This is a genomic window from Plastoroseomonas hellenica (assembly GCF_018129085.1).
Lineage (GTDB): Bacteria > Pseudomonadota > Alphaproteobacteria > Acetobacterales > Acetobacteraceae > Plastoroseomonas > Plastoroseomonas hellenica.
On the sequence record NZ_JAAGBB010000018.1, the window covers coordinates 1 to 57671 of the forward strand.

Consider the following 57671-nt stretch of genomic DNA (forward strand, 5'->3'; position numbering starts at 1 on the left):
CGCTGCTGGCCCGCGGCCGTGGCACGCTCGCCGGATGCTGGCTGCGCCCCGGCGCGCGCGGCGCCCTGCTGCTGTTGCGTGAGCCCGGTGCGGTGGCGCCGCCCCTGGCCGCGACCCGGGGTGCGCATTGGGACGGCCGTTTCCGGCTGATCGGTCCCGGCGCCGCCGGCGGTTACATGCTGGGTGCCCTCGGCGCCGAGGCGCCGCCGGGCGCGCAGCGCCTGCCGGCTGCGCTGCGCCGCGGGTTGCCGGCGATCCGGGATGCGGAAGGAGCGCTGGCGGCGGTGCCCGGGCTGGACTATCCTTCGCGCTCCGCCTGCGCTCCCTTCACGCTCGCCTTCACCCCGGCCGGGGGTGTGGCGCTCGGTTGGGCGGGAGGCGAGGGGGAAGCGACGGGACACCCATTCAAGCCTGGGCGATCCGTCCCCATCTAGACTGGACTAGGCCCCGCCGGGCCTCGGGACGCGCCGCAGGGCGAGAGGAATGGGACTGACCACGTGAACAATTTTGGCCGGAACCTGGCACTTTGGGTGATCGTGGCGCTGCTGCTGGTGGCGCTCTTCAACCTGTTCCAGCCCTCCGGGAGCAACCGGGCCAGCGCCCAGCAGGTCGCCTATTCCGATTTCGTCAACGAAGTGAATGCCGGCCATGTGCGCGATGTGACCATCCAGGGCCGCACCGTGACCGGCCAGCTCGCCGACGGCCGCAGCTTCCAGACCTATACGCCTGAGGATCCGCAACTCGTCTCGCGCCTGACCGAGAAGGGCGTGCGCGTGGTGGCGCGGCCGGAGGAGAGCGAGGTCAACCCGCTCTTCCACTACCTGATGTCCTGGTTCCCGATGCTGCTGCTGATCGGCGTCTGGATCTTCTTCATGCGCCAGATGCAGGGCGGCGGCGGCCGCGCCATGGGCTTCGGCAAGTCCCGCGCCCGACTGCTGACCGAGAAGCAGGGCCGCGTCACCTTCGAGGACGTGGCCGGCATCGACGAGGCGAAGAGCGAGCTCGAGGAGATCGTCGAGTTCCTGCGCGATCCGCAGAAGTTCCAGCGCCTCGGCGGCAAGATCCCGAAGGGCGTGCTGCTGGTGGGCCCGCCCGGCACCGGCAAGACGCTGTTGGCGCGCGCCATCGCCGGCGAGGCGAACGTGCCCTTCTTCACCATCTCGGGCTCCGACTTCGTCGAGATGTTCGTGGGCGTCGGCGCCAGCCGCGTACGCGACATGTTCGAACAGGGCAAGAAGAACGCCCCCTGCATCATCTTCATCGATGAGATCGATGCGGTCGGCCGGCATCGCGGCGCCGGCCTCGGCGGCGGCAATGACGAGCGCGAGCAGACGCTGAACCAGATGCTCGTCGAGATGGACGGCTTCGAGAGCAATGAGGGCGTGATCCTCATCGCCGCGACCAACCGCCCGGACGTGCTCGACCCGGCGCTGCTGCGCCCCGGCCGCTTCGACCGCCAGGTGGTGGTGCCGAACCCCGACGTGATGGGGCGCGAGAAGATCCTGCGCGTGCATATGCGCAAGGTGCCGCTGGCCGCCGATGTCGACCCGAAGGTCATCGCGCGCGGCACGCCGGGCTTCTCCGGCGCCGACCTCGCGAACCTGGTCAACGAGGCGGCGCTCTACGCCGCGCGCACCGGCCGCCGCACCGTCGGCATGTTCGAGCTCGAGCAGGCCAAGGACAAGGTGATGATGGGCGCCGAGCGGCGCAGCCTCGTGATGAGCGAGGAAGAGAAGCGCATGACCGCCTATCACGAGTCCGGGCATGCGATCTGTTCTCTGCACGAGCCTTCGAGTGATCCGATCCACAAGGCAACGATCATCCCGCGCGGCCGCGCGCTCGGCCTGGTGATGTCCTTGCCGGAGGGCGACCGCCTCTCGCATTCGCGCGCCTGGGCACGGGGCAAGCTGGTGCTCGCGATGGGCGGGCGCGTCGCGGAGGAAGTAATCTTCGGCGCCGACAATGTCTCCAACGGCGCCCAGGGCGATATCCAGCAGGCGACCAGCCTGGCGCGCGCCATGGTCACCGAATGGGGCATGAGTGACCGGCTCGGCATGGTGCGCTACGGCGACAACAGCCAGGAGGTCTTCCTCGGTCACAGCGTGACCCAGACGAAGAACCTCTCGGAAGAGACGGCGCGGCTGATCGACAGTGAGATCCGCGGCCTGATCGACGGTGCCTATGCCCGCGCCAAGCAGATCCTGACCGAGAACGTCGAGCAGCTCCATCTGCTGGCCAAGGCGCTGCTGGAGCATGAGACGCTGTCGGGTGACGAGATCAAGCAGGTGATCCGCGGCGAGCCGGTGGTGCGCGTGCGCCCCGACGAGCCAGTGAACCAGGGCCGCGGCAGCGTGCCGACCAGCGGCCGCCCGGCGCCGCCACCACGGCCGGGGCTGAACCCGGGCCCGGCCGCGGCGACCTGATCAAACGCCCGCCTGAAAAGGCGGGCGTTTTTCTTTGTCCTCAAACGCCGGCGCCGGCATCCGCCGGCTTGGCTTTCGCTCTGTCAGGTGTGCATTGGCGGCGGCTGGCGGTCGCGCGCGGGGCCGCATTCGCGGCCCCGGAGCATCGGCTTTGCCTCGCTCCGCCGAACCGGATGGCGGCCTGCGGCCGCGGGTGCTTGGTGGGCAGCTTCTCTCCTTGGTGTGGTGACCAGGCAATGTGACGGCCCTTGCGACGGGGCGCGGGTTGGGGTTTCTCCTGCGGGGCGGGTGCCGGATGGTGCCCGCCCCTTCTGCATTTCGGGGACCCCGCCTTGTCCGCATCCATCGAGCGCTGGATTGAACCACTGGGCCTGCTGCATGGGCCGGCCGCCTTCCACGCCATCAAGCTCGGCATGGCGCTGCCGCTCGCCGGCGGGTCCAGCGCCTTCACCATGGTCCGCCTGATCGAGGAAGGGGAGAATCTCGGCATCGGGCCGCTGTCCGAAGTGCCGGAGGATTGGCAGGACGCGCTCTCGACGCTCGCGCTGCGGCCGGTGCCCTTCGCGGGGCTGCCGATCGACCGGCCGCTGGTGATGGGCATCGTCAACGTGACACCCGACAGTTTCTCCGACGGCGGCCGACATGCCGAGCATGCGGCGGCGATCGAGGCCGGGCACGCGATGCTGGAAGCGGGCGCCGACATCCTTGACATCGGCGGTGAATCGACGCGCCCCGGCGCCGATCCGGTGAGCGTGGAGGAGGAGCTGCGCCGCGTCCTGCCGGTGGTGCGGGAACTCGCGAAGGCGGCGCCGGTCTCGATCGACACCCGCCATGCCCGGGTGATGGAGGCGACGCTGGAGGCGGGTGCGGAGATGATCAACGACATCTCCGCCCTCCGCCACGACCCGGAGGCGATCCGGGTGCTGGCGCGCGCGGAGGCTTCGGTCATCCTCGTGCACATGCAGGGCGACGATCCCCGCCGCATGCAGGAGATGGCGCAGTATGAGGATGTGACGCTGGAGGTGGCGCGCTTCCTTCGTCATCGCGTCGAAACGCTGGAAGCGCTCGGCATCCCGCGCGGGCGCATCGCGATCGATCCGGGCCTCGGCTTCGGCAAGACCCTGGACCATAACCTGGCACTGACCGAACGCCTGCCGATCCTGGCCGGCATCGGCTGCCGCATCCTCTACGGCGCATCCCGCAAGCGGTTCATCGGAACGCTCTCCGGCGTGGAGACGGCGGGGGAGCGCACCGCCGGTAGCATCGCCGCGGCGCTCGCCGCCGCGACGCGGGGGGCGGCGATCCTCCGCGTGCATGACGTGGCGGAGACGGTGCAGGCCCTGGCGGTGTGGCGCGCCTGCGAAGCCGGCGAGGCGCCGCCGGTGCCGGCGCCGGAGACCTGAGGCTCAGATCTCGAAGCGCCAGGCGTCGGGATGCAGGCGATAGCCGCCGCCTTCGCGTGCCAGATGCGCCGTGCCGGGAAAATGCAGGTGCATGCCGGCGATGTGCTGGCCGTCGGTGGCCACCATGTCGAAGACGCGCCGCCGCGTCGCCTCGGCCTGTGCGGGGTCGACGTCATACTGCATCGTCACCTCGGGGCGCGGCACCTGCACTTCCGGCACATGCACGATGTCGCCCCAGATCAGCAGGCTCTCGCTGCCGGAGGTGACCAGGAACCCGCTATGGCCGGGGGTGTGCCCGGGGAAATGCAAGGCGGTGACGCCCGGGAAGACCTCGCCGCCGCGGAACAGCTTCAGCCGGTCGCGATAGGGTGCGGCCTGGCTGCGGGCCATGGCGAAGTAGGGGACACCCCGGTTGCTCGCGGTGACCGCGGCCTCGGCGCCGGTGTCTTCGCACCAATAGGCGTATTCGGCCTCGTGCATCGCGAGCTCGGCGGCGGGGAAGAATGCGCTGCCCTTGGCGTCGGCCAGGCCGTTGGAATGATCGGGATGCATATGCGTCAGCAGCACCGTGTCGATCGCCTCCGGCGCGACCTCGGCCGCGGCCAGGTTCTGCTGCAGCTTGCCGGCCGAGGCCTGCATATGCGCCCCGGCGCCAGTGTCGATCAGCGCCGTCCGGCCGCCCGATCGGATCAGGAAGCAGTTCAGCGAGGTATGCCGGGGCGCCGGGCGGAAGGCGGCGCGCAGCATGGCGGAAGAATCCGCCTCCGTGATGTTCTGCAACACCGTCATGGAGCCCCGGAGGAAGCCGTCGCTGACGGCGGTGACCAGGATGTCCCCGAGCTTGTAGTGGTGCAGGCCGGGCACCTGGCAATCCGGGAGCGTGGTCATCTGGAATATCCCTGTCCGCAGGCGCGCAGAAGATCACGGCCAGGCCGCCTGGCAAAGGCCCTGGGGGTGGCCCTCCGATGGACGCCAAGCCCCCGCAGGTTGTAGGGAAGCGGCGGGGGACGCCGGTTCCGCGTCCGCACAGGGGGAAGATCGAGCCCGCATGTCCAGCACCCGCCGCCTCTTCGGCACCGACGGCATTCGCGGCACCGCGAACAGGGCGCCCATGGATGCGGCGACGGCGCTCCGCCTCGGCCAGGCGGCGGGGCGCTTCTTCAACCGCGGCAGCCATCGCCACCGGGTGGTGATCGGCAAGGACACGCGGCTGTCAGGCTATATGCTGGAACCGGCACTGACCGCGGGCTTCATCGGTGCGGGCATGGATGTGGTGCTGGTCGGCCCTTTGCCGACGCCCGCCATCGCGCTGCTGACGCGGAGCCTGCGCGCCGATCTCGGCGTGATGATCAGCGCCTCCCACAACCCCTATGAGGACAATGGCATCAAGCTGTTCGGCCCCGACGGGCTGAAGCTGTCCGACGCGCAGGAAAGCGCGATCGAGGCGCTGATGGACGGCGATCTCACGACCGTCCTCGCCGCACCTGCGCGGCTCGGCCGGGCCTCCCGGCTCGAGGATGCACCCGGCCGCTACATCGAGGCGGCGAAGGCGAGCTTCCCGAAGCGCCTCAGCCTCGAAGGCCTGCGCATCGTCGTCGATTGCGCGCATGGCGCCGCCTACAAGGTGGCGCCGACGGTGCTGTGGGAGCTGGGCGCGGAGGTGGTGCCGCTGGGTGTCGCGCCGGATGGGACCAACATCAACAAGGGCTGCGGCAGCACCGCGCCGGCGCAGCTTGCGGAGACGGTGCGGGAGCGGCGCGCCGATCTCGGCATCGCGCTCGATGGCGATGCCGACCGGCTGGTGCTGGTCGATGAGCTGGGCCACCTCGTCGATGGCGACCAGATCCTGGCGCTGATCGCGCGGAGCTGGGTGGCGCAGGACCGGCTCGCCGGCGGCGCGGTGGTGGCGACGGTGATGTCCAACATGGGCCTCGCGCGCTTCCTGAAGGCGCAGGGCACCGCGCTGCTGCGCACCGCGGTCGGCGACCGCTACGTCGCGGAGCGCATGCGGGAAACCGGGTGCAACCTCGGCGGCGAGCAGTCGGGCCATGTGTTGATGACCGATTTCGCGACCACCGGCGATGGCCTGATCGCGGCGTTGCAGGTGCTGGCCGTGCTGGTGGAGGAGGGGCGCCCGGCGAGCGAGGTCTGCCGCTGCTTCGACCCGCTGCCGCAGCGCCTGGTGAATGTGCGCTATGTCGGGACCAGCCCGCTCGACGATGCCTCGGTGCAGGCGGCGATCGCGGCGGAGGAGGCAGCACTCGGCGAGCAAGGCCGCGTGCTGATCCGCCCCAGCGGCACCGAACCGGTGATCCGCGTGATGGCGGAGGCGGAGGATGAGGCGGTGGTGTCGGGTACCGTGGAACGGCTCGCGGATGCCATTCGGGCGCGCGCCAAGGCAGCATGATGCAAGGCAAGGTTCTGATCTGCGCAGGATCGGACTCCGGCGGCGGCGCCGGGATCCAGGCGGACATCAAGACCGTCACGGCGCTCGGCGGCTACGCCATGACCGCGATCACCGCGCTGACCGCCCAGAACACCCTCGGCGTGCAGGGCGTGATGCCGGTGCCGGCGGATTTCATCCGCCAGCAGATGCGCCTGGTGCTGGACGATATCGGCGCCGATGCGATCAAGACCGGCATGCTGCAGGACAGCCCGACCATCGAGGCGGTGCTGGCGGAGCTGCCGCGTGACGTGCCGCTGATCGCCGACCCTGTCATGGTCGCCAAGGGCGGCCACCCGCTGCTGCACCCCGAGGCGATCGAGACCTTGAAGGCGCGGCTGATCCCGGCCGCCGCCCTGGTCACGCCGAACCTGCCGGAAGCCGAGCTGCTTGCTGGCCACGCCATCGCCGGCGAGGCGGATATGGAGCGTGCCGGCCGCAGCATCCTCGCCCTCGGCACCGGGGCGGTGCTGATGAAGGGCGGGCATATGGAAGGCGCTGTTCTCGTGGACCTGCTGGTCACCGCCGCCGGCACCGCGCGCTTCGAAGCGCCGCGCATCGACACGCGGCACACCCACGGCACCGGCTGCACGCTCGCCAGCGCGATCGCCACCGGCCTCGCCCAGGGCATGCCGCTGCACGACGCGGTGGCCCGCGCCCGGCGCTATGTGCGGGCGGCGATCCAGGCGGCGCCGGGCTACGGCCATGGCCACGGGCCGCTCGACCACAGCATCACGGTCGACCCTTCCCGTATTCCCTGAGAGGCGGTAGGGTGGGGACGGGCCACGCTCCCCCACCGGAGCGCATCTGCTTCTGGAAGGGAGCTACGCCAATGGCGACAAAGCCGGACCTGCGTCCGAAGAATCCCCAATTCTCTTCTGGTCCCTGCGCCAAGCGTCCCGGCTGGACCTTGGCCGCGCTCGAAGGCGCGCTGCTCGGGCGCAGCCATCGCGCCTCGGGCCCCAAGGCGCGCCTCGCCGAAGTGATCGAGCGGTCGAAGGCGGTGCTGAAGCTGCCCGCCGACTGGAAGCTCGGCATCGTCCCGGCCTCGGATACCGGCGCGGTCGAGATGCTGCTCTGGTCGGCGCTCGGCCCGCGCGGCGTCGACGTGCTGGTGTGGGAGAGCTTCTCCAAGGAATGGGCGACCGATGTCGCCAAGCAGCTCAAGCTCACGGATCTGCGGCTGCTGGAAGCGCCCTACGGCGCGCTGCCGGACCTCGGCGCCGTCGACTGGGAACGCGACGTGGTCTTCGTGTGGAACGGCACCACCAGCGGCGTGCGCGTCCCCTACAAGGAATGGATTCCGACCGACCGTAAGGGGCTCGCGATCTGCGACGCGACCTCGGCCGCCTTCGCGATGGACCTGCCCTGGGACCGGCTCGATGTCGTGACCTGGTCCTGGCAGAAGGTGCTGGGCGGCGAAGCCGCGCATGGCATGCTGGCGCTGTCGCCGCGTGCGGTGGAGCGGCTGGAGACGCACAAGCCGGCCTGGCCGCTCCCGAAAATCTTCCGCCTGACCAAGGGCGGCAAGCTGATCGAGGGCATCTTCAAGGGCGAGACGATCAACACCCCCTCGATGCTCTGCGTCGAGGATGCGATCGACGGGCTGCGCTGGGCGGAGGGCGTCGGCGGGCTGGAAGGGCTGATCGCGCGTTCCGAGCGCAACCTGGCGGCGATCGCCGGCTGGGTCGCACAGAGCGACTGGTGCGATTTCCTGGCCGATGACCCCGCCACCCGCTCCTGCACCTCGATCTGCCTGAAGATCAAGGCGCCCTGGTTCGCGGCACTGGATGCGGAGGCGCAGGCGGCGGCGGCCAAGAAGCTCGCTTCGCTGCTCGAGAAGGAGGGGGTGGCACTCGATGCCGGCGCCTATCGCGACGCGCCGCCGGGGCTCCGCATCTGGGGTGGTGCGACGGTCGAGACCGCCGACATCGAAGCCTTGCTGCCCTGGCTCGACTGGGCCTTCGCCCAGGTGGCGGAGGGGCGCTGAGCCATGGCGAAGATCCTGATCTCCGACAAGCTCTCGCCCGCTGCCGTCGCGATCTTTGAGCGCCGCGGCCTCGAGGTGGATTTCAAGCCCGGCCTTGCACCGGCGGAGCTGCGCGCCATCATCGGCAACTATGACGGCCTCGCCGTCCGCAGCGCGACCAAGGTGACGCGCGAAGTGCTCGATGCCGCGCCGAAGCTGCGCGTCGTCGGGCGCGCCGGCATCGGTGTCGACAATGTCGACGTGACGAGCGCCACGGCGCGCGGCGTCGTGGTGATGAACACGCCCTACGGCAATGCCATCACCACCGCCGAACACGCGATCGCGATGATGTTCGCACTCGCCCGCCAGCTTCCGGATGCCAGCACCAGCACCAAGGCCGGCAAGTGGGAGAAGAACCGCTTCATGGGCGTCGAGCTGTTCGGCAAGACGCTTGGCCTGATCGGCTGCGGCAATATCGGCAGCATCGTCGCCGACCGCGCGGTCGGCCTGAAGATGAAGGTCGTCGCCTTCGACCCCTTCCTGTCGGAGAAGCGGGCGGTCGAGCTCGGCGTCGAGAAGGTGGAGCTGGAGGAGCTGTTTTCCCGCGCCGACTTCCTGACCCTGCATACGCCACTCACCGAGCAGACGAAGAACATCCTCTCCCGTGAGAATATCGCCAAGCTGCGCCGCGGTGTGCGCATCATCAACTGCGCCCGCGGCGGTCTTGTCGACGAGGCGGCGCTCTACGACGCGCTGAAATCCGGCCATGTCGCCGGCGCGGCGCTCGACGTCTTCGAGACCGAGCCCGCGACCGACAGCCCGCTCTTCGCGCTGGAGAACGTGATCTGCACCCCGCATCTCGGCGCCGCGACCGCCGAGGCGCAGGAGAATGTGGCACTGCAGGTCGCCGACCAGATGGCGGATTTCCTGCTGAGCGGCGCCGTCTCGAACGCCATCAACATGCCGAGCGTGACGGCCGAGGAAGCGCCGCGCCTGAAGCCCTATATGGAGCTGGCGCGGCTGCTCGGCGGCATGGCCGGGCAACTCACCGCTGCCGGGGGCGATGCGATCCGCGCCATCCGCGTCGAGTATGAAGGGCATGCGGCGGAGCTGAACCACAAGCCGCTGACCGCCGCGGCTCTGGCCGGCGTGCTGACACCGCTGATGGGCGCGGTGAACATGGTCAACGCGCCGGTCGTCGCCAGGGAACGCGGCATCGATGTCGCGGAGACCACGCATGAGCGGAGCGGCGAGTACCAGACATTGCTGCGGGTCACGGTGCGGACCGACCGGCAGGAACGGGCGCTGGAAGGCACGCTGATCGCCAATGACAAGCCGCGGCTGGTCGCGATCAAGGGCATCTCCGTGGAGGCGGATTTCGCCCCGCACATGCTCTACGTCACCAACCACGACAAGCCCGGCTTCATCGGGCGGTTCGGCATGGTGCTGGCCGATGCGGGCGTGAACATCGCGACCTTCCATCTCGGCCGCGCGGCCGCCGGGGGCGACGCGATCTGCCTGGTCTCCCTCGACGCGCCGCTGCCGGATGCGGTGCTGGCGGAGGTGCGGGCGCTGCCTTTGGTGGTGCAGGCGCAGAAACTGGCGTTCTGATCGGCGGGGGCTGGTGGCTGGGGAGAATGAATTCTCCCCGTCGACGTATACATCGACCCCACTTGGGCTGGGCAGCACGGCCGCCATGTCCAGTCCGACAGTGCAATTGATAAAAGTAGAAGAAGGGGGTCCGGGGGAATTCATTCCCCCGGTCCACGCGAGGCACAGGGGTTGCGGCCTGCTCCCCAGCCTGCCACACCTCCGACGAAAATGACCGACGACATCCCGAACCCCGCGCTGCTGCCCGCAGGCCTGGTCGACGCGCTCCCTCCCGAGGCGGAGCGCGAGGCGGCGCTGGTCGAGGCGCTGATGGCGACCTTTGCCGGCCATGGCTATGAGCGGGTGAAGCCGCCGCTGCTGGAGTTCGAGGACAGCCTGCTGGCCGGCTCCGGCGCCGCCGTCGCCGAGCAGACCTTCCGTCTGATGGACCCGGTCAGCCAGCGCATGATGGGGCTGCGGGCCGACACCACGCCGCAGGTTGCCCGGATCGCCGCGACCCGGCTGGGGGCGGAGCCGCGGCCGCTCCGTCTCTCCTATGCCGGCCAGGTGCTGCGGGTGCGCGGCACCCAGCTCTCGCCCGCGCGCCAGCTTCCGCAGGTCGGCATCGAGCTGATCGGCGCGGAGAGCGCGGCGGCGGATGCCGAGGTCGCGGTGGTAGCGGTGGAAGCCCTGGCCGCGGTCGGGGTCGCCGATGGCAGCCTCGACATCACCCTGCCGACCATGGCGCCAGCGCTGCTCGACCATGCCGGCGTCTCCCCGGAGCTGCGCCGGCGCCTGGCACGAGCACTGGATCGCAAGGACGCCGCCGCGGTCGCCGAGGCCGCCGCCGAAGGCGGCGCGGCGCTCGCCGGCCTCTCGCCCCTGCTGCACGCGGCGGGCCCGGCCGATGGCGCCCTGGCGGCGCTGGAGGCGGCGCATCTGCCGCCGGCCGCCCGCGCCATTGCCGACAATGCCGCCGCCGTCATCGCCGCGATCCGTGCGCTGGCACCGGGGCTGCGCATCACGCTCGACCCGGTCGAGTTCCGCGGCTTCCAGTATCACACCGGCGTCGCCTTCACCCTCTATGGCCCGGGCAACAGCGGCGAGATGGGGCGCGGCGGCCGCTACGAGGCGCAGCGCGGGGAGGCGGCGACCGGCATGTCCCTCTATCCGGACGCCATGCTGCGCGCCGCGCCGCAGCCCGCGCCGATGCCGCGCGTCTTCATTCCGGCCGGCAGCGATCCCGAACTGGCGCGCGCCCTGCGCGCGCAGGGCTTCGCGACCGTCGCGGCGCTCGGTCCGGGCGATACGCCCGGCCGGCTCCGCTGCACCCATGTTCTCGAGGGCGGCCGTGCCGCTCCTCTCGAGGGCGGCCGTGCCGCTCCTCTCGAGGGCGGCCGTGCCGCTCCTCTCGAGGGCGGCCGCGCCGCCCCGCTTCCGAAGAAGGTTTGACGCCATGGCCAATGTCGCCGTGATCGGCGCCCAGTGGGGCGACGAAGGCAAAGGGAAGGTGGTGGACTGGCTCGCCAGCCGCGCCGATGTCGTCGTGCGCTTCCAGGGCGGCCACAATGCCGGCCATACGCTGGTGGTGGGCAATGAGACCTACAAGCTCTCGCTGCTCCCCTCCGGCGTGGTGCGCGGCAAGCTCGGCATCATCGGCAATGGCGTGGTGCTGGACCCGGAGGCGCTGCTGGCCGAGATCGCCAGGGTCGGCGCCCAGGGGCTCAAGGTGACGCCGGAGAACCTTCGCATCGCGGAGAACGTGCCGCTGATCCTGCCGCTGCACCCCGCACTCGACAAGGCGCGCGAGGCGGCGCGCGGCGAGGACAAGATCGGCACCACCGGCCGCGGCATCGGCCCGGCCTATGAGGACAAGGTCGGCCGCCGCGCCATCCGCCTCTGTGACCTCGCGGAGCCGGAGACGCTCTCGGCCAAGCTCGATGAGCTGCTGCTGCACCACAACGCGCTGTTCCGCGGCCTCGGTGCGCCCGAGTTCGAGAAGCAGGCGCTGCTCGATCAGCTCCTGGCGCTGGCGCCGAAGCTGCTTCCCTTCGCCGAGCCGGTTTGGGAACGCCTGGACGCGACGCGGCATGAGGGCAAGCGCGTGCTGTTCGAAGGCGCGCAGGCGGTGATGCTCGATGTCGATCACGGCACCTACCCCTATGTCACCAGCAGCAACACCGTCGCCGGCAATGCCGCGGCCGGTGCCGGCTGTGGGCCGGACATGGTCGGCTACGTGCTCGGCATCGCGAAGGCCTATACGACGCGGGTCGGCAGCGGGCCCTTCCCGACCGAGCTGCATGACGACATCGGCAAGCGGCTCGGCGAGCGCGGCCGCGAATTCGGTACCGTCACCGGCCGCCCGCGCCGCTGCGGCTGGTTCGACACCGCGATGGTGCGCCAGGCGGTGAAGCTCGGCGGCGTGCAGGGTCTCGTGGTGACCAAGCTCGATGTGCTGGACGGGCTCGAGGAGCTGAAGCTCGGCGTTGGGTATGAGATCGACGGCAAGGTGGTGAAGCGCCTGCCGGCGGGCTTCGGCGCCCAGGCGCGCGCCAAGCCGGTCTTCGAGACCATGCCGGGCTGGAGCGGCTCCACCTATGGCGCCCGCTCCTATGCCGATCTGCCGGCCGAGGCGGTGAAGTACATCCGCCGCATCGAGGAGCTGGTGGAGGCACCGGTGGTGCTGCTCAGCACCAGTCCGGAGCGTGACGACACCATCGTCATGAAGGACCCCTTCGCGGGTTGATAGGCCCTCAAACGCCGGGCGCCGCGCATCCGCGCGGCTTGGCTTCGCCGGACTACCGGCAGGCCGCATTCGCGGCCTCGGACCGGCCTGTGACCGGTCCGCTTCTGTTATCTACGTGCTAGCCTCCGCGTGGCGGGCGAAGACCCGCGCGCGGAGGATCATCCATGCGTCTCGCCTTCCGGCCGCTGCTGGCGGCCATGCTGCTCTGCGCGGCGGCCGCGCAGGCGCGCATCACGAGCATTGAAGTCCTGGAGACCCGGCCCTTCGCCGAGGGGCGGGATTTCGGCGCCGGGCCTTACCAGATCATCCGCGCCCTGGCGCGCGGCGAGCTCGATCCCGCCGATCCGCGCAACGCCGTCATCGCCGATATCGCGATCGCGCCGCGCAATGCGCGCGGGCGCGTCGAATACGCGACCGAGGTCGAGATCCTGCGCCCCGTCGATCCCGCGCGGGCGAGCGGGCGGCTGGTGCATGAGGTCACCAATCGCGGCCGCAAGCTGATGCTGGCCTATCTGCAGGATGCGACGGTGTCGCAGGCGCGGATGAACGGCCTCGACGGCGCCGAGGCGGTGGGCAATGCGCTGGCGCTGCGCCTCGGCCATACCCTCGTCTGGAATGGCTGGGATCCCGACGTACCGCGGGCGGACGGCAATCTCTCCATCACCCTGCCGATGATCGAGGGCGTCACCGCTGACATCCGCGACGAATTCGTCTTCGGCGTGCGGCTGCCTGCGAACCGCGCGGAGGCGCCGCTCTCCTACCCGGTCGCCGACCGCGATCCGGCCCGCGCCACGCTGACGCTGCGCCGGGCCCGCGACGACGCGCCGCGTCCGGTCGGTTTCGAATATGCGGGCGAGCAGGCCATCCGGCTCGCCGGCGGCGCGCGGTTCGAGCCGCTGTCGATCTACGAGTTCCGCTATCCGGCGCGTGGCGCGCGGCCGCTCGGCATGGGCTATGCCGCGACGCGGGACCTGATCGCGCATCTGCGCCACGGCGGCGCCGGCAGCCCGGTCGCCGACATCTCGGTGCGGGCGGTGCTGGCGGTCGGCATCTCGCAATCCGGGCGCTACCTGCGGCACCATCTGGGGCTCGGGATGAATGCCGATGAGGATGGGCGCCGCGTCTTCGACGGCATGCTGGTGCATATCGCCGGCGCAGGGCGCGTCTTCATCAATGAGCGCTTCGCGCAGCCGAACCGCACCGCCACCTGGCACGAGGATTTCGCCTTTCCGGAGAACTGGTTCCCGATCGCGCTCGCGGCGACGCGCGACCCGGTCTCCGGCGCCGAGGGCGCGCTGCTGCGCGGCGACGCCACCGATCCCCTGGTCATCGAGGTGAATACCGCGACCGAGTATTGGCAGAAGGGTGCTTCCCTGACCCATACCGATCCCGGCGGTATCCGCGATCTGCCGGAGCTTCCGGGCGTGCGGCATTTCCTGGTCGCCGGCACCAAGCATGCCGGCCGCGCCGGGCTGACGACCGCGCGCGGCACCTGCGTGAACCTCAACAACCCGCATTCCGCCGGGCCGCTGCTGCGGGCGCTGCTGGTGGCGCTCGTACGATTGGGCAACGCGCGGGATCACGCCGCCGGCCAGTCGGGTGCCGCGCATCGGGGACGGCACCCTGGTCGAGGCGGGTGCGGCGCTGGAGGCTTTCCCGGTGATCCCCGGCGCCGCGCGGCCGCGCTTCGCGACGCCGGTCGCGCCCGTCACCGACTGGGTCGCCGGCACCCGCGGCGAGGCGCGCGCCTGGTGGGTGCTGGTGCCGGCGCTCGATGCCGACGGCAATGACCGCGGCGGCGTTGCGCTGCCCGATCTCGCGGTGCCGCTTGGCACCCAGACCGGCTGGAACATCCATGCCGGCGAGGGCCTCGCCGGGGAGCTCTGCGACCGGGAGGGCAGCGTCTTCCCCTTCGCCGCGACCCGCGCGGCGCGCGCTGCCTCGGGCGACCCGCGCCCGTCGCTGGAGGAACGCTATGGCGGGGAGCGGCGGCCGGAGGCGGCGGTGCGCGCGGCGGTGGAGGCGCTGGTCCGCGACCGCCTGCTGCTGCCCGCGGACGGCGAGGCTTTCATCACCGCCGCCGTGCGGCGCTGAGCAGGAGGCCGATGCTGCTAACGATCTCGAAACGGGTTCTGAGACCCTGTCGCCCCAAGGATGCGAGGCGACCGATGCGGCGGCGCATTGCCCTCTGTCTATTGTCCATGCTGGCCGGTTGCGCCGGCGATCCTCCGGCGCTGCGCCAGTCCGGCGTCGCCGATGAAAGCTTCTACGCAGCGCGGATCACGCCTCGCTCGGGTCCCCGCGGATGCCGCTGGCCGGCGCTCGACGATCCGGCGCTGGGGGCGCGCATTCTCGACGCCAGCCTCTCCGATGCCGGGGGCGAGCCGCGGCAGGCGGTCGTCTTCCGCTGCCGCGCCCGCGCCCGGTAAGGATAGGTCTCAGCCTATCAACGAGACATGCGCGGCGACCACGCGCCAGCCGATGCCGGGCAGGCGCACCCAGCTCTGGCTCTGGCGTCCGGTCCTGTCGCTGCCCTCGCGCTGGAAGGTGGTGTTGGCGGTCGCGAAATCGGTGCCGTAGGTGGTGATGACGGTGCGGCCGAGCCGCCGCGCCAGTCCCTGTGCCGGGCGGCCGGCGCGAAAAGCCTGGATCTCCGCATAGCCGTGCAGGATCTCGGTGGCGCCGTAGCGCAGCGTCAGCGGGCTGTCCCAGAACAGCTCGTCCAGCACCGCGACGTCATTGGCGACCAGCGCCTGCTCGTAGCGTTCGAACTGGGCCGTGACCTCGGCGAGGGTGGCGGGGTCGTTGACGATCACGCGGGGTCTCCAGGCAAGGGGGGCGCGGCGCAGACGCCGGCGGCTTCAAGGGCGCGCGCCACGCGGAAGCAGAGATCTTCCCGCCAAGGTGCCGCGATGATCTGGATGCCGATCGGCAACCCGCCCGGCGTGCCGGCGCGGGCCGGCTCGGCGATCGGAGCGGCGACGACCGGCAGGCCGATGCAGGAGATGGGCTGGGTGAAGACGCCGAGATTGGGGCGGATCGGCACCGCCTGCCCGTCGATCTCGATCATCGCCTGGCCGATCGGGGTGGCGCTGAAGGGTGTGGCCGGGGCGAGGATCACATCCACGGTGTCGAAGAGGCGTGCGACACTCGCCCGGTAGGCGGCGCGCACCCGTTGCGCCTGCTGCACCCAATGCGCCGGCAGCAGCGCGCCGGCCAGGAAGCGGTCGCGCGTGCCGGGATCGAAATCCGCGGCCCGGCTGCGGAGGTTCGGCATATGAAGGTTGGCGCCATCCGCCATGGTGATCAGGAAGGCGGCGGCGCGGCCGCTGATAGCGTCGGGGATGGTGACGCGCCGCGTGACGCCGAGCGCCGCGGCGGCCAGCGCCACGGCCGCGAAGGCTTCCGAATGGCCGCCGCGGGAGAAGTGGTCGTCGGCGACGGCGATGCGCAGCCCGGTGATTCCGGCGTCGAGCGTGGGCAGCACCGGCGCCTCGCCGCGCCAATGCTGGGCGGGGTCGGCCGGATCCTCGCCCTGCAGCAGGTCGTAGCCGAGCGCCAGGTCCGCAAGTGTCCGCGCGAAGGGGCCGAGATGGTCGAAGGCTGAGACGAACATCGTGCTGCCGCCGCGCGACAGCCGCCCATAGGTCGGCTTCACCCCCCAGATGCCGCAGAGCGAGGAGGGCACGCGGATCGAGCCATTGGTGTCCGAGCCCAGCGTGATCGGCACCAGCCCGCCGGCGACGGCAGCGGCGGAGCCGCCGGAGGAGCCGCCGGCGATCCGCGTCAGGTCGTGTGGGTTATGCGCCGGCCCGTCATGGGCGTTCTCGGTCGTGAAGCCATAGGCGTATTCGTCCATGTTCAGCGCGCCGAGCATCACCGCGCCGGCGGCGGTGAGGCGCCGGACCAGGAAGGCGTCTTCGGCGGCAGGCGGGTTCTCGCGGTCGATCTTCGACCCCGCGGTGGTGACGACGCCCTTGAGGTCGAAGAGGTTCTTCACCGCCACCGGCACACCCGCGAGCGGGCCGGGGTCGCGTCCGGCCGCGATCGCTGCATCCACGGCCGCGGCCTCGGCGCGGGCGCGGTCGGCAGTGACGGTGGTGAAGGCGTTCAGCGCCGGGTTTCGTGCCGTGATCCGGGCCAGTGCCGCTTCGGTCACCGCGGCCGCGCTGGTCTCTCCGGTGCTGACAGCCTTGGCGATCGAAAGGGCGTCGGCGATCACGCCCGCCGCCCGGCGATGAAGACCGGGGCGGCTTCCCGCTCGCGTGGGATGGCCATGCCTTCGATGGTGGCCGCCATGCGGGCGGCGAGGCGGAGATTCTGCACCACGCCGGGCAGATGGGCCGCATCGATGGGCAGGTGCACCAGGCGCGCCATCTCCCGCGCATAGGCCTCGGCGTCGAAATCGGACTCGGTCATCGCATTGCTCCCCTCGTTGCGAGGGAGCGTAGCAACGCCTGTGCCAAGGAAAAGAGGCGTATCGGTTACCGCTTCATCTGCTCCAGCCCGTGCTGTTCGCGCACGGCGTGGAATTGCAGCATCGGCCATTCCTCCTCGGCGCGCTTGCGGCGCCAGTCGGAACCGAAGAGGGCGACGACCTCCCCGTCATGGTCCTCCGCCGTGTCCCGGCGGTTGGCATCGAGGTAGCGCTCGATGGCGGTGCGGTCCTCGCCGGCGATCCAGCGCATCATCTGCCATTGGGTGGCGTCGAAGCCGGCCGGCACGCCGTATTCGACCTTGAGGCGGGATTGCAGCACATCGAGCTGAAGCTGGCCGACCACGCCGACCACGGGGGGCGAGCCGTCGAAGGGCCGGAAGAGCTGCACCACCCCTTCCTCCGCGAGCTGCGACAGCGCGGTCTTCAGCTTCTTCGCCAGCATCGGGTCTTCCAGGCGTACGCTGCGCAGGATCTCCGGCGCGAAGGAGGGGACGCCCCGGAAGTTGATGGCCTCGCCCTCGGTCAGCGTGTCGCCGATGCGGAGCGTCCCATGGTTGGCGACGCCGACGACATCGCCCGGCCAGGCTTCCTCAGCGACCTGCCGTTCCTTGGCGAAGAAGAAAAGCGGCGCGTTCACCGGCACCTGCTTGCCGGTGCGCACCTGCTTCAGCCGCATGCCCTTGATGAGCTTCCCCGAGCAGAGCCGCACGAAGGCGACGCGGTCGCGATGGTTCGGGTCCATGTTCGCCTGGACCTTGAAGACGAAACCGGTCAGCGCGGGCTCGCCGGGCTCCACCGTGCGGGCATCGGCCGGACGGGCGCGCGGCGGCGGCGCATAGCGCGCGAGGCCATCGAGCAGGTGGCCGACGCCGAAATCGCGCAGCGCCGAGCCGAAGAAAACCGGGGTCAGCGTGCCTTGGCGGAAAGCCGCGAGGTCGAATTCCGCGAAGCCGGCCAGCGCCAGCTCCGCCTCCTCGGCCAGCGCCGCGGCGCGCGCCTCGCCGACCAGCGCCGGCAGCCGGGCGTCGTTCGGCCCATCGAGCGGCACGGCATCGGCGTCGGTCGCGTCGACCGGCAGGAAGCGCTTCTCGCGCAGATCGTAGGTGCCGGCGAATTCGGAGGCGCGGCCGACCGGCCAGGCGATCGGCGCGACATCGAGCGCCAGCGTCTTCTCGATCTCGTCCATCAGCTCGAAGGGATCGCGCGCTTCGCGGTCCATCTTGTTGATGAAGGTGACAATCGGGATGTCACGCAGGCGGCAGACCTCGAACAGCTTGCGGGTCTGGCTCTCGATGCCCTTGGCGGCGTCGAGCACCATCACTGCCGCGTCGACCGCGGTCAGCGTGCGGTAGGTGTCCTCGGAGAAATCCTCGTGGCCGGGGGTGTCGAGCAGGTTGAACACGACATTGTCGCGTTCGAAGGTCATGACGCTGGTCGCGACGCTGATGCCGCGGTCCTGCTCGATCTTCATCCAGTCGGACCGGGTGCGCCGGGCATTGCCCTTGGCGCGCACCGCGCCGGCGAGCTGGATGGCGCCGCCGCGCAGCAGAAGCTTTTCGGTCAGCGTGGTCTTGCCCGCGTCCGGGTGGGCGATGATCGCGAAGCTGCGCCGGCGCGCCGCCTCACGGGCGACGTCGCTGGCCTCGGGGGGGAGGGCGTCCATGGCGGGTGTCTAGGCCGCAAGGGCCGGCGGCGCCAGGGGGAGGGTCATGCCTCGGCCAGCAGCGCCTGCAGGTCGAGGCGCCTGGTGCCCATGGTCAGCCGGCCGGTGGCGTCCCGCGGCCAGTCCGTGGGGTCGCGGTCGCGGTACAGCTCGACGCCGTTGCCATCGGGGTCGCGCAGATAGAGCGCCTCCGAGACGCCGTGGTCCGAGGCGCCTTCCAGCGCGATGCCATGGGCGATCAGGCGCTTGAGCGCCCGCGCCAGGGAGGGGCGGTCCGGGTAGAGCAGCGCCACGTGATAGAGGCCGGTGGTGCCGCGCGGCGGCGGGTCGCCGCCGGCGCTCTCCCAGGTGTTGAGGGCGATGTGGTGATGATAGCCGCCGGCCGAGAGGAAGACCGCCTGGTCGCCATAGCGCTGCTGCTCCTCCAGCCCGATGGCGTCACGCCAGAAGCGCAGGCCGCGCTCGATGTCGGCGACCTTGAGATGGACGTGGCCGATGCGGAGCCCGGCGGGGGCGGGGGGCTCTGCGGTGACGGCGGCGGGCAGCGGGGCATCGGGCATGGGAAAGGACCTTCGCGGCGGGAGAGCCTTGCTCCCACCCATCTGGGCCTTCCGCCGCCGCAGCGCCAATCGCGTTCGCGCATGATGCCGATCGGGCGGACGGATGACCCGGCGCGGGGGCATCAGCCAGCCTCCGCCGCCGCCATTTCCAACGGTCTCTCAGACCCCGAGCGCATCCGCGAGCGCGGCGAGGCTCGGCACGCGGGAGATGGGCGTGGCCGCATTGGCGATGGTGGCGCCGGTGCCGCGCTTGCCATGCCGGCGGTTCACCCAGACGGTCGGGATGCCGAGCCGCGCGGCGGGATCCACATCGTGGTGCCGGCTCTGCGCCACATGCAGGATCTCCGGCTTGGCGAAGCCCCGCGCGGCCAGCTCGGCGACCGCGGTCTCGAAATGCGGCAGGCCCGGCTTGTAGGACCCGACGCGCTCCGCGGTGACGGTCAGCAGGAAGGGCACCTCCAGCATGCGCAGGCTGTGGGCGAGCGAGGTGTCGTCGACATTCGAAAGGATCACCAGCGCGAAGCGGGTGGACAGGCGGCGCAACGCCGCGACGGTGTCGGGGAAGGGCGGCCAGTCGCCGCAGGAGGCCGCGAAACCGGCGCACTGGCCGGCATCGTCGGGCAGGCCGAAGGTCGCCTGGATGTCGCCCCAGGTGCGGGACAGCACCTCCGGATAGGGCAGGGCGGGGCGGGGCTGCTGGTGCCGGGCCTGGTGCAGCGCGAAGGCGGACAGCACCAGGTCGTCCGGGATATCGGCGCGGCCGGCGGCCGCGAGCCAGGGGCGGACACGCGCCAGGATGCCGCTCTCCCAGTCGATCAGCGTGCCGTAGCAGTCGAAGGTGAGCACCCGCTTGCCGGTGGCATCGATCGCGGTGTCGAAACTCATGTTGGTTCCCGGGTCTGCAGCCAGGCGGCGACGCGGCTCCGCGCCTCCTCGATCTGGCTGCTGTTGAGCTCCGCTGCGGCCCCGACCTGGCCGGATCGCACGAGGTGGAGCAGATCGCGGTGCGACGCCACCCAGCCGACCGAAAGCCCGGCCGCGGTCCAGGCGGGCAGGAGGTAGCGGGAGACGGCGATGTGCAGGTGCTCGATCTGGGCGAGGATGCGCGGGCGCTCGGCGCGGTGCAGCAGCGCGCGATGGAAACGCCAGTGCAGCTCTGCCTGCAGGATCGGTTCGGCGGCAGCTTCGGCCTGGTCGAGCAGCGCCGCGGCATCTTCGAAGTCGGCGGCGGAGAGGCGGGGGCCGGAGAGGCGGAGCGCATGGCCTTCGAGCAGGCCGCGCAGCTCGGCGATCTCGATCAGGTCGGCGGGGTCGGACGGCGCGACGATGACGCCGCGGTGGCGGCTGACGGTCAGCAGCCCCTCGCCGGCCAGGATCTGCAGCGCTTCGCGAACCGGGGCGCGGCTGACGCCGAAGCGGCGCGCGAGGTGATCCTGCTTGAGCTGGCGGCCGGCCGGCAGCAGGCCGGTCAGGATGCCGTCCCGGAGCGCCTCCGCCACCGCATCGGGCATCGAGCGGCTGCCGGCCAGGTGCCGCGCGGCCAAGGCATCGAGGGCGGCTTCGGGGGCGCTCATGGAAGCAGCCTAGCTAGATTGTCGATTTTCGACAATCGCACATTTGAGCCTCAAGCGCCGGCGCCAACAGCGACTGTCGGTCGCGCGCGGGGCCGCATCCTCCTTCGCGCTGCGCGCTTCGGAGGGCTTGTTCGCGGCCCCGGGGCATTTGTCCTCCGAAGCCTTGGCGAAGGAGGATCGCTTCGCTCGCCCCGTAGAAACGGGTGACGCCCTTCGGGCGGGCGGCCAATAGAAAAGGGCGCGGAGCTCTCGCCCCGCGCCCTCCAAAAACTCCGGCCGGCCGGATCAGGCCAGTTCGAGGCGCTTCTCGACGATCTGCTGCTTCATGCTCTTCTGCAGCTTCTCGAAGGCGCGGACCTCGATCTGGCGCACCCGCTCGCGGCTGATGTTGTACTGCTGCGAGAGTTCCTCGAGCGTCGTCGGCTCTTCCTTGAGGCGACGCTCGATCAGGATGTGGCGCTCACGCTCGTTCAGCGTCTTCAGCGCCTGGCCGAGCAGCTCGCGGCGGTTCGACATGTCCTGCCGCTCCGCTAGCTCGTCCTCCTGGCTCTCGCTGTCGTCGACCAGCCAATCCTGCCACTCGCCCTCGCTGTCGGCGCGCACCGGCGCGTTCAGCGACTGATCGGAGGAAGCGAGGCGCCGGTTCATCGACACCACGTCCTGCTCGGGCACCTGCAGGGTATCGGCGATCTTCGTCACATGCTCGGGCTTCAGGTCGCCCTCTTCCAGGGCGGCCATCTGGCCCTTCAGGCGCCGCAGGTTGAAGAACAGCTTCTTCTGCGCAGCGGTCGTGCCCATCTTCACGAGCGACCAGCTATGCAGGATGTATTCCTGGATGGCGGCGCGGATCCACCACATGGCGTAGGTCGCCAGGCGGAAGCCGCGCTCCGGGTCGAAACGCCGGACCGCCTGCATCATGCCGACATTGCCTTCGCTGATCAGCTCACCCACCGGCAGGCCGTAGCCGCGGTAGCCCATGGCGATCTTGGCGACGAGGCGGAGGTGGGAGGTGACGAGCTTGTGGGCAGCGTCGCTGTCGCCCTTGTCCTTCCAGCGCTTGGCAAGATCCAGCTCCTCCTCGGGGGAGAGCATGGGGAACTTGCGGATATCCTGCAGATAACGCGAAAGATTGCCCTCGGGGGCCATCGCGGACATTGAAATGGAAGCCATGATGCTCATCTGCCTCCTGAACCGACTGGGCGTCCCCGTGATGGCGGGGCCTGATCGGCGGAATGGTTGACCGGAGGATGCTCCGGCAGCCTGATCACAGGTTCGGCGTATCTCCCTCGGAGGTTACGCCCTGCCCGTCCGAACGCGCCCCGAACCCAGCCGTTGCACCCGATCCTCGTCGGGAGTGTGTCCACGGCATCGAAGCGGCGCCCGGGGCTGCCTCGGCAAAGGGGTTATAGCGCGGTGGCTGGATTCGGGCAAGGAAAACCCGACTGCAACAGTCGGGTTACCGCCCGTTACCATCCAGCAACCCGACCAGCGCCTGCATGTCCGGGGGCAATGGTGTCTCGAAGCGCAGGCTTTCCCCCGTGATGGGGTGGCGGAAGCCGAGGCTGGCGGCGTGCAGCGCCTGGCGGGGAAAGGCCAGAAGCGCCTGGCGCGCGGGCTCCGGCAGGGTGCGGGCGGCGGCGGGGATGCGGCGCAGATAGACGGGGTCGCCGACCAGGGGATGGCCGATATGGGCCAGGTGCACGCGGATCTGGTGGGTGCGCCCGGTCATCAGCTTGCAGCGGATGAGGGCGCAGGCGGTGCCGTAACCGCGTGTGACCGCGTAGCGGGTGAGGGCGGATTTGCCGCGCGTGAGGGCATCGCGCCCGGTCAGGACAGCCATGCGCTTGCGGTCGACCGGGTGGCGGCCGACCGCGGCATCGATCTCACCCTCCAGCGGCTGCGGCAGGCCCCAGCAGAGCGCCACATAGCTGCGGTCGAGGTCGCGGGTCGCGAAGGCTTCCGAAAGGGCGTGGTGGGCGCGCTCGGTCTTCGCGACGACCATGACGCCGGAGGTGTCCTTGTCGAGCCGGTGGACGATGCCCGGCCGCTTCTCGCCGCCGATGCCGGGCAGGTCGTCGCCGGCATGGGCAAGCAACGCATTGACCAGCGTGCCGTCGAGATTGCCGGGGGCCGGATGGACGACGAGGCCGGCCGGCTTGTCGACGACGATGAGGTCCGCATCCTCGTGCAGGATGGTCAGCGGAATGTCCTGGGCGATCGGCGTCGCGGGTTCCGGCGGCGGGACATTGAGCACGTAGACCGCCCCGGGTCGGATCGATTCCGACGGGTCGGTCAGCGGCGCGCCGTCGCGCGTGGCGTGCCCGGCCTCCATCAGCGCCTTGACGCGGGAACGCGAGAGCGAGCCTATCGCCGCGGCGAGGAACCGGTCGGCACGGTTGCCGGCATCGGCGGGACTCGCATGGATTTCGAACAGGCTGGGGGTGTCGTCGGTGCGTGGGCTCAAGATTCTGGTCGCGGTGATGGGGGTGCTGATCGTCGCCGGCACCGTGGGGCTTGCGGTGGCGCTCGTCCAGAAGCTCGGCGGCGGCAATGCCGCGCCCGGCGGCGCGCTGGCGCTGCGCCAGCCGGAGGGCACGGCGATCCAGGGCGTCAGCGCGGGCGACGGCGTGGTCGCGGTCTGGGTGCGCCGCCCGGACGGGGAGCGCGTGCTGCTGGTGGATCCGCGGCGGGGGACTGTGACCCGGGAGATCCGGCTGGGCGAGTGAGGCGATATTCTTCGGATGTGGAAAGAAAACTCGGCCAGGGTGGTTGATTGTCGCGCAGCGGGGGGCTAGAAGGCGCGCCTCGCGTCTGGGTCCCCTTCGTCTAGAGGCCTAGGACACCGCCCTCTCACGGCGGTAACAGGGGTTCGAATCCCCTAGGGGACGCCAACCTTTTCAACGGGTTGGCTCCGGGCGCGGCAGAGTTTCCCAAACATTTCCCCAACGATCATCCGGGAACAGCGAGGCCCGCCTGGGGACGGAGCATGGCCGCGGTATCGGCCGCTCGTCGCCTTGGGAAGGAACCACCCCGTTGCCGCGCTGACTCTTAATCAGCGGGTCCAAGGTTCGAATCCTTGTGCGCCCACCACCAGATTTCCCGGGGGCACACCGGGGGCACAAAGCACCGGCTGCATGTGCTGCGCCGCAAGCCCGGCGCCCGCACCTCTGGCAGCACCGATGAACAGCCAGCCGGACGTACTGCCTGGCAGCAGTGATCGAAATCGAAAGCGCCGTCACGCTAACGGCCGATGTCACTGTGGAAGGCACGCTCATCTCGGTCAGCGACTAGGTGGTTGCCGACATCAGCCAGCGGCATCGCCAACGCCCTGAGTTGGGGCGGGGCTAGGGCCTGCCTGAAGCCCGGCGGAAAACCTGAGTTTCTGGCTGTCCCTGCATTGCTCCCCATTCTTGCTGATCGGGCGTCCCGCGCAAAGTTGGTCGTTTGGCTCACGAACTGCGACTGCCATAGGCATGCTGCTGGGTTACGCGATCGGCGCAGTACTCTGGGTAAAGCTGCTGCTCTTGCTTCTTCTTTGAATAGCGTCGAGCCCGACCGAGGTGTGCCAACCGTGTCACCGGAATGTCCTCAGCCAGGTCGCTGCTGGAGCAAGGTGCGCGAGGTCGAGCGCAAATCTCCGCGGTGCTGCAGCCTTCGCGTGGGTCGTGCAGCGGGAGGGGCGCAAGGCGCCCCGAACGCGAGGCGAGATCCGCACACAGGCGATCCTGGATTGGGCGCTGGTTAACCGCGATCCCGAGGTTCAGAAGGCGGCCGATGCACTGTGGCGGGAGGTGCTCCGGCATCACCGCGCGGCGTGGGAATGCGAGGCGCAGAATCTCATCGCGCGATGGAACGATCCGACTTCGCCGCTCCACGATCTCCGACGGCGGTTGCGGGGCGAGATGGAGGACGAGTAGCCCGGCAGAGGAAGGCCGCCGCGCGGGGAACTAGGCGGACGGGCCGAGTTGGTGCTGCTCCCGGCAGCACCGGCGGAACGCAGCTTGAGCTTGGCGGTTGAGGTGATCGACGGCGTCTAATGTCGTGAGAGGCGATGGGCCCGCGATGGGTGGTCGCCGCCCTGAGTTCGGTTGAAAGCCGCAGCTTAATTCCGGGTTAGCGATGACGTGATACGAGCCTCGCCGTAAAAAGCCGGAGAGTGGCGTTGCCGCTATCGATTTCTAACAGCCGCGCCGTTGGGTTCCGCTCCGTGCGGGCTGAGCTTCGCAGCAGACGCCCAATCGCGATCGCATTCCTTGCCTTAGTCGCATCGGGATGTACCGCCCCTTGGGTTTATCAGCGTGAAGGAGCGACGATCGACCAGCGGCAGGCCGAGCGCCGCGACTGCAACCAGCGTGCGCAGCGTGAGGTCGGCACCGGCGTGGGTGGTTTTGCGGGTGGCGTCGGCGAAGGGATTGCCATCGCTCGAGCTACTCTTCGCTGTATGGACGAGGCGGGATGGCAGCGGGTTCCGCTTAGCACCTTGTCACCGGAAGATCGGACCGCGCTGTCCGCGACGTTGAGGGCCGGCGCGGCTCCGAGCGCGGGAACTCCATCGAACCCGGCCGCAGCAATGCCTGCTGCTCCAAGTACACCTCCTTAGGAACGGCGCGCCGCCCAGCAATACGTTTCCCCGCGCGCTCGTCTAGGCATGCGCCGATGACCGGCAGGCTGGTACCCGATGACGCCGCGGAATAGCACTCTCGAAACGGGGTCGCTGCTGGGTGTGAGTCACGAGTTTTCCTCAGCTATCATTACAAACGGAAGTGTCCCCCGATGCTCTATAGACCCCGGCGTTTGTTGCCGCTCGTCACCGCACTCGCACTTGCAGCTTGTACAAGCAACATCGGGCCATCAGATCCTCAAAATTTCAGGCCGTCTGTTCTCGGCGCCCTGACTGACAGCGGGCCCCCACCTCCAATTATCCAGCCGGCGTCTGTCCACGATATAAGCAATGTTCCATCGGTCGGTGGACAAATATTACGAGTCGTGTTGTTCGGTGTGGCCGGCGTGTACCGACCTCCGCTTTACATCGGAGCTGTCGCGTTGTCTGAAGAACGGCTGGACATTCTCATTTGGCATGCCGAAACCGAGCAATATCGGCGCTCTGTACAGCTACCGCTTTCAGCTCTCGTCAAGGTCGAGCTCACCGGGCCTCGTTCATCTTGGGTCGAAATTGAGACCGCGGTTCCAGCGAACAGCCGCATAGGGGAACCTGATACGCATAGTCGGTGGCGAGTATTCGCCCGGGAAATCAACGGTGACGACGACCGGCCTGGTGCCAGGGCGCTGTGCGAGGAACTTCGCCGCCGGCTTTCGGAGCTGAATGATGCCAGCAGGCGCGCGAACGTCGTCTGCTCGTGAGCGCGCAGCGCCAGAGCAACGCCGTCTGCCCCGCTAAGTGCTTCAGCTCGCCGCGGGGCCGCGACTGGATGGGGTCATTGACGTTGCGGGCCGCGCTGTCTGCCGGCCCCCGTCGCGCAGCGTCTCCAGTACCGCTCGGCGCATTCCGTCAGCGAGCGCCGACACCCGCTCGTCACGGTGCCGCATCTCGGTGTGCTCCATCAGGCTCGCCAGCGTCTCCGGCGGGATGCCGGCGGCCTAGCTCAGCGCCAGCGACAGGTTCGCGATGAGCATTGCCTGGCTCTGCGCGAGCAGGGCGAGCATGTCGCGGAGGGTGGCGTCGGGATCGGTGCTCACAGGGCAGGGCGCCTACTTGCCGCGCCTGCGGCTGGCCGGCTGCTTCGCCTTGGGTCTGCTGCCTAGCCCGATCTTCTTGGCCATCGCCGAACGGACAGCGGCATAGTTCGGGGCCACCATGGGATAGTCCTTCGGCAGCCCCCAGCGCTCCCGGTACTGCTCCGGCGTCAGGCCGAACGATGTCATGAGATGTCGCTTCATCGACTTCAGCTTCCGGCCGTCCTCTAGGCAGATCAGGTAGTCGGGCGTGATCGAACGCTTGATCGGCACGGCTGGCTGTCGCTTCTCCTCCGGCGGTGGGGACGGCTGTTCGCCGAGGCTCGCCAGCGTGCCATGCACGTTGTGGATCAGCGGCGGCAGGTCACCCGGGGTGACCGAGTTATTCGCGACGTGGGCGGCCACGATCTCGGCGGTCAGGGCGAGCAGGTCAGGGGTGGTGAAGTCGTCTGGCATACGGGCTCCAACTGGCACGAGCGACTCGATCCAAGGTCCCCATCATCCATGACAGCTCCGGGAAGACACTTGCGGACCTCGGCGGGGAACCTTGGCGCTTCTCTTCAGGCAGATCAGCGCCGGCCGCTCAGCTAACCCTGAATAACCCCAGGATCACCTCGACGTCATAGGCGCGGACAAGCTCAGCTAGTTACGATATCGATATTAAGTGGCTAAAGTAGCGATATGGCCCACTAATGCCACGCAGGCGAGTTCTGCAGGATCGAAGCGCAACCACCGGAGGCGAGCAATGCCGCTAACACATGTTCATCTCAACGTCCCGCTGGGGCAGAAGCCGCGCGGAAAGTTCGCCTGTGTCGATTCAGGCCTCGTCGGCATTTCCACCCATGGTCTGACGCCCTTCTGGTCCACCGGATTCTCGGGCTGCGTCGGCTTGGTATTCTGCGGCACCGGACAGTGGGGCGCGCTGGTGCATCTGAATCAGGCAATCCAGAATCCCACCAAGGACCTCGCGCTAGCGCTGGATATGTCGGCGCGCTTCGTCTGCGGCAAGATGAACATCGACCACGTAACCGAGGTGCTGATCTTCTATGGCGATCAAGGCGTGAATTATGGACAAAGTCAGAGTCTTACTGAACACGAAATCAAGCGTCTGCTTCGCTGTCAGCGCGTGATCGATCTTCGCCGTACCAATGAAAACGCTCCGGGCGCCCTCGATACCCCATTTGGCTCTGATTTCGTCTACGTGCCGAAGACGCAGACTGTCTATACGGCCGCCGCTGGGAACGCGCTGCAGATGACCGGCCTTGACGACGAGGACGAGGTTGTTCCTAAGCCAAACAGGTCTGATTTTCCCTACAAGGAAGGGCAAGAGGCCAAGCTCAATCCGGGGCTTGGCCACAAGGGCTGGTTCCAGGTGCCCTGAACGGCGGCGCGAGGCTCTGCCAGGAATGCGCGCAGCCGGGGGACGCCACCCCGGGCGGGGTGCATGGCACCGCGCGCTCAGCCCCTTCCGCTGCGGCAGCGCCCAAGGCGTCCGTTCCCATGTCCTCGATGTGCCCTTGCATGTTGCGAGAATCCTCGACGCCCGGGAGCCAGACGGGCGATCTGCGCACAGAGCAAGCAGGTGATTCAACTATATCCCGAGCTGCCAGGCGGCGACGGCTGGTTGGTCAGACGCCTAGGCTGCGATCAAGGCTTCGCCTGCAGACGCCGCGCCGCGCGGCGGAGGAGCCAGCCGGTCGGGCCGGGCGCTTCCGCGATCGCTTTCTGCAGCGCCCGTAACTCACCCTCGGCCTTGTTCCGGGCCAGGGACGCATCGAAGGCCTGTCCGCGGGCGATCTGCGCCGCCTCCAGCAGGGTCTCGATCTTCCGCGCCGTGAAGGCGTCGGTTCCCTGCTCCTCGATCTGCTGCAGCTTCGCGTGGGCTTCGGCTAGCTCACGGGCCAGCCGCTCGATCTCCGCGTCCTTGTCCCCCGCCTGTGGCCCGGCCTTCTTCAGCTTGCGGGCGGACATGTTCGGCCCGCCGACAACACCAGATGGCGGTTTGCCCGGACGAGGCTTGCGGCCCGCCATGCGGGCGCGTCCTAGCGCCGCCACGCTTCAGCGCCCGCGCCATTCCGCACCGCGGCTCGCCCGGCGGCCGAGGCACAGGATGCAGCGCGGCGCGTAGCGTGGTTCCGGAATGTCTTCGGCCCGCCCATCAGCGTCCCCCCCGATTCGATAAGCCGGTTCGACGCTGGGATCGTCGGCACTGTCCGGCCAATACCTTCTTCGTGAAGAGCCGGCCAGGTGTTCGTCGTCGGGCAAGCCCGCCAGGGCCTGATGGCAGCTTCGGGGACCCGGCCTCAGGCGACTGCGCCGATCGCCGGGTCCGATATGATCTGGTCCGAAGCGCAGCGTGCTCAAGCGTGCTACTCTCCGGCGCTGCAATGGGCGAGCTCGAAATGTCTGATACGCACGACTGGCGGCGCGACCGCAAATCCCGCAAACGCGGATCCGATGACACCATGTCTCAGGACAGCGGCTGGTCCGCGCCTGCGCAGCCGCCATCCCGGGGGGCGGCAGGCCAGCGGCGGCCTTCCGCTGGATCCGACACGGAGTACACCGCCGTGGTGAAGAGGTTCGATCCCGAGCGGGGATTCGGCTTCGTCGCGGTCGAGGGCGGCTCCGGCGACGCCTTCCTTCATATCAGCGTCCTCCAGCGCGCAGGGGCGGATCAAGTGGCCCTGGGCGCGCGGCTCAAGGTGCGAGTGGGTCAGGGCGAGCGAGGATTGCAGATCACCGAGGTCCTGGAGATCAAGAACGACGACCGCGCCCCGCCTCCGGCCAGGGAGAGGGCGCCGGCGTTCGGAACCGCACCGAGCGGTGACGGAAAAGAGGTTCGTGGCACGGTGAAGTGGTTCAATGCGACCAAGGGCTTCGGCTTCGTCACGCCCGATGACGGCGGCAGGGATGTGTTCGTGCACATCTCGGCCCTGGAGCGGAGTGGCACGACTCAGCTCTCCGAGGGCCAGGCAGTGACGATGCAGGTCGTGCAAGGGAAGAAGGGGCCGGAGGCAAGCACGATCCGGCCCGAATAGCCCCTCGGACGCGCGGCCGGATAGGACCAGGGCCGCGCCGTTGCCGATCGGTGAGCCGGCGCGGTGCTTCAGACGACGGCACCGAGCCCCGGTCCGCGCTGTGCCAGGACCGTGGCGATCCGCTGCAATGCCGACGTGAGCAGCGCCCGGCTCTCACCGCCGAGGCTCAGCCGCACGGCTTCGGGTGGCTGCGAATCATCCTGCATGAAGCCGTAGGCGGGCGCGACCAGCACCTGGCGCGTCATGAGCTCGGCCGCGAATTCCTCCGCGCGGCGGCCGGGCGGCATCGGCAGCCAGGCGTGATAGAGCGGCCGCAGCGCGGCCTGCGCACCGTCCCCCACCACCACCGCCGCATGCCCGAGATGCAGGCGCGCGAGGCGCACCCGCGCCATCGCCTCGGTGCGCTGCGCCCGCAGGCACGCCGCCGCGCCGCCATCGGCGATCAGCCGCTTCGCGACCGCGCCGTGCAGCCCCGAGCCGATCCAGCCGAGCGCATAGAGCGCTGATTCCACCGCATCGCGCAGGCGCGCGGGCGCCAGCACGTAGCCGACGCGCAAGCCCGGCGCGATGCTCTTGGACAGGCTGGTGACCAGGATGACGCGCTCGGGGGCGAGCAGGGCCAGCGGCGTCTCGTCGATGCTGCTCAAATGGCCGTTGATGTCGTCCTCGATGAGGACGAGATCGGCGGCACGTGCCGCAGCGATCACCGCCTGGCGCTGGGCGGGCGACATGGTCGCGGTGGTTGGGTTCTGCGTCACCGGCGTCAGCACGGCGGCACGCGGCCTGGCCTCGCGGCAGAGGCGCGCGAAGGCTTCGGTATCGAGCCCTTCGGCATCGATCGGCACGCCGATGAGTTCGATCTGGAGCAGCGCCGCCATGCGGCGAAGGCCGGTGTAGTGCAGCCGCTCGCAGAGCACGCGGTCGCCGGGGCGCGTCACCGCCTGTAAGGCGGCGAGCATGCCTTCATGCGCGCCCTGCACCACCAGCACCGCATCCGCCGTCGGCGACAGCCCGCGCAGGCGCAGCCAGTCGGCGCCTGCCTGGCGCGCCGCGGCGTCGCCGCCGAGCGCCTCGTAGCCGAACAGCGACGGGATGCGGGCGACGGCCGTGAGCGTGTCGCCGAGCACGGCCTCCACCGGGCCGGTGGGCGGCAGGCAGAGGCGGAGATCGGCGATGCCATCCGGCATCACGGAAGTTGCCGCGGACGCAGAGGCGACGAAGGTGCCGGACCCGCTGCGGGTGACGAGCACGCCGCGCCGCGTCAAATCCGCCATGGCACGCGTCAGGGTCGCGATGGTCACGCCGAGCTGGCGCGCGAGGCTGCGGTGCGGCGGCAGCCGCTGGCCCGCGGCGATGGTGCCGCCGGTCGCGAGCTGCTCCAGCGCCTCGATCACCTTGGTGTACTTCACGCGTTCCGCTCCGGGCACCCGGGCCAGGGGAGCGGGGGGCGCCGGCTTGCGGGGCGGGTCGCGGCGCGGGCGGGCGGGTGCTGGCATCTCCATCCAAGCATCCTAGGACAATTTGCTGGGCCCGGCCATGCCAGCGTCATCCCGGTGCCAAAATAGGCTCTTGTCAGGCCATGGCTGCCTCCCATAGCCTTCCGATCAACATAGAACGCTTCGCGACGGCCCAGGCCGTCCTACCCCGCCAGGTCTGTCACGGCTCCCTGCCCATGGAGCCTGGTACCGTGCCGAACTTGCCTGCTGCCTCCCTTCGCCGGCGGCTCCGCCCCTCGCTCTCGGCGAGCGAGCAGACGGATGCGCGCCCGCGTCCCGCATCATCGGCGGACGACGCGCTGCCGGGGGCGGCGCACTGATCTTCAACGCCCGGCGTACGCCGAGATGCGCCCAAGGACAGAGGAAGAGACCTGATGAAGACGGGTGTAGCGAATGCCGAGGAGCTGGCGCTGGTCGAGACCGCGAAGCGGGTGATGCCCGCCGGCGGATTCGGCAACATCGCGACCGACATCATCATTCGCGAAGGCCGTGCCGGCCGCGTCTGGGACGTCAGCGGCAACGAGTATGTCGATTACCTGCTGGGCTCCGGCCCGATGCTCGTCGGCCATGCCCACCCGGAGGTGAACGCCGCTGTCATGGAGCAGGTCGGCCGCGGCTCCACCTTCTTCGCCAACAATGAGCACGGCATCCAGCTCGCTGCCGAGATCGTCGAAGCGCTGCCCTGCGCCGACCAGGTGCGCTTCGCCAGCACCGGGACCGAGGCGGATGCCTATGCGATGCGCCTCGCGCGCGCCTGGCGCAAGCGCAGCAAGATCCTGAAGTTCGAAGGCGGCTATCACGGCATGAGCGATTACGGGCTGATGAGCCTGTGGCCGTCGCGCCCCGGCAATTCGGAAGCCGCGATCTCCGATTCCGCGGGCATCCCGGAGAGCGTGCAGGGCGAGATGCTGGTCGCCCCCTACAATGACCTCGCCGCCGCCGAGCAGCTCATCCACGCGCATCGGGACGAGCTCGCCGGGGTCATCGTCGAGCCGATGCAGCGGCTGATCCCGCCCGTCGCGGGCTTCCTGCAGGGGTTGCGCGCCATCACCGCCGAATACGGCATTCCGCTGATCTTCGACGAGGTCGTCACCGGCTTCCGCCTCGCTTACGGCGGCGGCCAGAGCTACTACGGGGTGACGCCCGATATCTGCACGCTCGGCAAGGTGATCGGCGGCGGCTATCCGCTCTCGGCGGTCGCCGGCCGCGCGGAGATCATGGCGCATTTCGATCAGGCGAAGGTCGGCGCCGCCGGCTTCATGCCGCAGATCGGCACCTTGAGCGGCAATCCGATCGCCGCCGTTGCCGGCCTCGCAACGCTCCGGATCCTGAAGCGCCCCGGCGCTTACGAGACGATCTTCGCGACCGGCCGCGCGATCTGGGCGGGGCTCGAGAAGGCGCTGAAGGATGCGGGGCAGCAGGCCCTGATCCTCGGCGAGCCCGTGATGTTCGACGCGCTCTTCACCGCCCGCGGCTCGGTCACCGATTATCGCGGCACGCTCGATGTCGACAAGGCGCGCAGCAAGCGGTTCAACGAGCTCGTCCGCGAGCGCGGGGTCTTCAAGAGCGACAGCAAGATCTACATCTCCCTCGCCCATGACGCGCGCGATGTGCAGGACACGGTCGCGGCCTTCACCGAAGCGGCAGGGATGCTGGCATGAGTGCTGTGGAGATCGCCTGGCTGCCGGCGACCGAGATGGCGGCGCTGGTGCGGCGGAAGGCGGTCTCGCCGGTCGAGATCATCGACGCCGTGCTCGCGCAGGTCGCGGCGCATGAGCCGCGCATCAATGCCTTTACCCAGGTGCTCGCCGATCAGGCGCGGGCGGCAGCGCGCAGCGCCGAGCGCGCGATGATGGCGGGGGAGGCGACCGGCCCGTTGCATGGCGTGCCGGTCACGATCAAGGACCTGACGCCGATGCGCGGCCTGCCGATGCAGAGCGGGTCGCTGATCCACAAGGGCACGGTGTCCGAGGAGGATGCGCCGGTCATCACCCGCCTGGCCGATGCCGGCGCCATCATCATCGGCAAGACGACGACGCCGGAATTCGGCTGGACCGGCGTCAGCCACAGCCCGCTCAGCGGCGCCACCCACAACCCCTGGAAGCATGGCTACAATGCCGGTGCTTCCTCGGCCGGCGCCGGGGCGGCCGCCGCGGCGGGCTTCGGCCCGCTGCACCAGGGTGGCGACGGCGCCGGCTCCATCCGCATGCCCGCGCATTTCTGCGGCGTCTTCGGCATGAAGCCGAGCTATGGCCGCATTCCCTACTATCCGGTCGGCGTCGGCGACTACACCGCCCATCTCGGGCCGCTGACCCGCACGGTCGCCGATGCCGCCCTGATGATGCAGGCGGTCGCCGGGCCGCATCCCTGGGACCACACCTCGCTGGAGGCGGCGCCGGCCGATTATCCCGCGCGCCTGCACGACCCGGTGCGCGGGCGCCGCATCGCCTTCAGCGCGGATCTCGGCCATGCCCGTGTGGACCCCGAGGTCGCGTCGCTGGTCCGCCGCGCGGCGGAGAGCTTCGCGGCTGCGGCCGAGGCCGAGCTCATCGAGGTCACGCCATCCTGGGGGAAGCTCGGCCCGGAGCTCGCGCGCTTCTTCTGGGCGGCCACTTACTCCCGGCTCGTCCCGCATCTCGATGAATGGGCGGACCGGATGGACCAGGGGCTGGTCGCCTGCATCCGCGACGGTGCGCGCTATTCCATCCCCGACTACCAGGCCATGCGGGCGCGGAAATACCAATACATCGCGGAGATCCACCGCTTCTTCGAAGGCGTCGATCTGCTGCTGACGCCGGCGGTTTCGGTCGCTGCCTTCCCGCTGCCGCGGCTGCAACCTGAACACTGGCCGCAGCATCCCTGGGACTGGCTGTCCTGGGCGGAATTCTCCTACCCGTTCAACTATGCCGGCAATCCCGCGGCGAGCGTGCCCTGCGGTTTCACGCCAGCGGGATTGCCGGTCGGGCTGCAGATCGTCGGTCGCCGCTTCGACGATCTCGGCGTGCTGCAGGCGGCGGCATTGTTCGAGAAGGCGCGGCCTTGGGCCGACCGGCGGCCGGATCTGGCGGCGGGCTGAGGGGGGCGCTCAGCTCTTGGTCAGCACCCGGACCGGCCCCTTCCGGTCCAGCACATCGACGACGACGCTGCGGCCCGAGCGCCGCAGCGCTACATCCGCCGACCCGCCGCCGATCACCAGGTTGCGCAGCACGACGTCGTCGAGGAAGTCCGGCAGCACTGGCTCGGTGAAGCTGATCTGGGCCTCGCCGGGATCGAAGCCGAGGCCGAGGCAGGATTGCAGCAAAGAGAGCGGTGCGGCCGCGGCCCAGGCCTGCGGTGTGCAGGCGACCGGGTAGAAGGTCGGCCCCTGCGTGCGCTGCCGCGGGAAGCCGCAGAAGAGCTCCGGTAGACGGCGCAGGTCGATATAGGTCGAGGCGGCGAAGAGCCCTTCGAAGATTCGCGCCGCCTCCTGCTGGAAGCCGTAGCGGGCGCAACCCGCCGCGATCAGGGCATTGTCGTGCGGCCAGACCGAGCCGTTGTGGTAGCTCATCGGGTTGTAGCGGGCCTCGGCCGCGCCCAGCGTCCGGACGCCCCAGCCGCAGAAGAAGGGCGCGCTCATCAGCATGGCGACCACGGAAGGCGCGCGTTCGGGGAAGGCGATCCCGGTCAGCAGCGCATGCCCGGCATTGGATGTGCGCACCCGGCAGGGCCGCTTATCGCCGTCGAGCGCCAGCACGTAAGTGCCGAGCTCAACATCGAAGAAGCGCTTGTCGAAGGCTTCGCGCAGTGCCTCTGCCCGCATGTCGAATGCGGCAGCGCGCTCGGCGTCGCCGAGCCGGAGCGCGACCGCCGCCGCTGCCCTCCAGGCACCGTAGACATAGGCCTGGACCTCGGCCAGCGCGATCGGACCGCGCGCCAGCGCGCCATCGGCATGGAAGACCGAATCATGGCTGTCCTTCCATCCCTGGTTGATCAGCCCGTCCGCGGTCTGCCGCCCGTATTCGACGAAGCCATCCCCGTCGCGATCGCCGTGCTCCTCGATCCAGGAGAGCGCCGCTTCGATATGCGGCCAGAGGCCGCGCAGCGTGGCGATATCCCCGGTGCGCTCCAGATAGGCGCCGGCCAGCATGACGAAGAGCGGCGTGGAATCGACGCTGCCGTAGTAGCGGCGGAAGGGCACTTCGCCGAGCTCGGCCATCTCGCCATGGCGGACCTCGTGCAGGATCTTGCCCGGTTCCGCATCGGCGGCCGGATCGGTCGCGATCGCCTGGTTCGCCGCGAGATGGCCGAGCACGCCGCGTGCGATCGCCGGGTCGAGCCAGAGCGTCTCGAGCGCGGTGATCAGCGCATCGCGGCCGAAGACCGTGCTGAACCAGGGGATGCCGGCATAGGGGTAAGGGCCTTCCGGCGTATCCGTCGTGAGCATCGCGAGGTCGGACAGGCTGCGGCGCGCCGCCTCGTTGAAGATATCGTTCGAGGTCGTGATCGATGCCGCACGGGCGGTGGCGGCGCGCAGCGCCCGCCGGGCGTCGCGCAGCCCGCTGAAGAAGGCGCGGCGGGGCGGGCGATTGGCGCCCTCCGTGCCGCAGGTTACTTCGAGGAAGAGTGAGCGCGTCTCCCTGGGCGCGAGATCCAGGGTGAAGATGGCGTCTCGTCCGGTCAGCCGCGTCGGCGCCGGATCGAAGGAGAGGGTGGTGACCCGGCGGCGCTTGTCGAGCCCGGTATAGCTGAGCGTGACGCGGCTCGCGTCGATCTCCGGCGCATGGCTTTCGCCCCGCCGCTCCCGCCGCGTGCCGCGCACTTCGAAGAGGTCGGCGAAATCCGCTTCGAAGGTGAGTTCGAGCGAGATGCGGCGCGGTTCCTCGTCGAAGTTCCGCACCACCAGCCGCTCGAAGCAGGCGGCTTTCCAGAGGAAGCGCGAGCGGCGGATATGGACGAGGTCATGCGCCAGGACGAGCCGGCCCTCGCCGTTGAAGAGGTCGGGGTTGGTGAGGTCGCAGGTGAGGGTGGCGTTGTCGTCGCGGAGCGTCGAGCTCAGCAGCATCGGCCGCAGGCCCCCGATCGTGAGATAGAGGTGCGACAGGTACCGGGTGTCGCGATGGAAGATGCCTTCCGGGCTGCCCGGCCCTGACAGCGCATCGCCATTGTGGTCGAAGACCGCGAAGGTGTCGTCATGCTTCAAGGTGCGCGGCCGGCGTTCCTGCAGGGATGCGGCGGCCGGAATGAAGAACTGGGCAAGCTGGCCTGCGCCGGCGCTGGCGAGCGCCGGCGCATGAGGCATGGCATCGGCGCTCGGCGTCTGCATCTTCAGGCTCCTTCAACCGTTCAGGCGACGACCTGCAGCCCGATATCCTGGCCCACGGTGCGCCGCAGCCGCGCAGCCTCCGTGCGGACGCCCGGCAGATCGCGATAGAGGGCGACATAATCGTCCGCCATGCGGCTGGCCGTGAAGCGTCGCTCGAAGACAGCACGCACCTTCGCACGGTCGAGGTCGGCCACGCGATGGAGGGCCGCAACCGCGCCATCGGCATCGTGAACGATATGGCCGGTGATTCCATCATCGATCACCTCCGGCACGGAGCCGTGGCCGAAGGCGATGACCGGCGTCCCGCAAGCCATGGCCTCGATCATCACCAGCCCGAAGGGCTCCGGCCAGTCGATGGGGAAGAGCAGGGCGCGCGCATTGCCCAGGAATTCCGCCTTCTGGTGCTCGTTGATCTCGCCGATGAAGGTGACATTCGGATGCGCCGCGATCATCGGCGCGATCACCATGTCCCAATAGCCCTGATCAGCCTTGTCCACCTTGGCGGCGATCCGAAGCGGCATCTTCGCGCGCGCCGCGATCTCGATCGCGCGGTCCGGCCGCTTCTCCGGCGAGATGCGGCCGAGAAAGGCGAGATAGTCGCCCTCCGGCCTGGCGGTGAAGGGCAGCAGGTCGCGCGGCAGGCCGTGATGGATGGTGCCCAGCCAGCGGACCGGCGGCATCGGCTTGCGTTGGTCGTCGGAGATCGAGACCAGAGGCATGTCAGGAAAAGCGGCGTAGAGGGGGTGCAGATCGGGAAGGTCCAGCCTTCCGTGCAGGGTCGTCACGGTCCGGTCGGCAAAATCGCGGACCAGCGGATAGTGCAGATAGTCGATATGGAAGTGCAGCACGTCGAACTCATCGGCGCGCCGGCACACCGCGTCCAACATCATGACGTGGTGGGGCAGCGGATCCTTCACCATGGGATCGAGGCGGAGCGCCATGGCGGAGCAGGGCACGAGCCGCGCGGAGGTCTCGGAATCGCCACTGGCGAAGAGGGTGACGTCATGGCCCTGCCGGACGAGTTCCTCGGTCAGATAGGAGACGATCCGCTCGGTGCCGCCGTAGAGCTTCGGCGGGCAGCTTTCGGCGAGCGGTGCGATCTGGGCGATCTTCATCGGTGATGTGCCCCCTCGTTCCCTGCGGCATCGACGAGCGCGACGCGATTCTTCATTAGGCGGACTTGCATGCAGATCCTCCTGATGCAGAACGACGATATCGTGAGCCGGCGGCGGAACCGCCTGGACAGAAACGAGCTAGGGCGCGGATTTCATTGTTCAAGATCAACGGGATGCGCCTGGGCCTGACATCTTGCAGCAATCCGATCAGGCTTCCGTCAGCCGGTTCCGGGCGCCGTCGGCCTGCCGCGGGCGCCGTCTACCCGCCCAATCCTCCGCCCGTTTGATCCGAATCCGGACCGACCGCCCGCAGGGCAGCTTCCTCCTGGGGCGGGTGGCCGGCCGCGCCGCCCGGGGCTAAACCTGCCTCATCAGCCAGGCAGGCTGCCGATCGCCCGCACAGGACCGCCGAGATGCCCCAGTACCGCTCCCGCACCACCACCCACGGCCGCAACATGGCCGGTGCCCGCGGGCTCTGGCGCGCGACCGGCATGAAGGACGGCGATTTCGGCAAGCCGATCATCGCGGTGGTCAACAGCTTCACCCAGTTCGTCCCCGGCCATGTCCACCTGAAGGACCTCGGCCAGCTCGTCGCGCGCGAGATCGAGGCGGCCGGCGGCGTCGCCAAGGAATTCAACACCATCGCCGTCGATGACGGCATCGCCATGGGCCATGACGGCATGCTCTACAGCCTGCCGTCGCGGGAGCTGATCGCCGACAGCGTCGAATACATGGTCAATGCGCATTGCGCCGACGCCATGGTCTGCATTTCCAATTGCGACAAAATCACGCCCGGCATGCTGATGGCGGCGATGCGGCTGAATATCCCCGTGATCTTCGTCTCCGGCGGGCCGATGGAGGCCGGCAAGGTCGTCCACCGCGGCCAGAAGCGTTCCGTCGATCTGATCGACGCCATGATCGCCGCGGCCGACAGCAACGTGACCGATGCTGAGGTGGCGGTCATCGAACGCTCCGCCTGCCCGACCTGCGGCTCCTGCTCCGGCATGTTCACCGCGAACTCGATGAACTGCCTGACCGAGGCGCTGGGCCTGGCGCTGCCCGGCAACGGCACCGTCGTCGCGACCCATGCCGACCGCAAGCGGCTGTTCCTGGAAGCGGGACGCCGCATCGTCGAGATCACCCGCGCGCATTACGAGACCGACGACATGACGCTGCTGCCGCGTCACATCGCTGGTTTCGCCGCCTTCGAGAATGCGATGACGCTCGACATCGCCATGGGCGGGTCCACCAACACCGTCCTGCATCTGCTGGCGGCCGCCCAGGAAGGCGGGGTCGACTTCACCATGCGCGACATCGACCGCCTGTCGCGCCGCGTGCCGGTGCTCTGCAAGGTGGCACCCTCGGTCGCCAATGTGCATGTGGAGGATGTCCACCGCGCCGGCGGCATCATGGGCATCCTGGGCGAGCTCGATCGCGCCGGGCTGCTCGACACCAGCGTCAGCCGGGTGGATGCGCCGACCCTGGCCGAGGCGCTGCAGCGCTGGGACGTGCAGCGCACCGCGGATGAGGCGGTGCGCCATTTCTTCCGCGCGGCACCCGGCGGCATCCCGACCACGGTGGCCTTTAGCCAGGACAGCCGCTGGGAGGCGCTGGATGTCGACCGTGAGAAGGGTGTCATCCGCGACGTGGCGCATGCCTTCTCGGCCGATGGCGGCCTCGCGGTGCTCTACGGCAACCTGGCTGAGGAGGGCTGCATCGTGAAGACTGCCGGCGTCGATGCCAGCATCCTCCGCTTCACCGGCCCCGCCCGCGTCTTCGAGAGCCAGGATGCGTCGGTCGACGGCATCCTGGGCGGCACCGTGACGGCCGGGGAGGTGGTGCTGGTGCGCTACGAAGGCCCGCGCGGCGGCCCGGGCATGCAGGAGATGCTGTATCCGACCAGCTACCTGAAGTCGAAGGGCCTCGGGAAGCAATGCGCGCTGGTCACCGACGGGCGTTTCTCGGGTGGCTCCTCGGGGCTCTCGATCGGGCATGTCTCGCCGGAAGCGGCGGAAGGCGGCCTGATCGGCCTGGTCGAGGATGGCGACATGATCGAGATCGACATCCCCGCGCGGAGCATCCGCCTCGCCGTGCCGGACGAAGAACTGGCCCGCCGCCGCGCGGCGATGGAGGCTCGTGGCGACGCCGCCTGGCAGCCGAGCGAGGCGCGCAAGCGCCAGGTCTCGACCGCGCTCCGTGCCTATGGCGCCATGGCGACCAGCGCCGCGCGGGGCGCGGTGCGCGACGTCAACGCCCTGCGCCGTCGCTGACGGCGCAGGGGTGCCGGCCCCGTCAGCTCCCGGCCGGCAGGGACATTCAGGCCGGCGTCAGGCTGCGGCATAGCCTTCCGGGAAGACTGGCTCGCGCAAGGCGGGGGCCGGCATCTTGCCGCCGAAGGCCCGGTGCGCGTGCCAGGCGTGGCCCTTGGCGTCCGTGAGTGCGTTCAGCCGGTCGCAGATCGCCATGCTCTCGGTCGCCAGCGAGCGCTCCATGGCGGCGTAGTCCGGGAAATGCGCGAAGGCCTCGGACCAGATCGCCCGCCCAGCGAGGTAGCCGGCGGCGCCGGCGCGATAGGCGTAGTGCAGGGACCGCAGGAAATCCTCGGCCCCGGCGCCGGCGGAGAGCATCACCCAGGGCCGCGGCAGCATCGCCGCCATCCTGTCATAGCCGCGCTGCAGCGCGGCGGCGGCCTTGCCGTCCGGATCGGGAACCTGGTGGATCGGGCCGGGTGGTTCGACCTTGAAGATGTCGACGCCGAATTTCGGGTCGCAGAAAGGCCGGATGGATTCGATCACCAGCTCTTCGCGCCGCAGCTCCAGGCTGGCGGGATCCTCGCCCGGCAAGGGGTAGATCAGCACCTCCAGCAGCATGACGATGTCCTGCCGTGCACAGGCTTCCCCCGCCGCCTGCACGAAGGCCTCCTGATGCGCGCGTACCTCCGGTGATGCATCGGGCCGGTACCAGACCAGCACCTTCACGGCGTCGCCGCCGATCCGGCGCGTCTTGCCGACCGACCATTCCGGGATCGGGATCGACTTGCGCCCGAGCGGCGTGTTCTCGGTCACCGAATGCTCGTAGGAGAGCATGAGGCCGATATCGGCGGGGATCTCGCCGATGCAATTGGCATAGGCGTAGTTCGGATCCATCAGGATGGCGGAGGCCTGCGGCGCGAGATGCTTCGCGAGCAGCCGCTTGACCGCGACCACATCCTCGCGCGGCGGTTCGCGCGTGCCGCGCTTCTCCGCGATCGGGCCGAAGAGTGGCGTGCGCTGGTCGATCGCGACCATCTTCCAATGTCCGGCCGCATCGGCCAGCCGCCGCAGGCCCCAGAGCTTTCCAGGCGAGATCTGCATCAGGTCTTCTCCTTCATGATCATCCGGTCGACCGCGGCGCGCCCAGGCATGCCGTCCCATCCCATGCCGCGCTCGGCCTTCGCGGCCGCGGTGGCGGAGGCGAAGCGGGCGGCCTCGAGCGGCGGCATCGCTTCCGCCAGGCCCAGCGCATAGGCGCCGTGGAACACGTCACCGCAGCCCGTGGTGTCGCGTGGCATGACGGGAAAGGCGGCGACCGGCAGGATCCGATCGTCAATCCACCAGAGGCTGCCGGCAGCACCGCAGGTGACGGCGACGACGCCCGCGATCCGTGCGGCGGCACGGCGGAGCTGCGCCTCGATCTCGCTGGCGCCGACGAAGTCGGTGAGCCCTTCCTGCGAAAAGACGACGTGATCGGCGAGGGCGGTGAGGCGTTCCAGCACGCCGGTATCGCCGCCATCGGCATCGAGCACGCGGGTGATGCCGCGGTCGCGGGCGCGCCGCAGCGCCGCTTCGGCGCCCTGCGGCCAGCGCGTATCGGCGAGCAGCACGGCGACGCCGGCGAGATCATCCATCGGCAGCAGCGCGGCCTCGCTCGGCAACCCGCTGCGGTCGACGATGATGCTGCGCTCGCCGGAGGGTTCGACGATGACGGCCGCGCGCACTGTCCGGCCGCCCGGCACCACGGCAAGGCCGGAGAGATCGACGCCATGCCGGGCCATGGCGCTGCGCAGCGCGGCCCCGGCGCTGTCGTCGCCGACCCGGCCCCACCAGGACGCGGCGCCGCCGAGGGCCGCGATCGCGACCGCGGCGGTCGCGGCCGGCCCACCACCACTCTCGCGGAAGCCCAGCGCGGTCGTCTTGACGCCGACGCGCGGCATGGCGCCGACCTCGTAGACCTGGTCGAGCACGCCATTGCCGACGCAGACGATGCGGCCTGTCACGCGGGCACCAGCAGCGGCTTCAGCCGCTCCCCCCGCGCGAAGGCGGCGAAGAGGGCTCCGAGCCCGTCGAGCTCGACCTGTTCATCGACCAGCCGGGCGTAGCGCGCCTGGTCGGCGCGCAGCAGGTCCAGGTTGGCGGCGTAGTCGCCGATCGGGAAATAGAAGGACCGGATCAGGAAGAAGTCCTTGAGCCGGATGGAGCGCGTCTCGGTCAGCGACCAGGCATCGGATTCCCCGAGCTGCACGATCGCGCCTTCCGGCCCCACCGCTTCGAGTGCCAATTGCCGTGCGGCATCCTTGCCGGTCGCCTCGACGACCAGCGGATAGCGGCCGGTCGCGGCTTGCTCCGGGGTGGTGGGCAGCGCCCCGAGCGAGGTGGCGAATTCGGCGCGGTAGCGCGTCGGATCGATCACATCGATCGGTCCGAAGCCGAGGCGCGAGAGCACCAGGATGGCGCCGAGGCCGATCGGGCCGGCGCCGAGCACCAGCGCGCGGCCGCCCGGCACCACGCGCTTCGCCTGGCGGATGCCATGCGCGGCGGTGCCGATGGTGTCGAGCAGCAGCGGTGCCAGCGCATCCGGGATGTCGTCCGGCACCGGCAGCAGGCAGCGCTCGGGCGCGACCAGCACTTCGGCATAGCCGCCGGGCCGCTGCCAGCCGAGCAACTCCCGGCTCCCGGTGCAGAGCTGGGTGCGGCCGGCCGTGCAATCCTCGCAGCGGCCGCAGAAGACCGGGATATAGACGACGACGCGTTCGCCATGGCGGGGATGGCCAGGTTGCTCGATGCGGCCGGCGATCTCGTGGCCGGAGGTGACCGGCCAGCCCTGCCGCCAGGGCCGGAAATCGCTGCCACAGAGTGCGCAGGCGGCGACGCGCACCGTGACCTCGCCTTCGCCCGGCACCGGGGCGGCGACCTCCTCGATGGTGATGCGGCCCTGGCCATGGAATTTCGCGGCTTTCATCCCTTAACGGCTCCTGCTGCGAGGCCGCCGACCAGCCGGCGCTGGATCAGCAGCGTGAGAATGAGCGGCGGCAGCGCGATCACCACTGCGGCCGCCATCAGGGCGCCCCAGTTGGTCACGCCCTCGCCGATGAAGTTGAAGCTCGCGACGATCGCCGTCTTGGTCTCGATGCCGGACAGCACCAGCGCGAAGAGGAAGTAGTTCCAGGAGAAGACGAAGCTCAGGATCGAGGCCACGACGATGCCGGGCATCACCACCGGGAAGACGACGCGCGTCAGGATCTGGTCTTGCCGGGCGCCGTCGATCTGGGCGCTTTCGACGAGCTCGCGCGGGACGCCGTCGAAATAGGGCAGCAGCACCCAGATCACGACCGGCAGGGTGATCACCGCATGGGTCAGGATCAGCACGAGATGGCTGCCCACCAGCCCGGCCGCGCTGAACATCAGCAGCCAGGGCAGCAGGAACAAGGTGCCCGGCGCCATGCGGGCGAAGAGCGTCGCGGTCGCCGGCCAGGACATGCGATGCCAGGAGATGGCGAAGGTCGCCGGTGCGCCGAGCGCGAGACCGAGCAGGGTCGAGCCGCAGGCGACGATCAGGCTGTTCAGCGTGTTGTGCAGGAAGTCGTTGCGCCCGAACAGCTCGACGAAATTCTCGAGCGTCGGCGTGAAGAAGAGGCGTGGCGGAAAGGCCGCCACCTCGGTCCGCGGCTTGAAAGCCGAGAGGAAGGTCCAGGCGATCGGCAGCACCAGGATGACCAGCACGATGAGGAGCTGGATCCGGTCCGCCAGGCGCAGCAGGCGACGCATCACCATGTCACCGCTCGCCGGAGCCGGGTGAAGACGAGGACGGAACCGAAGACGATCGCCGAGAGCGTCACCATGATGGCGCTGGCGTAGCCGAGATCGAAGAACTCGAAGCCGCGGCGATAGGCCAGGATGTTCAGCGTGGTGCTGGCGGTGCCGGGGCCGCCCTGCGTCGTCAAGTAGATGATGTCGAAGAAGCGCAGGATGTCGACGCTACGCAGCACCGCCGCGGTGATCAGGGTCGGTGCCAGCAGCGGCAAGGTCACGCGGCGGAAGCGCCACCAGCCATTGGCACCGTCGATCTCGGCCGCTTCGAAGACATCCTGCGGCAGCGAGAGGTAGCCGCCCATGACGATGAGCGCGACGAAGGGCGTCCATTGCCAGGTGTCGAGCGCCGCGATGGTCAGCATGACGGTGTCCGGATCGGACAGCCACAGCCCCGGCGGCAGTCCCGCCTGTTCGAGCAGCCAGTTGGCGATGCCGAAGCTGGGGTCGAGGATGACGATCGCCATCATGCCGACCACCACCGGCGGCAGCATGAAGGGGGAGACCATGATGGTGCGTACCAGGCCCTGCGCGGACCGGGAGCGGGCCAGCAGCAGGCCGAGCCAGGTGCCGAGCACGAGCTGCAGCGACAGCGAGACGACATAGAGAAACAGGGTCAGGCGCAGCCCGTTCCAGAACTCCTCATCGGCCAGCAGACGCGCGAAATTGCCGAGGCCGATGAAGCGAGGATCGGCCCCGAGCGCGACATCGCTGAGCGACAGCCAGATGGCGTAGCCGAAGGGGAAGACGATCATCCCGGCGGCGAAGATCACCGCGGGCGCCGCCATCCAATGGAAGCTGCTGGAGAGTCTGGCGCGCGCCATGCGACCGCCGGCGGGGCGCTGGGCCCCCGCCGCCTTCCCTGCCTATTGGAGTTTCGCGAGCTCGGTGTCGGCGGCACGCGCGGCGTCGAGCGGTGTCGCGCGACCCTGCACGATCTGTTGGATGACGCCGCCGATCAGGTCGCGCGCCTCCGGGATCCGGTCGGTCGGGGTCTGGTAGACGCCGGTGCCGGTACGGCCGAGCTCGATCAGGGCATTGGCCCAGGCGCGGCGGATCGGCATCTCGGACGCCCAGGCGTTGAACTCCGGCCCCTCGAAGACGCTGGCACGCGGCGGCGCGACGCCGGCGCGCACGAGCTTGCCCTGCACGTCGCGGCTGGTCGCCCATTGCAGGAACAGCCAGGCCGCCTGCTGGCGCCGCGAATGCGCTGATATCGCGATGGTCCAGCCGATGGCGACTGGCTTCGAGATGCCGCTCTCCCGCCCCGGCGGCAGTACCTTCACGCCGAGATCCTGCGCCCGGTTGGGGAAGCGCGTGATATTGGCGAATTCATTGCTCGATTCATGGGTCATCGCGATGCGGCCCTGACCGAGCAGCTCGGTCACCTGGGTGAAGGTGTGGTTGAGCGCGCCGGGCGGGCCGTAATCCCTCAGCAGCTTCGCGTAGAGCTCCAGCCCCCGCACCGTGTTGGGTTGCGCGAGGCCCGGCTTGCCGTCGGGCAGTGCGAAGGAGCCGCCCATGTTGAAGACGAAGCCGGCCAGCGCATAGGGCACGACGCTGCGGATGCCGCGCGCCGCCCAGACGCCCTGGCTGGGCTCGCGCGCCTTGATCGTCTCCGCGGCGGTCAGGAGATCTTCGAGGGTGCGGGGCTCGGCGATGCCGAGCCGCTCGAAGACATCTTTCCGCCAGTAGAAGAGCGGGCCTTCCTGGTTGATCGGCACCGCGACGACCTGGCGGCCGAAGGTGCTGGCTTCCCGGATCGAGGCGCCGAAATCCTCGTAATTGTAGTCCGGCGCGGTGAGCGCGCGGTCGGCCAGCATGGGCGCGAGGTCGGCATACCAGCCGGCGCGATGGAAGATCGCGCCCTCCCGGCTGGTCAGCGTCATATAGGCGTCGAGATCGGAGGAGCGGCCCTGCATCAGGGTGGTGAGGCGGGCGCGGAACTGCTCCTCGTTGAAGATCTCCATCCGGGCGCGGATGCCGGTGAGCGCGGTGAAGTCTCCCGCCAGCTCGCGCATCGCCTGCGACCAGGGATGATTATTGAACATGAGGTTGACGGTCTGGCCGTCATGCGCACGCCAGTTGAAGGCCTGGCCCTGTGCGAACGCCCTTCTGCCGGTGGCGGCGAGGGCGGCGGCGGCCAGCGCGCTGCCGTTGAAACTGCGCCTCTTCATTGTCGTTTCCTCTCCCTTGGTTTTTCGTTGGGTTCAGGAGGCGACGTAGCCCCCATCGACCGGGATGGTGACGCCGTTGATCAGGCGGGCGGCGGGCGAGGCCAAGAACACCGCGGTGCCGGCCAGCTCCTCCGGCTCCGACCAGCGCCCGGTCGGCAGCCGCGCCATCACCTTGCTGTTGAAGGCCTCTTCCTCGCGGCCGCGGCGGCTGATCTCGGTATTGATCCAACCCGGCGCGATGGCGTTCACGCGGATGCCGTCCTCGGCATAGGCGAGGGCGAGGGATCGGGTGAGGCCGACGACGCCGGTCTTGGCCGCGGCGTAGCCGGGAATCATGGCTGCGCCGAAATAGGAATACATCGACCCGATATTGATCAGGCAGCCCTTGGTCCTGGCGAGGTGCGGGCGGAAGGCGGTGGCCAGCCGCAGATTGCCGACCAGGTGGATGTCCACGATGTCGCGGAAGACATCGGGCTTGTGCTCCTCGTTGCGGATCAGGCGCCCCGCGCAGTGGATCAGCACGTGCAACGTGCCGATCTTCGCGGCGAGTGCGGTGACCGCGGCGTCGTCGCGCACATCCAGCGTCTCGAAGGCGAAGCCCTGATCCTCGGCGGGTGGGCGGATATCGGCGATGGTGACCTCGGCACCGCCGGCGCGGAAGGCGCGCGCGAAGGCGGAGCCGATGCCGCCGGCGCCGCCACTGATCAGGACATGCTGGCCGGCGACCGAGAAATCCGGGGCGCTCATGGCCGCACACGATGCGCATGGCAGGGCAGGCGCAATGCCTGCGCCTTGGCGGCATCCATCATCGCTTCCTCCGTCCGCGCCCTTCCTGTCAGGGGGCGCATGCTCGTTATCGACCATAGTTGGGCAGGAAATGTTGTTTTTCGCAATATGAAAGTTTCGATTTCGCGCATGCATGCGAAGGCGCTAGCGTGACACCGCCGGAAACCGAACGAGTCCGCCACGCCGCCATGCAAGTCGACGCACGCCACCAGCGGATCCTCGATATTCTGATGCGCCGCGGCTATGCGGGCATCGATGAGCTCGTCGCCAGCTTCGACGTGACGCCGCAAACCATCCGCCGCGACCTGCAGGACCTGGCGGATCGCGGGCTGCTGCGGCGCCACCATGGCGGCGCCAGCATGTTGTCGAGCACGGCGAACACCGACTACGTGCAGCGCCATGTCGAGAACGTCGCGGGCAAGGCCAGCATCGCCGCGGCGGCGGCGGCGCTGATCGCGCCCGGATCCTCGATCTTCATGACGCCCGGGACCACGGTGGAAGCGGCGGCCGCCGCCATCGCCGACGCGAAGCTGAAGGGGCTGAAGGTCATCACCAACAGCACGGTGGCGGCGCAGATCCTGGGCCGGAATCCCGACATCAGCATTCATCTGACGGGCGGCGTCTGGCAGTCCAACAACCAGGCGCTGGCCGGGCCGACCGCCGCCGAGATCGCCGGCCGCTATCGCTGCGACGTGATGCTGACGAGCATCGGCGCGATCGATCCCGATGGCTGGCTGCTGGAGTTCCGCGATGAGGAGGTGGTGGTGGGCAGGGCCATGCTGGCCAATGCGCGCCGGCGTGTCCTGCTCGCCGATCATTCCAAGTTCTCCCGGGTGGCGACCTGCAAGCTCGCCCGCATCGCCGACATGACGACGATCGTGACCGACCGCGCACCGACCAAACCCGTGCAGCGGCACATCCGGGACGCGGGTTGCGAGCTCATCCTGGCGCCGGAGGCGTGAGCCGCGCCGTTCCGGGGATGGCTTGACAGCGATCTTCCATGGGTCCGACCATCCGCCGCCGCGGCAGCAGACCGCGCGGCGACCGGGTCGCCATGGGAGAGTGGGACGTCATGAGCGCTGCCCGCGGCTTGCCGCATCCCGTTGCCGATGACCCTGTCGTCCGCGCCCGCCGCGCGGCACCGCTGATCGAGGCGGCCGCTCCCCGTATCGAAGCGGATCGCGAACTCCCGGGCGCGCTGGTCGCCGCGCTGCACGAGGCGCGACTGTTCCGCAGCCTGCTGCCACGGAGCCTCGGCGGCGACGAGGCGCCGCCCGAGACCTATGTGCGCATGATGGAGGTGCTGGCCGGCGCCGACGCCTCCACCGCCTGGTGCGTTGGCCAGGCTTCCGGCTGCTCGATGGCGGCCGCCTATGCGGCGCCGGAGGTGGCCCGCGCGGTTTGGGGGGCGCCGGATGCGGCGCTCGCCTGGGGCGCGGTTGGCCCCGATCAGGTCGCGCAGGTGGTCGATGGCGGCTATCTCGTGAACGGCGCCTGGCCTTTCGCCAGCGGCGGTCGGCACGCGACCTGGTTCGGCGGGCATTGCCGGGTGTGGGAGCGCGACGGCACGCTGCGCCTTGGGCCCGATGGCGCGCCGCTTGAACGCACCATGTTGTTCCCGGCCACGGCCGTGACGCTCGATGGCAAATGGCAGGTCATGGGGCTGCGCGGCACCGGCAGCGACACCTACACGGTGCGCGACCTTTTCGTGCCGGAGGCCTTCAGCGTCCGCCGCGACCGTGACGAGGAGCGGCAACCGCAGGGTCAGGGCACGCTCTATCGCTTCACGACGACGCATCTCTACGCTGCCGGCTTCGCGGGCGTCGCGCTTGGAATCGCGCGACGGCTGCTCGATGATTTCGTCGCGCTAGCGCGAGAGAAGACGCCGATGGCGACCTCGCGCCGGCTCTGCGACAGCCCGGTGCTGCAGAGCGGCCTCGCCTGGGCGGAAGGGCAATGGCGCGCCGCGCGCGCCCAACTCCTATCGGTGCTGCGGGAGGTCTGGGCGGATCTGGACCAGGGCGCCTCACCGAGCCTCGACCAGAAGGTCTCGATCCGGCTCGCCGCGACCTTCGCCATCCACCAGTCCAAGGCGGTGGCGGACTTCGCTTATACGGAGGCCGGCGCCAGCGCGATCTTCGAAAGCGCACCCTTCGAGCGCCGCTTCCGCGACATCCACGCCGTCACCCAGCAGGTGCAGGCGCGCAAGAATCATTTCGAGACGGTGGGTCAGCACCTGATGGGGCTGTCCCCCAATCCGCGTTTCCTCTGAGCCTCCTCGCAGCGTCTTCGGGAAAGGGAACAGCCATGCCACTCCTCGGACTGAATCACTATACGATCCGTTGCCACGACCTCGAGCGCACCAAGGCCTTCTATGCCGATGTGCTCGGGCTCAAGGATGGCTACCGGCCGCCGCTCGGCTTTCCAGGCCACTGGCTCTATGTCGGTGATGTGCCGACTGTGCATCTGATGGGCGATCGCGGCGCCCGCGACGCGCATCATCCGCCGCGCGCGGCCGGGCCGACCGGCCTCTTCGACCACATCGCCTTCGCCTGCACCGGCCTCGCCGAGATGCGCGAGCGGCTGAACAAGCATGGCGTGAAGTTCGAGGAGCGGGTGGTCCCGCGCGACCGCCAGACCCAGCTCTTTCTCTTCGACCCGGACGGGATCGCGGTGGAGCTGAACTATCCGCCGGAGGAGACCGCGGCGGCATGATGCGGATCCGGCGCCGCCCGCTGCTCGGCGCGGCGGCTGCGCTGCTCGCCGCGCCCGCGGTGCGGGCACAGCAGGGCTGGCCGAACCGGCCGGTCCGCATCGTGGTGCCGTCGCCGACCGGTGCATTCGACGTCTATGCACGGATGATGGCGCCGCGCCTGTCGGAGCTCTGGGGCCAGCCGGTGGTGGTCGACAACCGCCCCGGCGCCAACGGCAATATCGGCATGGCGGAAGTGCAGCGCGCCCCGCCGGACGGGCATACCATCCTGTTCGCCGCGGTGGGCTCGCTGTCCATCAACATCAGCATCTACCGCAGCATGCCGCTCGACCCGATCGAGGATCTGGCGCCGGTCGCGCTGTCTGTCACCTCGCCGATGGTGTGGGTGGCGAACCCGCAGACGACGCTGCACAGCCTCCGCGACGTGATCACCCAGGCGCGCGCGGCGCCGGGGCGGCTGCCCTATGCGCTGCCGAGCTCTGGCACCATCAACCACCTGATCGTGGAGGCGTTCAAGCAGCGCCACGGGCTCGACATGCCGGCGGTGCCCTATCGCGGCACGGCGGCGGCGCAGATCGACGTCATCGCAGGGCAGGTGCCGCTGATGGTCGACAGCCTCGGCGCCGGCTACGGCAATATCAGCGCCGGGCGGGTGAGGGCGCTCGCCCTGACCTCGCGCGGTCGCGCCGAGCGGGTGCCCGACTTGCCGAGCGCGATCGAGCTTGGGCTGGAGGATCGGGAATACGTGGCCTGGTACGCCTATATGGCGCCCAAGGCGACGCCATCAGCCGTGCTGGCGCGGCTCAACGCCGGCATCAACGAGGTCGCGATGGGCGCCGAGGTCGCGGAGCGCCTGCATGGCATGGGCTCAGCGCCCGCCGCGATGACGCCGGAGGCGCAACTCGCCTTCATGCGCTCGGAACGCAGCCTCTGGGGCGGCATCGCGCGGGCCGCCAATGTCGAGGTGCAGTGACCCGGAGCGCTAGCGTGATGACTTGAGGCCGGTTCGGCCGAAAGTCTGAATCACGCGATCAAACGAAGTCCTTGAGCATGGTGCGTGAGCGGAAGCGAACGCATCAGGCTGTAGCGCGCCGCATTGACAGGGCGGGCGCTCTGCCGAAGGCTGCCGGTATAGAAGTATACAGGAGTGATTGGGCATGCCGCTTCGCCATCGCCTCGGCTTGGCGCTCGCCTGCTGGCTTGGCTGCGTGGCGCCACTGCCGGCCGCGGCCCAGACCTTGACCATGGGCGTCGAGGCGCCCTTCGGCCTCGATCCGCATTTCCTCTTCGCCGGCCCCAACATGGCCGCCGCCCGCCACATCTACGACAGCCTGATCAACCGCGATGCCGAAAGTCGCTTCGTGCCCGGCATCGTCGAGAGCTGGCGGATGCTCGATGACCGCACCTGGGAGCTGACGCTGCGGCGCGGCGTCACCTTCCACAATGGCAGCCCCTTCACCGCCGAGGACGTCGCCTTCACCCTGGCTCGCGTGCCCAACCTGCCGAACAATCCCGGCCCCTATACCTCCAACCTGCGCACCATCAGCCGGGTCGAGATCGTCGATTCCCACACGGTCCGCATCCTCACGGACCGGACCAATCCGGTGCTGGTCGGGCAGCTCACCAATATCTTCGTCCTGTCGCGATCCGCGGCGGAGGGCGCGAGCACGGGCGATTTCGACAGCGGCCGCGCCGCCATCGGCACCGGTCCCTTCCGGCTGGTCCAGGCGCGCGGCACCGAAGGCATGGTGATCGCGCGGAACGAGACCTACTGGGGCGAAGGCGCGGCCTACGAACGCGTGGAGCTGCGCGTCATCGGCAATGACGCCACGCGCCTCGCGGCGCTGCTCGCGGGCGATGTCGACCTGATCGAATCCGTGCCATCGGCCAATGTCGAGCGGCTGGAGCGGGACCCGCGCATCGCGATCTTCCGGCGCAATTCCGACCGCATCATGTACCTGCTGCCGAATATCCGCGCCGGCCTGACCTTGCTGACCGATGCGACAGGCCAGCCGCTGCGCGATAATCCGCTGCGCGACCTGCGCGTCCGCCAGGCGCTGTCGCTCGCGATCGACCGGCAGGCGCTGGTGTCGCGCGCGCTGGACGGGCAGGGGGTCGCGACGGCGCAGATGGTGCCGGAGCAGTTCGGTGGTCACGATCCGGGCTATGCCGTGCCGCGCGCCGATCCCGCGCGGGCACGCGCCCTGCTGGCGGAGGCCGGCTATCCCAGCGGCTTCGGGATGACCATCGGCTGTTCCAACAACCGCTACACCAATGATGCGCGGGTCTGCCAGGCGGCAGGCCAGATGCTGTCGCGGGCGGGGCTGCAGATCAAGGTCGAGACCCAGCCCTGGAACGTCTTCTCCCCCCGCACCGTGGAGACGCGGAACGACCTGCCGGTCATGCTGTACGGCTTGTCGCTCTCCTCCTCGCGTGACGCCAGCTACATCCTCTCGACTGCCGTGCACACGCGCAACGTCGCCGAGGCCTTCGGGCAGGGCAATCGCGGCCAGTTCAGCGATGCCCGGCTGGATGGGCTGATCGACGCCGTCATCATTCGCTCCGATGAAGGGCGCGAAGCGGCGCTGCGGCATGCGATGCGGGAAGCGATGGATCAGATGCCGATCATCCCGCTCTACAACCAGGTCGTCATCGCCGCCGCGCGGCGCGGCATCACCTACACGCCGCGCATGGATGAGCAGATGGTCGCCTATCAGGCGCGGCCGGATCGCGGCACCGCCCAGGGAGCAACACGATGAGCACCACACGCCCCGTCGTAGCGGGTCCGCGCCATGCGATCAGCGCCGGCCATTACCTGGCCGCCGCCGCCGGCCTGACCATCCTGGAGAATGGCGGCAACGCCATCGATGCCGGGGTCGCGGCCGGGCTGGTGCTCGGCGTGGTGCAGCCCGACATCGTCAATGTCGGCGGCGTTGCGCCGATCATCATCCGCCGCGCCGATGGGCGGATCGAGAGCATCGCGGGGCTCGGCCATTGGCCGAAATCCATGCCGGCTGATTATTTCATGACCCATCACGGCGGCAAGATGCCCCGCGGGGTGCTGCGCACCGTGGTGCCGGCCGCACCCGATGCCTGGATCACCGCGCTGGAACGTCACGGCACCATGGGCTTCGCTGAGGTGGCGGGGTCGGCCATCCGCTTCGCCGAGGAAGGCTTCCCCGTCTATCCGATGTTCGCGGAGAGCCTGACGCAGCACAACAAGGACTACCTGGACTGGCCGAGCAATGCCGCGGTCTTCCTGCGCGACGGCAAGCCGCCCAGGGTGGGCGAGCGCTTCCGCCAGACCGAGCTCGCCGCCATGCTGCGCTTCATGGCCGAGGAGGATCGTCGCGCTGCCGCGACGGGCGGGCGGCTCGCCGGCCTCGCCGCCGCGCACCATGCCTTTTACCGCGGCGACATCGCGCGGGTGATGGTCGATTTCATCCAGGCCGAGGGCGGGTTCCTCTCGCGCGATGATCTCTCCAGCTACCGCTCCCGCATCGAGCCGGTGGTGACGCGGGGCTGGCGCGGCCATGCGGTCTCCACCTGTGGGCCCTGGTGCCAGGGGCCGGCGCTGCTGGAGGCGCTGCTGCTGATGGAGCGGGCGGGCTTCGAAGGCATGGCGCACAACTCGGTCGACTACCTGCACGTGCTGACCGAAAGCCTGAAGGTCGCCATGGCGGACCGCGAATATCACTTCGCGGATCCCGCCTTCACCGATGTCCCGATCGACACCTTGCTGAGCGACGCCTATCTCGCGGCGCGGGTCGCCGGTTTCGATCCGGCGCGCGCCCATCCCGGCATGCCGGAGCCGCTGCTCGGCCAGGGCACGGTGCTGCCGCCGCCGAGCCGGCTCGACAAGCCGATCGCTGACCCCGACACCTCCTATGTCGGGGTGGTGGATGCGGAGGGGAATGCGTTTTCCGCCACACCGTCGGACGGCACCTTCAACGGGCCGATCATTCCCGGCCTCGGCATCATCGCCTCCGGCCGCGGCACGCAGTCGCGGCCCGATCCCGCGCATCCCTGCGGCGTCGGTCCCGGCAAGCGGCCGCGGCTGACGCCGAATCCGGCCATGGTGGTCACTCGCGACGGGGCCGCGATGCCTTTGGGCACGCCGGGTGGCGACGTGCAGGTGCAGGCCATGCTGCAGGTCATGCTCAACCACCTGCATTTCGGCATGGATGTGCAGGCGGCGATCGAGGCGCCGCGCGTCTCGACCTATTCTTTCCCGTCCTCCTTCGCGCCCTATGAGTATTTCCCGGGCCGCCTCGCGGTGGAAAGCCGCATCCCCGCCGCCACGCGCGACGCGCTGCGGGCGCGCGGCCATGATGTGAAGGACTGGCCGGACTGGACCTGGCTGGCCGGCAGTGTCGAACTCGTCACCAGCGATCCCGAGAGCGGCATGCGCATGGCGGGCGCCGATCCGCGCCGGCCGGCCTACGCCATGGCGATGTGACGCGGCGGCCTGGCGCCGCATCGCGTGTCTTGCATCGTCGCCGGCCATGGCCTCCCCTGGTTGCGGAGGAGGGTATGGCCACGACCGAGACGATTCGGCTGTCGGGTGAGCGGGAGACGCTGCTCGTCACCCTCTATGCCAAGGCCCTCGAAAGCCGCTCACCGGCCTCGATCCTGAAGGACAGCGTCGCCGACGCGATCGTGCGCCGGCTCGATTATGATTTCGCGCGGCTCGGGCTCGGCGCCAGGGATGCGACCGGCCTGGCGATCCGGGCCAAGTTCCTGGACGACCTGGTGCGCCGCTTCATCGCCGCGCACCCGGATGGGATCGTGCTCAATCTCGGCTGCGGGCTGGACAGCCGCATCGCCCGGGTCGATCCGCCGGCCGGCACCCGCTGGTTCGACCTGGACTATCCCGACGTGATCGACATCCGGCGCCGCTTCTATCCGGCGCGCGACGGCTATTCGATGATCGGATCCTCGGTCACCGAAGTCGGATGGCTGGAGGCGGTGCCCGACGACGGCCGGGCAATCATCATCGCGGAAGGCCTGCTCGCCTATCTCGGGAGCGACGATGTCCCGCGGCTGCTCGATCGCCTGACCGCGCATTTCCCCGGCGGCGAACTGGCTTTCGATGGCTACAGCAGCCTTGGCGTCGCGCTGCTGCCGCTGCATCCGGCGATCCGCGCCACCGGCGCCACGCTGCACTGGGCCATCGACGATCCCCGCGATCTGGAACGGCAGGTGCCGCGCCTGACCTTCGTCGCGGAGATCGCCGGGTCCGATTTCGAAGACCTCGCCCGTGCACCATGGCCGATGCAGATGCTGGCACGCACCTTCGGCGCCATCCCCTTCCTGCGCCGGATGGGCCGCATGCTGCGCTACCGCTTCTAGACCGGATCCCGGGCCCCCTCAGACGCCGGGCGCAAACCTCCGGTTTGCTTGGCGTCGTGCGAAGAGCACGCCTCCGGCGTGACGCAGCACGTGCGGCGGGCCGCATTCGCGGCCCCGGACGGTCAAGAGACCGGTCCGTTGGTATTAGTCCGCGGCGGCGCTGATCCGTTCCAGCGCCTGCTGCTCCAGCAGGACGCGATAGGGGCCGGGGCGCCGCGCCAACTGACCGGGCGTCCCATCATCCACCATGCGGCCGCTCTCCATCACGACGATCCGATCGAAGTTGCGCAGCGTCGCCAGGCGGTGCGCCACCGCGATGACGGTGCGCCCCTGCATCAGCCGGTCGAGCGCGCGCTGCACCTCGGCCTCGGACTCGCTGTCGAGCGCGCTGGTCGCTTCGTCGAGCAGCAGGATCGGCGCATCCTTCAGAAGCGCGCGCGCGATCGCGATGCGTTGGCGCTGCCCGCCGGAGAGCTTCGTGCCGCGATCTCCGACGACGGTGTGGAAGCCTTGCGGCAAAGCCTCGATGAAGTCGCGGCAGCGGGCGGCCTCGGCGACGGCGAGGATCTCCGCATCGCTCGCATCGGGCCTGCCGTAACGGATATTCGCCAGCACGGAGCGGTGCAGCAGCGGCACGTCCTGCGGCACTACTGCGATGCTGTGTGCCAGGCTTTCCTGGAGCGTCCGGGCGATGTCCTGTCCGTCGACCAGGATCCGGCCTTCCTGTGGCATCGCGGTACGCTGCAGCAGCGCGAGCACGGTGGACTTGCCGGCGCCGGAGCGTCCGACCAGGCCGACGCGCTGGCCCGCGGGAATCAGCAGGTCGAGCCCGCGCAGCACCGGGGCGCCGCCGGGATAGGCGAAGTGGACGTCGCGGAACTCCACCGCGCCACCGCGCGGGCGGAGCGGGGCGGCGCCGGGGGCATCAGGCAGCTCATGCGGCACCAGCAGGGTCGCGACCGCTTCCGAAAGCCGCGCCATGTGCTGGGTCAGCTCCACCAGCGCGACGGCCAGATCGCGGCTGGCATGCAGGATGGTGAAGCCGAGCGAGCAGACCAGCACGATGTCACCGGTCGTCGCCTGTCCGCGCTCCCACATCCCCATGACCCAGGCGAGCAGCGCCGTCGTCAGCACAGCGGTCACGGCCGCGTGCAACAGCCGCAGGCCTTCGAGGTAACGCAGGCTGCGCGTGCGATGCGCCACCTCGTCGCCCACCACGCGCCCGAACCGGCGACGCTCGCGGCCGATGCCGCCGAAGGCGCGCACCAGGCCGATATTCTGCACGACATCCACTAGCTCACCATCCACCGCCGCCGCCTTTGCCGCGTAGGACACATGCAGCGGCTGCCCCCGCGCGGCGAGGCGCGCGATCACAAAGCTGAGCGTCGCTGCGGCAGCGACGAGGGCTGCACCCATGAGAGGGTTCACCGTTGCCAGGAGCGTGATGGCGAAGCTCACCGCGACGGCCGGCGGCAGCGCGTGCCAGGTGAAGTTGTAGAGCATGGTGTAGGCTGCGTTCGCGGTGGCGGTTACCCGGCTGGCGAGGACGCCGGCGGAACGACCGGCGAAGAAGGCCGGTGCGTGACCGCCGAGATGATGGAACAGATCGGCGCGCATGGCCGCCGTGACCGCCGGAAAGGTGGCGGCCGAGATCCAGCCGCCGATGCGCCACAGCATGTTGTCCGCTGCCAGCACCGCGGCAAGCACGGCGAAGGCCATCCAGGCGGCGGCGCCCGGCCCGCCCGCCAGCGTATCGACCAGCATCTTCACGGCATAGTGTGTGCCGACCGAACAGGCGACGGCGGCAATGACGGAGCCGAGCACGACACCGTGCGCCAGGCCACGGCTGCGCACATAGCGCAGCAGGAAGCCGAGCGGGCGCGTTCGATAGCGCAGCAGCGCCTCGGTTCCCGCATTTTCCTGCCGGCGTTGTTCCTCTTGGTTCCAGATGGCCGTAGCGCTCATCGGCACCTCTCTTCGCTTTTCGTCACCGCCCACATACGCGTGAGCACGCAGCGCGTTGCTGTGCAGATGCGAGAAACGCCTTCTTGTCGTCAGAATCATGGCGTTCCTAAAGATCTCCGACCACTCCGCGAGAAAGGTCCGGCACACGGCGGGACCTTGATCCGTTCAGGAGAATATTGGCCGATGAAGATCGCGCAGATTGCGCCGCTGACCGAGGCGGTACCTCCGAAGGGCTATGGCGGGACCGAAAGGATCGTCTCCTTTCTCACCGAAGAGCTCGTTGGGCTGGGCCATGATGTCACGCTGTTCGCCAGCGGTGATTCCGTGACCTCGGCCCGCCTCGCCCCGATGTGCCCGCAGGCGCTTCGCCTCGCGCCGGACGTGCGCGATGCCCTGGCGCCGCACTTCATGATGATGGAGACGGTGTTCCGGCGTGCGCATGAGTTCGACGTGCTGCACTTCCATCTGGATTACTGGCCCTTCTCGCTGTTCAGCCGGCAGGCGACGCCGTTCCTGACGACGCTGCACGGAAGGCTGGACCTGCCGGAGCTGTGGCCGCTCTACGAAACTCACGCGAATGTGCCACTGATCTCGATCTCCGACGCGCAGCGCGCGCCGATGCCCAACGCCAATTGGGCCCGGACGATTCATCACGGGCTGCCCGGGAATCTGCTGACGCCGATCGAGGGCGTGCAGCCTTCCTATCTCGGCTTCATCGGGCGGATCTGCCCGGAGAAGCGCGTCGATCGTGCCATCGAGATCGCGGAGCGCTGTGGCCTGCCGCTGAAGATCGCGGCCAAGATCGATCGCGTGGACCGCGACTATTACGAGCAGCAGATCCGCCCGCTTTTGGCGCGCTCGCCGCACGCGGAGTTCATCGGCGAGATCTCGGACAGCGAGAAGGCGACCTTCCTGGCCGGCGCGCAGGCGCTGCTGTTCCCGATCGATTGGCCGGAGCCCTTCGGCCTCGTCATGATCGAAGCCATGGCCTGCGGCGTGCCGGTCATCGCCTTCGGCCATGGTTCGGTGCCGGAGGTGATCGAGGACGGCCGGACCGGCTTCATCGTCGATGATGTCGGCGGCGCGGTGCATGCCGTCGATCGTGCATTGCACCTGTCACGGGACGATGTGCGCCGCCGCTTCGAGGAGCGTTTCACGG

The 57671-nt window shown here is 69.4% G+C and carries 47 protein-coding genes, 1 tRNA gene and 2 pseudogenes (1 of these 50 running past the window's edge); 27 read left to right on the forward strand and 23 right to left on the reverse strand.

Going from position 1 to position 57671, the window contains the following annotated elements; all coding sequences use genetic code 11:
- The 3 genes and pseudogenes from GXW71_RS15750 to folP all read left to right on the forward strand — a co-directional run.
- Positions 1–434 (forward strand): annotated as a pseudogene (locus GXW71_RS15750) (hypothetical protein); the annotation flags it as partial.
- 63 nt (positions 435–497) lie between these two features.
- Positions 498–2423, forward strand: coding sequence for an ATP-dependent zinc metalloprotease FtsH (ftsH, locus tag GXW71_RS15755; protein ID WP_211853491.1), 1926 nt, complete (start codon positions 498–500; stop codon positions 2421–2423).
- 332 nt (positions 2424–2755) lie between these two features.
- Positions 2756–3826 (forward strand): dihydropteroate synthase, encoded by a 1071-nt coding sequence (gene folP, locus GXW71_RS15760; protein ID WP_246526616.1) that lies wholly within the window; start codon positions 2756–2758, stop codon positions 3824–3826.
- A 3-nt stretch (positions 3827–3829) separates the two neighbouring features.
- Here folP and GXW71_RS15765 read toward each other — a convergent pair whose 3' ends face one another.
- Entirely contained in the window at positions 3830–4714 is an 885-nt protein-coding gene (locus tag GXW71_RS15765) for an MBL fold metallo-hydrolase (protein WP_211853492.1), read from the reverse strand.
- 160 nt (positions 4715–4874) lie between these two features.
- Between GXW71_RS15765 and glmM the strand changes: the two genes are divergently transcribed.
- From glmM to GXW71_RS15810, 9 genes and pseudogenes are all read left to right on the forward strand, one after another.
- Positions 4875–6233, forward strand: a complete 1359-nt coding sequence (gene glmM, locus GXW71_RS15770) for a phosphoglucosamine mutase (RefSeq protein WP_211853493.1) — start codon at positions 4875–4877, stop codon at positions 6231–6233.
- Positions 6233–7030: a bifunctional hydroxymethylpyrimidine kinase/phosphomethylpyrimidine kinase gene (thiD, locus tag GXW71_RS15775; protein ID WP_211853494.1), complete on the forward strand. Its 798-nt coding sequence runs from the start codon at positions 6233–6235 to the stop codon at positions 7028–7030. Before glmM ends, thiD begins: the two co-directional genes overlap by 1 nt.
- Before the next feature lie 71 nt (positions 7031–7101).
- A complete protein-coding gene (locus GXW71_RS15780; RefSeq protein ID WP_211853495.1) occupies positions 7102–8259 on the forward strand; it encodes a phosphoserine transaminase in 1158 nt (385 codons plus the stop codon).
- Positions 8260–8262: 3 nt separating this feature from the next.
- Entirely contained in the window at positions 8263–9849 is a 1587-nt protein-coding gene (serA, locus tag GXW71_RS15785; protein WP_211853496.1) for a phosphoglycerate dehydrogenase, read from the forward strand.
- A 210-nt stretch (positions 9850–10059) separates the two neighbouring features.
- Positions 10060–11280, forward strand: a complete 1221-nt coding sequence (locus tag GXW71_RS15790; RefSeq protein WP_211853497.1) for an ATP phosphoribosyltransferase regulatory subunit — start codon at positions 10060–10062, stop codon at positions 11278–11280.
- 4 nt (positions 11281–11284) lie between these two features.
- The gene (locus GXW71_RS15795; protein WP_211853498.1) at positions 11285–12574 is read left to right on the forward strand and encodes an adenylosuccinate synthase; all 1290 of its coding nucleotides are present in this window, start codon (positions 11285–11287) and stop codon (positions 12572–12574) included.
- Positions 12575–13245: 671 nt separating this feature from the next.
- Positions 13246–14034, forward strand: a pseudogene (locus GXW71_RS35595) (alpha/beta hydrolase domain-containing protein); the annotation flags it as partial.
- A 139-nt stretch (positions 14035–14173) separates the two neighbouring features.
- Positions 14174–14668, forward strand: a complete 495-nt coding sequence (locus GXW71_RS35190) for an alpha/beta hydrolase domain-containing protein (RefSeq protein WP_408901995.1) — start codon at positions 14174–14176, stop codon at positions 14666–14668.
- 74 nt (positions 14669–14742) lie between these two features.
- Entirely contained in the window at positions 14743–15003 is a 261-nt protein-coding gene (locus tag GXW71_RS15810) for a putative periplasmic lipoprotein (protein WP_211853501.1), read from the forward strand.
- A gap of 9 nt (positions 15004–15012) precedes the next feature.
- On the opposite strand, the gene hpxZ is transcribed toward GXW71_RS15810, so the two are convergent.
- The 9 genes from hpxZ to GXW71_RS15855 form a co-directional block, all read right to left on the reverse strand.
- On the reverse strand, positions 15013–15390 hold the full coding sequence (hpxZ, locus tag GXW71_RS15815; RefSeq protein ID WP_211853502.1) for an oxalurate catabolism protein HpxZ: 378 nt from the start codon (positions 15388–15390) through the stop codon (positions 15013–15015).
- The gene (locus GXW71_RS15820) at positions 15387–16796 is read right to left on the reverse strand and encodes an AtzE family amidohydrolase (protein WP_211853503.1); all 1410 of its coding nucleotides are present in this window, start codon (positions 16794–16796) and stop codon (positions 15387–15389) included. The genes hpxZ and GXW71_RS15820 overlap by 4 nt, the downstream gene beginning before the upstream one ends.
- On the reverse strand, positions 16793–16993 hold the full coding sequence (locus tag GXW71_RS15825; protein WP_211853504.1) for a DUF4089 domain-containing protein: 201 nt from the start codon (positions 16991–16993) through the stop codon (positions 16793–16795). The genes GXW71_RS15820 and GXW71_RS15825 overlap by 4 nt, the downstream gene beginning before the upstream one ends.
- Before the next feature lie 65 nt (positions 16994–17058).
- Positions 17059–18675 carry a peptide chain release factor 3 gene (locus GXW71_RS15830; protein WP_211853505.1) on the reverse strand — a complete coding sequence of 539 codons (1617 nt, stop codon included), beginning with the start codon at positions 18673–18675 and terminating at the stop codon, positions 17059–17061.
- A 44-nt stretch (positions 18676–18719) separates the two neighbouring features.
- The gene (locus tag GXW71_RS15835) at positions 18720–19235 is read right to left on the reverse strand and encodes a VOC family protein (protein WP_211853506.1); all 516 of its coding nucleotides are present in this window, start codon (positions 19233–19235) and stop codon (positions 18720–18722) included.
- A 159-nt stretch (positions 19236–19394) separates the two neighbouring features.
- On the reverse strand, positions 19395–20120 hold the full coding sequence (locus GXW71_RS15840) for an HAD family hydrolase (RefSeq protein ID WP_211853507.1): 726 nt from the start codon (positions 20118–20120) through the stop codon (positions 19395–19397).
- Positions 20117–20809, reverse strand: coding sequence for a GntR family transcriptional regulator (locus tag GXW71_RS15845; RefSeq protein ID WP_211853508.1), 693 nt, complete (start codon positions 20807–20809; stop codon positions 20117–20119). Before GXW71_RS15845 ends, GXW71_RS15840 begins: the two co-directional genes overlap by 4 nt.
- A 285-nt stretch (positions 20810–21094) precedes the next feature.
- Complete coding sequence (gene rpoH / locus GXW71_RS15850) at positions 21095–21979, reverse strand: RNA polymerase sigma factor RpoH (protein ID WP_246526617.1); 885 nt, start codon at positions 21977–21979, stop codon at positions 21095–21097.
- A 286-nt stretch (positions 21980–22265) separates the two neighbouring features.
- Positions 22266–23273, reverse strand: coding sequence for an RluA family pseudouridine synthase (locus tag GXW71_RS15855; protein ID WP_211853509.1), 1008 nt, complete (start codon positions 23271–23273; stop codon positions 22266–22268).
- On the opposite strand from GXW71_RS15855, the gene GXW71_RS15860 reads away from it, so the two are divergent.
- Both GXW71_RS15860 and GXW71_RS15865 read left to right on the forward strand, forming a co-directional pair.
- Positions 23260–23535: a DUF6476 family protein gene (locus GXW71_RS15860; RefSeq protein ID WP_367615851.1), complete on the forward strand. Its 276-nt coding sequence runs from the start codon at positions 23260–23262 to the stop codon at positions 23533–23535. The genes GXW71_RS15855 and GXW71_RS15860 overlap by 14 nt on opposite strands.
- A gap of 89 nt (positions 23536–23624) precedes the next feature.
- Positions 23625–23700, forward strand: a tRNA-Glu gene (locus GXW71_RS15865).
- A 2818-nt stretch (positions 23701–26518) separates the two neighbouring features.
- Here the strand turns inward: GXW71_RS15865 and GXW71_RS15870 are convergent.
- Complete coding sequence (locus tag GXW71_RS15870; protein ID WP_211853510.1) at positions 26519–26959, reverse strand: MucR family transcriptional regulator; 441 nt, start codon at positions 26957–26959, stop codon at positions 26519–26521.
- 289 nt (positions 26960–27248) lie between these two features.
- Between GXW71_RS15870 and GXW71_RS15875 the strand changes: the two genes are divergently transcribed.
- Entirely contained in the window at positions 27249–27884 is a 636-nt protein-coding gene (locus tag GXW71_RS15875) for a hypothetical protein (RefSeq protein WP_211853511.1), read from the forward strand.
- 266 nt (positions 27885–28150) lie between these two features.
- Here GXW71_RS15875 and GXW71_RS15880 read toward each other — a convergent pair whose 3' ends face one another.
- Positions 28151–28534, reverse strand: a complete 384-nt coding sequence (locus GXW71_RS15880) for a hypothetical protein (protein ID WP_211853512.1) — start codon at positions 28532–28534, stop codon at positions 28151–28153.
- Between the two features lie 356 nt (positions 28535–28890).
- Here GXW71_RS15880 and GXW71_RS35195 point away from each other — a divergent pair, with 356 nt between their 5' ends.
- The gene (locus GXW71_RS35195) at positions 28891–29541 is read left to right on the forward strand and encodes a cold-shock protein (protein WP_281417376.1); all 651 of its coding nucleotides are present in this window, start codon (positions 28891–28893) and stop codon (positions 29539–29541) included.
- A gap of 68 nt (positions 29542–29609) precedes the next feature.
- On the opposite strand, the gene GXW71_RS15890 is transcribed toward GXW71_RS35195, so the two are convergent.
- The gene (locus GXW71_RS15890) at positions 29610–31043 is read right to left on the reverse strand and encodes an aminotransferase-like domain-containing protein (RefSeq protein WP_211853513.1); all 1434 of its coding nucleotides are present in this window, start codon (positions 31041–31043) and stop codon (positions 29610–29612) included.
- A 368-nt stretch (positions 31044–31411) separates the two neighbouring features.
- Between GXW71_RS15890 and GXW71_RS15895 the strand changes: the two genes are divergently transcribed.
- Complete coding sequence (locus GXW71_RS15895) at positions 31412–32698, forward strand: aspartate aminotransferase family protein (RefSeq protein WP_211853514.1); 1287 nt, start codon at positions 31412–31414, stop codon at positions 32696–32698.
- Entirely contained in the window at positions 32695–34113 is a 1419-nt protein-coding gene (locus tag GXW71_RS15900; protein ID WP_211853515.1) for an amidase, read from the forward strand. The genes GXW71_RS15895 and GXW71_RS15900 overlap by 4 nt, the downstream gene beginning before the upstream one ends.
- Positions 34114–34122: 9 nt before the next feature.
- Here GXW71_RS15900 and GXW71_RS15905 read toward each other — a convergent pair whose 3' ends face one another.
- Positions 34123–36339, reverse strand: a complete 2217-nt coding sequence (locus GXW71_RS15905) for an amylo-alpha-1,6-glucosidase (RefSeq protein WP_246526618.1) — start codon at positions 36337–36339, stop codon at positions 34123–34125.
- 20 nt (positions 36340–36359) lie between these two features.
- Positions 36360–37454 (reverse strand): glycosyltransferase family 4 protein, encoded by a 1095-nt coding sequence (locus GXW71_RS15910; RefSeq protein ID WP_211853516.1) that lies wholly within the window; start codon positions 37452–37454, stop codon positions 36360–36362.
- Between the two features lie 413 nt (positions 37455–37867).
- Between GXW71_RS15910 and ilvD the strand changes: the two genes are divergently transcribed.
- Complete coding sequence (gene ilvD / locus GXW71_RS15915; RefSeq protein ID WP_211853517.1) at positions 37868–39724, forward strand: dihydroxy-acid dehydratase; 1857 nt, start codon at positions 37868–37870, stop codon at positions 39722–39724.
- Positions 39725–39781: 57 nt separating this feature from the next.
- Here the strand turns inward: ilvD and GXW71_RS15920 are convergent, their stop codons facing one another.
- From GXW71_RS15920 to GXW71_RS15950, 7 genes are read right to left on the reverse strand one after another with little or no spacing between them, the layout of a single operon-like run.
- The gene (locus tag GXW71_RS15920) at positions 39782–40807 is read right to left on the reverse strand and encodes a tagatose 1,6-diphosphate aldolase (protein ID WP_211853518.1); all 1026 of its coding nucleotides are present in this window, start codon (positions 40805–40807) and stop codon (positions 39782–39784) included.
- The gene (locus GXW71_RS15925; protein ID WP_211853519.1) at positions 40807–41709 is read right to left on the reverse strand and encodes a PfkB family carbohydrate kinase; all 903 of its coding nucleotides are present in this window, start codon (positions 41707–41709) and stop codon (positions 40807–40809) included. The genes GXW71_RS15920 and GXW71_RS15925 overlap by 1 nt, the downstream gene beginning before the upstream one ends.
- Complete coding sequence (locus GXW71_RS15930) at positions 41706–42671, reverse strand: alcohol dehydrogenase catalytic domain-containing protein (RefSeq protein ID WP_211853520.1); 966 nt, start codon at positions 42669–42671, stop codon at positions 41706–41708. The genes GXW71_RS15925 and GXW71_RS15930 overlap by 4 nt, the downstream gene beginning before the upstream one ends.
- Positions 42668–43483 (reverse strand): carbohydrate ABC transporter permease, encoded by an 816-nt coding sequence (locus GXW71_RS15935; protein WP_211853521.1) that lies wholly within the window; start codon positions 43481–43483, stop codon positions 42668–42670. Before GXW71_RS15935 ends, GXW71_RS15930 begins: the two co-directional genes overlap by 4 nt.
- Positions 43477–44343: a carbohydrate ABC transporter permease gene (locus GXW71_RS15940; RefSeq protein ID WP_211853522.1), complete on the reverse strand. Its 867-nt coding sequence runs from the start codon at positions 44341–44343 to the stop codon at positions 43477–43479. Before GXW71_RS15940 ends, GXW71_RS15935 begins: the two co-directional genes overlap by 7 nt.
- Positions 44344–44385: 42 nt before the next feature.
- Positions 44386–45696, reverse strand: coding sequence for an ABC transporter substrate-binding protein (locus tag GXW71_RS15945; RefSeq protein ID WP_211853523.1), 1311 nt, complete (start codon positions 45694–45696; stop codon positions 44386–44388).
- A 33-nt stretch (positions 45697–45729) separates the two neighbouring features.
- A complete protein-coding gene (locus GXW71_RS15950) occupies positions 45730–46443 on the reverse strand; it encodes an SDR family NAD(P)-dependent oxidoreductase (RefSeq protein ID WP_211853524.1) in 714 nt (237 codons plus the stop codon).
- A 227-nt stretch (positions 46444–46670) separates the two neighbouring features.
- On the opposite strand from GXW71_RS15950, the gene GXW71_RS15955 reads away from it, so the two are divergent.
- The 7 genes from GXW71_RS15955 to GXW71_RS15985 all read left to right on the forward strand — a co-directional run bounded on the left by GXW71_RS15955 (position 46671) and on the right by GXW71_RS15985 (position 54547).
- On the forward strand, positions 46671–47444 hold the full coding sequence (locus GXW71_RS15955) for a DeoR/GlpR family DNA-binding transcription regulator (protein WP_211853525.1): 774 nt from the start codon (positions 46671–46673) through the stop codon (positions 47442–47444).
- A 110-nt stretch (positions 47445–47554) separates the two neighbouring features.
- Complete coding sequence (locus tag GXW71_RS15960) at positions 47555–48754, forward strand: acyl-CoA dehydrogenase family protein (protein WP_211853526.1); 1200 nt, start codon at positions 47555–47557, stop codon at positions 48752–48754.
- A gap of 35 nt (positions 48755–48789) precedes the next feature.
- Entirely contained in the window at positions 48790–49197 is a 408-nt protein-coding gene (locus GXW71_RS15965) for a VOC family protein (protein ID WP_211853527.1), read from the forward strand.
- Entirely contained in the window at positions 49194–50168 is a 975-nt protein-coding gene (locus GXW71_RS15970; protein ID WP_211853528.1) for a Bug family tripartite tricarboxylate transporter substrate binding protein, read from the forward strand. Before GXW71_RS15965 ends, GXW71_RS15970 begins: the two co-directional genes overlap by 4 nt.
- Before the next feature lie 184 nt (positions 50169–50352).
- On the forward strand, positions 50353–51954 hold the full coding sequence (locus GXW71_RS15975) for an ABC transporter substrate-binding protein (protein ID WP_211853529.1): 1602 nt from the start codon (positions 50353–50355) through the stop codon (positions 51952–51954).
- Positions 51951–53654, forward strand: a complete 1704-nt coding sequence (locus tag GXW71_RS15980) for a gamma-glutamyltransferase family protein (protein ID WP_211853530.1) — start codon at positions 51951–51953, stop codon at positions 53652–53654. Before GXW71_RS15975 ends, GXW71_RS15980 begins: the two co-directional genes overlap by 4 nt.
- Positions 53655–53728: 74 nt before the next feature.
- Positions 53729–54547, forward strand: coding sequence for a class I SAM-dependent methyltransferase (locus tag GXW71_RS15985; RefSeq protein WP_211853531.1), 819 nt, complete (start codon positions 53729–53731; stop codon positions 54545–54547).
- Between the two features lie 144 nt (positions 54548–54691).
- Here the strand turns inward: GXW71_RS15985 and GXW71_RS15990 are convergent, their stop codons facing one another.
- Positions 54692–56512, reverse strand: a complete 1821-nt coding sequence (locus GXW71_RS15990; protein WP_211853532.1) for an ABC transporter ATP-binding protein — start codon at positions 56510–56512, stop codon at positions 54692–54694.
- A 183-nt stretch (positions 56513–56695) separates the two neighbouring features.
- On the opposite strand from GXW71_RS15990, the gene GXW71_RS15995 reads away from it, so the two are divergent.
- Positions 56696–57671: the 5' portion of a glycosyltransferase family 4 protein gene (locus GXW71_RS15995; RefSeq protein ID WP_211853533.1), read on the forward strand. 86 nt of this gene lie beyond the right edge of the window; 976 of the gene's 1062 nt are visible here — the first part of the coding sequence; it begins with the start codon at positions 56696–56698; the stop codon falls past the right edge of the window.

Excerpts from the sequence above, each read along its gene's own strand:
- glmM (WP_211853493.1), top strand. The coding sequence starts at position 4,875 with ATGTCCAGCACCCGCCGCCTCTTCGGCACCGACGGCATTCGCGGCACC.
- rpoH (WP_246526617.1), bottom strand. The coding sequence starts at position 21,979 with ATGGCTTCCATTTCAATGTCCGCGATGGCCCCCGAGGGCAATCTTTCG.
- GXW71_RS15970 (WP_211853528.1), top strand. The coding sequence starts at position 49,194 with ATGATGCGGATCCGGCGCCGCCCGCTGCTCGGCGCGGCGGCTGCGCTG.
- GXW71_RS15935 (WP_211853521.1), bottom strand. The coding sequence starts at position 43,483 with ATGGTGATGCGTCGCCTGCTGCGCCTGGCGGACCGGATCCAGCTCCTC.
- serA (WP_211853496.1), top strand. The coding sequence starts at position 8,263 with ATGGCGAAGATCCTGATCTCCGACAAGCTCTCGCCCGCTGCCGTCGCG.
- GXW71_RS15980 (WP_211853530.1), top strand. The coding sequence starts at position 51,951 with ATGAGCACCACACGCCCCGTCGTAGCGGGTCCGCGCCATGCGATCAGC.
- GXW71_RS15875 (WP_211853511.1), top strand. The coding sequence starts at position 27,249 with ATGCCGCTAACACATGTTCATCTCAACGTCCCGCTGGGGCAGAAGCCG.
- ilvD (WP_211853517.1), top strand. The coding sequence starts at position 37,868 with ATGCCCCAGTACCGCTCCCGCACCACCACCCACGGCCGCAACATGGCC.
- GXW71_RS15950 (WP_211853524.1), bottom strand. The coding sequence starts at position 46,443 with ATGAGCGCCCCGGATTTCTCGGTCGCCGGCCAGCATGTCCTGATCAGT.
- GXW71_RS15990 (WP_211853532.1), bottom strand. The coding sequence starts at position 56,512 with ATGAGCGCTACGGCCATCTGGAACCAAGAGGAACAACGCCGGCAGGAA.
- GXW71_RS15940 (WP_211853522.1), bottom strand. The coding sequence starts at position 44,343 with ATGGCGCGCGCCAGACTCTCCAGCAGCTTCCATTGGATGGCGGCGCCC.
- GXW71_RS15825 (WP_211853504.1), bottom strand. The coding sequence starts at position 16,993 with ATGACCGAGTCCGATTTCGACGCCGAGGCCTATGCGCGGGAGATGGCG.
- GXW71_RS15975 (WP_211853529.1), top strand. The coding sequence starts at position 50,353 with ATGCCGCTTCGCCATCGCCTCGGCTTGGCGCTCGCCTGCTGGCTTGGC.
- GXW71_RS15960 (WP_211853526.1), top strand. The coding sequence starts at position 47,555 with ATGAGCGCTGCCCGCGGCTTGCCGCATCCCGTTGCCGATGACCCTGTC.
- GXW71_RS15795 (WP_211853498.1), top strand. The coding sequence starts at position 11,285 with ATGGCCAATGTCGCCGTGATCGGCGCCCAGTGGGGCGACGAAGGCAAA.
- GXW71_RS15965 (WP_211853527.1), top strand. The coding sequence starts at position 48,790 with ATGCCACTCCTCGGACTGAATCACTATACGATCCGTTGCCACGACCTC.
- GXW71_RS15840 (WP_211853507.1), bottom strand. The coding sequence starts at position 20,120 with ATGAGTTTCGACACCGCGATCGATGCCACCGGCAAGCGGGTGCTCACC.
- thiD (WP_211853494.1), top strand. The coding sequence starts at position 6,233 with ATGCAAGGCAAGGTTCTGATCTGCGCAGGATCGGACTCCGGCGGCGGC.
- GXW71_RS15900 (WP_211853515.1), top strand. The coding sequence starts at position 32,695 with ATGAGTGCTGTGGAGATCGCCTGGCTGCCGGCGACCGAGATGGCGGCG.
- GXW71_RS15955 (WP_211853525.1), top strand. The coding sequence starts at position 46,671 with ATGCAAGTCGACGCACGCCACCAGCGGATCCTCGATATTCTGATGCGC.
- GXW71_RS15835 (WP_211853506.1), bottom strand. The coding sequence starts at position 19,235 with ATGCCCGATGCCCCGCTGCCCGCCGCCGTCACCGCAGAGCCCCCCGCC.
- GXW71_RS15880 (WP_211853512.1), bottom strand. The coding sequence starts at position 28,534 with ATGGCGGGCCGCAAGCCTCGTCCGGGCAAACCGCCATCTGGTGTTGTC.
- GXW71_RS15895 (WP_211853514.1), top strand. The coding sequence starts at position 31,412 with ATGAAGACGGGTGTAGCGAATGCCGAGGAGCTGGCGCTGGTCGAGACC.
- GXW71_RS15945 (WP_211853523.1), bottom strand. The coding sequence starts at position 45,696 with ATGAAGAGGCGCAGTTTCAACGGCAGCGCGCTGGCCGCCGCCGCCCTC.
- GXW71_RS15870 (WP_211853510.1), bottom strand. The coding sequence starts at position 26,959 with ATGCCAGACGACTTCACCACCCCTGACCTGCTCGCCCTGACCGCCGAG.
- GXW71_RS15845 (WP_211853508.1), bottom strand. The coding sequence starts at position 20,809 with ATGAGCGCCCCCGAAGCCGCCCTCGATGCCTTGGCCGCGCGGCACCTG.
- GXW71_RS15920 (WP_211853518.1), bottom strand. The coding sequence starts at position 40,807 with ATGCAGATCTCGCCTGGAAAGCTCTGGGGCCTGCGGCGGCTGGCCGAT.
- GXW71_RS15765 (WP_211853492.1), bottom strand. The coding sequence starts at position 4,714 with ATGACCACGCTCCCGGATTGCCAGGTGCCCGGCCTGCACCACTACAAG.
- GXW71_RS15910 (WP_211853516.1), bottom strand. The coding sequence starts at position 37,454 with ATGAAGATCGCCCAGATCGCACCGCTCGCCGAAAGCTGCCCGCCGAAG.
- GXW71_RS15890 (WP_211853513.1), bottom strand. The coding sequence starts at position 31,043 with ATGGAGATGCCAGCACCCGCCCGCCCGCGCCGCGACCCGCCCCGCAAG.
- GXW71_RS15905 (WP_246526618.1), bottom strand. The coding sequence starts at position 36,339 with ATGCAGACGCCGAGCGCCGATGCCATGCCTCATGCGCCGGCGCTCGCC.
- GXW71_RS15810 (WP_211853501.1), top strand. The coding sequence starts at position 14,743 with ATGCGGCGGCGCATTGCCCTCTGTCTATTGTCCATGCTGGCCGGTTGC.
- GXW71_RS15780 (WP_211853495.1), top strand. The coding sequence starts at position 7,102 with ATGGCGACAAAGCCGGACCTGCGTCCGAAGAATCCCCAATTCTCTTCT.
- GXW71_RS35195 (WP_281417376.1), top strand. The coding sequence starts at position 28,891 with ATGGGCGAGCTCGAAATGTCTGATACGCACGACTGGCGGCGCGACCGC.
- GXW71_RS15790 (WP_211853497.1), top strand. The coding sequence starts at position 10,060 with ATGACCGACGACATCCCGAACCCCGCGCTGCTGCCCGCAGGCCTGGTC.
- GXW71_RS15985 (WP_211853531.1), top strand. The coding sequence starts at position 53,729 with ATGGCCACGACCGAGACGATTCGGCTGTCGGGTGAGCGGGAGACGCTG.
- GXW71_RS15830 (WP_211853505.1), bottom strand. The coding sequence starts at position 18,675 with ATGGACGCCCTCCCCCCCGAGGCCAGCGACGTCGCCCGTGAGGCGGCG.
- GXW71_RS15930 (WP_211853520.1), bottom strand. The coding sequence starts at position 42,671 with ATGAAAGCCGCGAAATTCCATGGCCAGGGCCGCATCACCATCGAGGAG.